The sequence below is a fragment of the Alkalihalophilus pseudofirmus genome (assembly GCF_029094545.1).
In the GTDB taxonomy this organism is placed as follows: Bacteria; Bacillota; Bacilli; order Bacillales; family Bacillaceae_D; genus Alkalihalophilus; species Alkalihalophilus pseudofirmus.
Window position 1 is genome coordinate 749728 of the sequence record NZ_CP117835.1, and the last position, 57058, is coordinate 806785.

Genomic DNA, 57058 nt, shown 5'->3' on the forward strand with positions numbered 1-57058 from the left:
TGGCCGTATCGTTCTTTCATCTTGTCATAAAATTCAGCTTCAGTTACTTCATTTCCATCCACAGTCACTACTACATTAGAATCAGTTGCAGTATCATCATTGCTGCAAGCTGCAAGAGCAGTCATACATGCAAGACCAACAGCTGCGATCATTCGTTTATTCATGAGTTCAACTCCTCAAAATTGTCGCTATTCATTGAATTTCTACGATTATGTTCCAACCATTTTGTTGAATCATCTTTAACTTCTATGTACCTTTTTAGCTGGCCCACATACTTTATACAATGAACAGTCGATCCTTCTTTCAGACATAACTATACCATAGATTACTCTGTTAGAGAATGATTTTCAGTACTGTTTAAAACGTAGTCTCAAAATTTTAGGGCAATCGCCTAGTACCTAATCAAGACATTTGCATAGTATATCCTAACAAAGCAAAGAGGAGGTGTTCTTATGTCTCAAGGATATCATGGTGGAGGTTTTGCGTTAATCGTGGTGTTGTTCATCTTATTAGTAATCGTCGGTGCAGCTTGGTGCTAGCATCTACACACCTCTTTACGGTTTAACACTTTACTAAGGGGAGGAGGATTAGACAATGGGTCACTCTTATGGATATAACGGATTCGCGTTGATCGTCGTGTTATTTATCTTATTAGTGATTATCGGTGCTTCTTGGTGCTGCTAATCACCCAAAAAAGAATGGAGCGCTATTGCGCCCCATTCTTTTTGTTTACATAGACCATACACTAACTTTAACGCTAGCCAGCCCAGTCGCCTTCGCTTTTCGTGTCTAGCTGCGGCTCCTTGTCTTGCAGGTAAAAACGGTGAATCGAACGAAGCAAAGGGCGCTTCTCATCGCTTCCTCTTATTTTACCGCATGCCAAAGCAGTCGCCTTCGCTTTTCTAGGTAAACATAAATTTTACGTATGTGGATGTTAGTAAAATTGTCATTAAGATATTAATTGTGCGAAAAACTTTTGGTTGTTTTTCAGACGGGATTTCTTTGCGTTCACATAAGGCATCCGTCATTGTATTGATCATATACAAAATAAATAGGGCAAAAAATACGAGAAATAAGACCATTCAATTGCCTCCAGTCTAGCTTTGTCTTATCTTAAACTTTATCAAAACTTTTTAAAAAAAGATAGAAGTATGCATGATTTAGTTTTAATGATAAGGGGAATGCAGGGGTTAGGTGGTTTGTAAAATAGAATAAGAGTACGTATGATCAAAGGGAGAGGTGATGTAGAGATGGAGAGAGCGAAAAATAAGTTTCCATTTAAGTTAGCGTTTTTAACGCTGCTCGCAATAAATATTATCGTGCTTATTATTGCTTTTGTTTTTGTCATGAGATTTACAGGTCCAATTGATGAAGATCATCTATCACAATCTGCTCCAGTGGATAGTGAAGCAGCATTTACAATTGAGACTTCTAAAAGTAAGTTAAATGGTTTAATCGCGAGGGAAATTGAAAAACAAGATGCTGGTGTTCCATATGTAGTAGAGCTTGGAGATGAATTGATTGAATTTAGGTCCGAGTTTAGTATTTTAGGTCAAAGAGTCCCTTTAGAAATGCATTTTGAACCGCAAGTGAGGGAGAATGGAGATGTTTTATTGCTAGCTGACCATATATCGGTCGGTATCCTGCAGCTTCCACAGGACCGGGCTATGCAGCTGATTAAAGAGTATGCTGACCTGCCTGAATGGGTAGATATCTATCCTGCAGATCGTTTAGCGCATATAAAAGTCACTGAAATTGATGTTGATCCGAAAATTGATTTTAGAGCAAAAGCCATCAATTTACCTGAAGATGAAATCACGTTTGAGATGATCGTAAATAATTAATTCAACATACAAAAAGCAGAATCCACACCACTGGGTTCTGCTTTTTGCTATACTGCTTGCTTTATTAGGATATGAAAGCCTTCATCATGATCCTCAATATAACACTGTTTAGGTGCTTTCATTAGGTGAGAAGCGTAAACCAAATCATAAAAAGCCAAGCCGAAATTGATCGATGTAAGGATCGAAAAATAAGGTAAAAATTGCGGCCACATAATGGATCCTACCCCACCTGCTGTTGTAATGAATACTAAAGGTGAAAATAGAGCCAATAAGTAAACATTTCGGGAAAGCGGCTCCCTTAATTTGATATCCATTAAAGGGAACAATAATTTCCTTGTACTGATTTTTATCTTTGCACGTCCGCCAAATAACCAAATGGGAAGGCAGTGAAGCAATTTATGTGTAAGGACTAAGCCAAATAAACTTAACACCACTGTAACAAAGCCAAATTGAGTAAATTCAGTTGTCTGCACAATCGTGCTCATGACTAAATAATAAAATAAAAATGATAGTAAAACAGTGCTTGATGAGAACATGATTAGGCGCAACGTTCCATAATCACGAGAAATATTAATGGTCTTCCAGCAGTTCATATCTAAGCTGCACCTCCAAAACAAGTTGAACCACAAGTTGGTTGAATATAAGGTCGAATCTAATAAAAGATAACTAGTAAATTTAATGCTCAACCTAATTGAATAATTTACGCCCTTTTTCTAGGAAATGCAATACCTCTGACAAAAATAAAAGGATTTCGACAATAATAAAAAAAGACAATAAAAAAACGGAGCGATTTTTAGAAATCGTTCCGCAATTTTTTTCGGTTAAGATGACTCTTTCGTAAGAGAGTGATCATCAAGCATTGGGCGTCTTGGAGACAAGCGGCCTTCTTCTTCAGTAAAGCCTTCTTCAAATTTTTGTAAGGTTTGTTCAAACATATCTACAAAATCAGGACCATAGATATGGCGAAGCATGCTCATGATTTCAGAGAATTCTGGGAATTTCCCGTATAATTCTTTGATTGGAAGGGCGCCCCCATACACTCCATATGTGCTAGGCTCATAGGTTTCTAATGTTTTTAAAAACATTTCCTTACCCTCTTCAGTTAGACAAACGTACGTATTTCGTTTATCATTCTCTTTTTTTGAAAACGTAAGAAATCCGCGTTCTTCAAGCTTCTTTGAAAAATTAAAAGCTGTTGATACATGCATCACTCCGAATTTGGCTATGTCTGAAATAGACGCACCGTCAAGATGATAAGCAATCCAGAGAATATGATGTTCATTAATATTTAAATCAAATGGTTTAATCCATGTCTGCCAATCTTTTTCTACCGACTTCCAAAGTGCTTTACTTAATTGCGCAACCTTATGATTGAAAATAACAGACTGTTTTAAAGAGTAAGGTTCGTTTGGCTCCATTTTTCTCCCCCTATCACGCTTCATATTTCTTTATCTTTTATAAAGCTATTTCTGAATACTTTTATTACTTATTATGACAAGGAATGTGTCAAAAAGAAAGAGGAATTCTCTTCTTTTTAGAAATTTTCTAAAAAATGTTTGTAAATCTATATTTATATAGTGATTATTTACTAAAGAGAAAGCAGCTTAATCTAGCTGCTTCATCTGAGATACTCGGCGTTGAAGTTCTTCTGTATCTTTTCTTAGCTGATCGATACTTGGCTGAACCTCTTTTTGCCAGTCAGAAATACTTTCTTTCACTTCTGAGCTAACTGCTTTAATTGATTGAATGCCTAGCTGGGTTGTTTCTGTTACTTTTTCTTTTAATACGATGGAATCATTAGAAAATTGCTTAACACCTTTACGTACTTTTTGAACTCGATCCTTACACGTTTCTTGAAGCTCACGACCCGATGCTGGGGTAGTGAATAGAGTAGCTGTACCTGCTACTACAACTCCAGCAACAATCCCAGAAAGTAAAGATTTAATATGCATATTTTTCTCACCTCATCCATAATTGATCGTCATGTGTGCCATCTGCCGCTCATACAATAAAAAAAGGAGGGAAGATGACTATGCAGCACGCACTCATTTTATTGGTACTATCTGTAAGTTTATTATTGATGTATAGTCTCATTTATTCAATTTCAAGGTTTGTGAAAACGAAAGATGCTTCAGAGAGAACCTATTGGAGAAAAACAATATTGATCATGTTTACATGTTTTATCATCAGTGGAGTCCTATCTGGATGGCTTTTAGTATATGTCTAGAAGAGAGCTGTTCATTTACAGCTCTCTTTCTAATTAAGCGTGTTTATTTTGGAATTCAACCATGAATGCTCTTAGTGCTTCACAAGCTTCTAATGGAACAGCATTATAAATTGATGCACGACATCCCCCAACAGAACGGTGTCCACCTAAACCGACAAAGCCTTTTTCAGCTGCTTCGCTCAAGAAAGATTTAGTCAGTTCTTCGCTCTGTAAAGTGAACGTTACATTCATATGAGATCGGCTTTCATTTGTCGCATGTCCTGTATAAAAGCCATTGCTTTCATCAATGGTAGCATAAAGGAGCTGTGCTTTTTTGGCGTTTGCTTGAGCAATACCGCTTGCACCGCCTTGATCCTTCACCCACTGTAAAACATTACGAAGCATGTAGATCGCAAATGTTGGTGGGGTATGGTATAGGGAATCGGCTTTAGCATGCGTTTGGTAACGAAGAATAGTTGGAATTTGGTCATTGGCGCTCTCTAGCAAATCTTTTCTGATAATAACAACTGTTACACCAGAAGGGCCAAGATTTTTTTGTGCTCCTGCGTAAATCATTCCAAATTTGCTGACGTCAATCGGTCGTGAGAGGATATCACTCGACATGTCTGCAATTAAAGGAATATCTTTTGTATCTGGATAGGTGGACCACTGTGTACCGAAGATGGTGTTATTTGATGTAATATGAATATATGCATCATTTGCATTAATTTCAGATGAGTTAACTTCAGGGATTGAACGGTAATTTTCATCTTTTGAAGAGGAAAGAATCTTCGCTTCGCCAACTAATTGAGCTTCTTTTAGAGCTTTTTCAGACCATGAACCACTCATAACAAAGCTTGCTGTTTTACCTTCTTTAAGCAAGTTCATCGGAATCATTGAAAATTGCAAGCTAGCGCCGCCTTGAAGAAAGAGAATCTCGTAGTTGTGAGGAATCTCTAAGAGTTCGGTTAGTAAACTTTTAGCTTCTTGATGGACTGCTTCGTATGTTTTGCTGCGGTGGCTAAGCTCCATAACTGACATGCCGCTGTCACCGAAATTAAGTAATTCTTCTTGTGCTTTTTCTAATACTGGCTTAGGCAGGGCTGAAGGGCCTGCATTAAAGTTAAAAACCTGTTTGCTCATTTCTCTTTCCACTCCTTTAATTCGGTACTACAGTAATGTTTTTTCTAATACGATTATCGTACCATAATTTATTTAAAAAAGGAGAGGAAAGGAGAGATATTTTCTGAATGTACAGAAAAAAAGAACTGACCATTTGGTCAGTTCGTAACATGTGCAGAAATAGCAGCTGCCATTTCTTGCAATTCTTCTGGCTTATAGTCTGAGCTGTGATCTTTCCATACTGCGCCAAATCCATCGCCCTTACCGTAGCGAGGAATTAAATGGACATGATAGTGAAAGACAGTTTGGCCAGCTGTTTCCCCGTTATTATTTACTATGTTTAATCCTTCAAGCTTGTATGTAGCTTTAAGGCCTTTTGCTAATTTCGGAACAACTGAGAAAAGGTGGCTGGCAAGTTCTGTATCAAGCTCAAACACATCTGCCTTGTGAGCTTTAGGTATTAATAATGTATGCCCTTTTGTCACTTGACTAATATCCATAAAAGCTAGAACCTTTTCATCTTCATAAACTTTTGCAGAAGGAATCTCTCCCTTAATGATCTTACAAAATATACAATTTACATCGTGAGACATCTTATCACCCTTTCGATTTGATTTGGATAAATATAGATTATATATGGAGTAATTTTCTTTTTTCTACTATATCTTAGTGAGTTATGGACATGCAAGTCGTTCGTCTGTTTTGTAACAGAAGATAAACATCAGTGTGTTATTGGCACAGAAAGGGCTATATGGTATGATATAGTTAGAAAATTTAAATAAATCAGAAGCGGGAGGAACGATTATGCATGTACCTTTAGTTTTGCTTGATTTTCTAGATCGTGCTGTTGAATTATATGGGGATAAGCCAGCTATTGTCGGAGAAGAGAGAACGCTTACATATCAGCAATTAAATGAACGAGTACAACAATTGTCTTATGGATTAACAAAACTAGGTATCCAAAAAGGAGACAAAGTTGCTTACCTTGCTCCCAATACAGAAGATATGCTTGAAGGCTTCTATGGCGTGTTTCAGGTAGGAGCAGTGATGACATCTTTAAATACACGATTAAAGCCCGAAGATTACTTGTTTATCTTAAATCATAGTGAATCTCAAGTGCTTTTTGTTGACCAAGAATTGTACCCTCTAGTGGAGCCTGTTATTGATAAGCTAGAAACAGTAAAACACATTATCATTCATGGAGCTAAAGAGAATCAACAGGCAGGGGTTTCATATGAGCGATGGCTCAGTCAGTTTCCAACAGACGAGTTTAAACGTGTTCCTTTAGAAGAAAATGATTTAGCAAATATTTTATATACTAGCGGTACAACTGGAAATCCCAAAGGTGTTATGTTAACGCACCGCAGCAACTACCTGCATGCTTTAAGCACTCAGCATCATTTGTGTGTGAGTGATCAAGATACGTTGCTGCATGTATTGCCGATGTTCCATGTGAATGGATGGGGTTCGCCGTTTTATTACACAGCGAACGGTGCAACGCAAGTAATGCTTAGAAAAATCGATCCGAAGACTATTTTTGAAAAAATAGAGAAAAATGGGGTAACCGTAGCTCATATGGCACCTACTGTTTTAAACATGCTGCTTGAATATGCGAAAACAGAAAATGTGCCGAAAAGGGATAATATGAGAGTCGTGATCGCTGGGTCTGCTCCGCCTCCTGCATTTGTAACACGTGTGGAGGAAGAATTGGGCTGGGAGTTTATTCAAGTGTATGGAATGACTGAATCAAGCCCGCTTGTAACAACTTCTCAAATCCGTTCAGAGCAGCTTTCTTTTGATGATGCAGCGAAAGCTCGTCTAAAAGCAAAAACAGGCTATCCGATGATTGGATCAAAGTTGAAGGTTGTGAATGAGTACGGTGAGAAAGTAGCTGCGGATGGAAAAAGCATCGGAGAGATTGTTGTCCGTTCAAATGGTGTGATGGAAGGCTACTGGAAAAACCCTGATGCGACGAGTGAGACAATTCGTGATGGCTGGCTGCATACGGGGGATATGGCCACTGTAGATGAACATGGTTATATGGAAATTGTCGATCGAAAAAAAGATGTGATCATAAGTGGCGGGGAAAATATTTCCTCTATTGAAGTAGAAGGCGTCTTGTACGAGCACCCTGCTGTTTTAGAAGCAGCGGTCATTGCCGTTCCTCACGAGAAGTGGGGAGAAGTTCCACATGCTGTCGTCGTATTGCGTGAGGGGCAACAGCTTTCTGAAGAAGAAGTGATCGAATTCGCTAGAAGTAAAATGGCTCATTTTAAAGCTCCTAAAAGTGTAGTATTTGCAGAAGCACTACCTAAAACGGCCTCAGGAAAAATCCAAAAGGTTCAAATCCGTAAAGAATATTGGGGCGAAGGAGCAAGAATGGTTAACTAACACAGGGTCTACAGCTCTCACTGAGGTGGGGGCTGGTTTTTTTATGCCATCTCAGTCGCCTTCTCTTTTCTTTGTCTAGCTGCGGGGCATTTTCCTGCGGGTAAAAACGGTGAATCGAACGAAGCAAAAAGCGCTTCTCATCGCTTCCCCTCATTTTACCGCATGCCAGCCCAGTCGCCTCCGCTTTTCTTTGTCTAGCTGCATGATTCAGGTACTCGGTGCCTTCACTTCGCCAAACGAAGCAAAAGGAGGCTTCTAATTGTCGAACCTCCAGCCTCCTCTTACCTAATCGAATCATTTCGCTTTTCTTTTTTTATTCACATTTTCTTTGGTTGGGGCGTGCTATAATACGGGTGGTTACCTTGTGAAAGGAGAATGGATATGAAGAAAATAGGTCTTTTCCTTGTAGTTATATTACTTGCTTTTCCAGCCGCTGGTTGTTCAAATGACAATGCGGTGGATGAGCATGCTGATCATTCGATGATGATGGGTGATATTCATGAAGAAACAGCATCGGCGAGTGTTTTGCCAACATTTTTAGAAAATCATCCAGATTCGATTGCACAGATTTACGAGCGTACGCCTCACTATCAAGAGCTGCTTGAACATATGCCTTGCTATTGTGGATGCGGGGAATCTGTAGGACATCGCAGCACGTTTGATTGCTTTATTAATGAGCGTGGTGAAGACGGCTCTATTGTCTGGGATGATCACGGGGCTAAATGTGGTGTTTGCCTTGAAATAGCACATGCTTCGATGGAATTGTACGATAATGGCATGCCTGTAAAAGACATTCGTGATCTTATTGATGAGCATTATAAAGAGGGGTATGCTGAACCTACGGATACTCCACAGCCAAATGCATAAGGTAGAATAAGAAGTAGCCGAAACCGGTTACTTCTTACTTGTTTTATAGAGGTTTTTAGGGTGCGAGTGGAGAAGGTAGTCATTCATTTGGTACAATCAAAAGGATATAAGCATCTAAGAATTTTATATAAATGAATAGAATAATCAGAATTAAACCAGGGAGGCGGCAAACAAACGATGAATCAACGTTTAAAAATAGAACATCTTACTGGGGGATATCACCCTAAAAAGCCAGTGCTGCATGATGTAAATTTCTCTGTTAATCAAGAAGAGATTGTTGGGTTAATCGGCTTAAATGGAGCAGGGAAAAGTACGACCATTAAACATATATTAGGACTGCTTGAGCCTCATGAAGGCCGTGTCACTATTGAAGGAAAGACATTTCACGAAGATGCCAATGAATACCGTCGTTCATATGCGTACATACCTGAAACTCCTATTCTATATGACGAATTAACATTGTGGGAGCATCTTGAATTAACGGCGCTTGCTTACAATCTTGATCAAGCAGTATTTGAAGAGCGTGCAGAAGCCTTGCTTAAAGAATTTAAAATGACAAAAATGAAAAAATGGTTTCCAAGTCATTTTTCTAAAGGGATGCGCCAAAAAGTCATGATTATGAGTGCATTTTTAGTGGAGCCGCCTGTGTATATCGTCGATGAACCGATTGTTGGTCTTGACCCGATTGGTATTCAGTCTTTTCTCAATTTCATTTCTGATATGCGAAAACGCGGTTCAGCTATCTTAATGTCTACCCATATTCTAGCGACGGCAGAACGTTACTGTGATCGCTTTGTCATTCTTCATCATGGAAAAGTGGTGCTAACTGGTACACTTGATGAAATGAGAAGTCAGCTAAAGATGCCTGAAGCCACATTAGATGATATTTATATTGAGATGACAAAGGACGCGGTCCTATGAGGGATGGGATGACTCTTTGGCGTGAGCGGATCAGCTCTTACTGGAATGAAGCGATACGTTATCTACGCTTAATTGGAAACAGCGGTTTTTTATTTACGGTTTACTTTCTCATCCTAATTGGAAGCTTCTATTATAGTCAGGCATTAGAAGAATTACCGGAAGCATTCCCTTCTTTATGGGTTTTTACAGTCATATTTGCGATTGTTTTAACCAGAGGCCGTATCAGGACATTTGTGAAGCAGGCAGATGTAGTGTTTTTACTGCCTTATGAGTCAAAACTCGATCGATATTTCAGAGCTTCTCAGATCTATTCATACATTCTGCAATCTTTTGTGATGCTCGTTATCTTTATTGTCTTGGCACCACTTTTTGCATTAAGAATTTCAAATGAATCAGGAAGCTTCTGGTTTGTACTACTAATGCTGCTTATCGCAAAAGGTTGGAATGTAGCGAGCACTTGGCAGGAGCAGCGTTTTGCTAGCGGTCAGGAGAGAGGATCACACTTCCTATTACGACTTATGGTGAATGGAGTATTTACTTACCTGTTATTTTCAGGTGCTGATTTTATCTATTTAATAGCTGTAGTTGGAATCATGGCACTGTTGTACGTGTTCTATTATCAAAAACTAGCTGTGAAGCTTTCAATTAAATGGGAACATTTAATTTCCGTAGAGCAGAAAATGCTGATGTTCTTCTATCGTATTGCTAATGCATTTACGGATGTGCCGCAATTAAAGGAACAAGTGAGAAGCCGCTCGTATTTAAACGGAATGCTCGGATTCTTATCGGCGAATAAAAAAAGCGTGTATCATTATTTATTTGCGCGAACATTTATCCGTGCAAATGACTACTTAGGAGTGTATGTAAGGCTTATCGTCGTTGCAAGCTTCTTATTAGCCATACTGCCAAACGGATGGATGGAGATTGCTGTTTTTCTTTTATTTATGCATATGGTAATGATGCAGCTGTCTACGTTATGGTTTCATTATGATACGAATATGTGGGTAGACCTATATCCGATTGAACAGGGAGACAGAAAAGAAGCACTTACGACGATCAGCTTCAGGCTGCTGCTCGTTATGACTGCTGTCTTAACAGGAGTTTTATTGGTCAGCTCTACTTATTTAATTACAGCAATTGGCCTTGCAATAGGAATATTGTTTAGCTATCTCGGAAGCACCACATGGATTCATAAGCGCAAAAAGCAGGCATGGTAAACTCATTTTTCTCATTTATTAGTAGAAATGACTGGATATAAAAGGAGTGTGCTAATGTATAAGGAAAATGCCAAAGAAGAAGTCACGCGCTGGAAAAGGAAGCTGTTAAAACGTCCTTCAATGGCAGGCCGTTACACAAAAAAGCTTCAAGTGAAAATGAATACAATGATACCTGAGAGGGTTCATACGGTGGTAACGACAGGTATTAGAAATATGGTTCAAGCTACGTTAACTGGAACAGAGCATACTGCCAATAAAGAACCCTTGTATGATTTAAGTCTAGAAGAACGTGAAGAAAAAGTAAGACAACTGATCAAATCATATAAACGAACAGCTGCTGCTGAGGGCGCAGGTACTGGTGCTGGTGGCATTCTGCTTGGTTTAGCTGACTTCCCTCTATTGCTCGGAATAAAAATGAAATTTCTCTTTGATGTAGCTCAGACATATGGCTATGATGTAAGAGATTACAGGGAGAGACTTTTTGTCTTGCGACTTTTCCAGCTTGCCTTCTCAAGCGGAGATAAGCGTATTGAAGCTCTGAAGCGGATTGAAGAGTGGGAAGAGGAGTACAATTATCTGCCTAGTAAAAGAGAGTATATGGAGCATGTTGATTGGAAAGAGTTTCAATTAAACTATCGTGACTTTATTGACTTACCGAAAATGCTGCAGATGATACCAGGATTTGGTGCTATCGTTGGGGCAGCAGCTAACTATCATTTTCTTGATCTGCTTGGTGAGACGGCAATGAATAGTTACAGAATTCGATTATTTGAACAAGAAAAAAACGGAGAGGATCTATAAATTGATCCCTCCGTTTTTTTGTGAAGAATTCTTTCATTACAAATTAAAAGGTAAGTTTGTAGCAATACGCTGCAGGTAAGCAGAAATAATACTGAACTGTCCTGTAAATAAAAGAATACCCAATGCTACCATAATTCCTCCGCTCACTTTTTGAATCGTAGGGAGCCACTTGTTCAGGCGGCGCATTTTATCAAGGGAGCGAGACCATAGAAGTGCTACTGCGACAAAAGGAATGCCTAAGCCAAATGAGTACATCAAGAGTAAGAACATCCCATTCCACATTGTATCTGCCTGACTTGCTAAAAATAAAATGGATGAAAGAACTAAACCGATACACGGCGACCATCCCGACCCAAATAGAAATCCAAGCAGTACAGATCCTGCAAAGCTGCTTGACTTACGTGGTTTTGCTTTTATTCGTTTATCAGATAACAGCATCCGTATAGAAATGACGCCCATCATTTGTAAACCGAAAATCGTAATAATGATTCCGCCAATCTGCTCTATAAGTGGTCTATAATCCCAGAAAGCCTGCCCGATGAGTGATGTGGAAAGCCCAAGTAAAAGAAAAATGCTTGTAAATCCCATTACAAAGCCCAGACTTCTCATTAAAATAATCTTTCTGTCAGCGGCCACTTCATTTCCTGTCACTTGTGTTCCAGTTAATTGTGCTAAATAAGCCGGCATTAGTGGAAATACACAAGGAGATAAAAAGGATACAATCCCCGCAAGAAACGCAAGCCATATCGTTACTTCACCCAATAACGTCACCTCCATCTACTACTAGTCCATGCAAAAGCAAGTAAAACTATTCTATCATTTCACTTATGAAAGAAAAAATCCTTAAGCTTGTTCGTACAAAGTATATACCATAACTCTAATTTATTTCATTTGAAAAACAATTTGTTCACTGAAGTGACAAAGAAGTGACAAAGGTCCGAGAGAAAGATCGGTCTAGAGGCGGAGAGAAAACCGTGCTCAGGCAAGGGGTCAATTTCGATGCTGTTTCCTACAATAGAAGTAACGAAAGGCAAGGAGGGGTGAAAATGAGAAGAGCAGCAAAAGCGTTAGGAGGAGCGATCCTATTATTCATTGGTGTAAGCATTCTCCTTAGTATGTTTGGGATTCATTTAGGAGGCTTAATCAGCTTAGTATTAGGAGTTTGGCTGATGTACCTTGGTTATACCAAATGGCAGGAAACAGGATGGTCTCCATCAAGTATTGTCTTACTAGCTCTAGGTGCCGTCATTTTATTTGGAGGAATGGGCGGTGTCGTCAGTTTAGCGATTGGCCTCTTGCTTGTTTACTTTGGCTATAAGTTAGTTGTCCAAAAAACAGAGCAGGAAGACGAAGAAGATGAAGATAACTATGGATCTGATTATGACACTTTAGATGCAGAGTTTAATCGATTAATAAAAAAATAATAAATCAAGTGTTAAATAGCAAGTGTTAAATACAAGGAGGAATTACGATGTCAGCATTGAAAAGAATTGAGCGATATATTAAAGCAACGATACATGATGGATTAGATCGTATTGAAGATCCAGAAATGATGGTGAAACAGCATATCAGAGATGTGAAAGAATCGATAAAAAAAGCTGAACGTACGATTCAAAAGCAAAGGCAGATTCAAGATATGCTTAAGCGTGATAAAGACATGACAGAAAGATTAATGCTGAAAAGGGAGGAACAAGCTGTAGATGCGTTAAAGTCTGGTGAGGATCAGCTTGCTAAAAAATTATTACTTGATAAAAAGCACCTAGCCAATCAGGTGGTTCGATATGGTGAACTGACTCATAAAAGCATGGAAGTGAAGCATTATTATGAAGTAGAAATTGAAAAGCTCCAAGATCAATATAAACAATTACGTGAAAAGAAAGTTGAACTAGCCTTAAGAATGCAGTCAGCAAAAACACATAAACATGTAAAACCAGCTCAAAAGCAATCGTTAATAGATCTTGATGACGAATTTGAGCGATTTGATGAGCAGCTGATGATAAGGGAAGATAGGGTGATATCATCATCTAGAAGTGATTTATTTGAGGCAAATAATGAAATGGAAGTAGAAGATGAAGTGCGTCGGTTAAAAGAAAAACTGAATGAACAAGCATCTCATTAAGCAAGGGATTCCCCTTGCTTTTTGTTAAACAAAATGTTCAATTTTAAAAGTGAATATTGGCTATAGGAAATATTTTCTATATACTTTGTAGGTGAGTTTATAAGTATCGAGTGTAAGTGTGATGAAAGCTGAGTGCAGGGGAGGATTATATGAAAAAAATTGCTGGGGTCGCCTTGATTATCATCGGAACTGTTCTCTTTTTATCAACTTTTGGTTCCTTATCGGTTTTTAATTTATCAGGTCTTAATAATGGAGGAGAAAAAGTGGAAAATGTCGATCAACCTTTAGAAGGAAACACGGAATTATTCATTGAAAGCACCTCTGTTGATATTAGAGTAGAACCGTCATCCAATGAAAATATGAGTGTTGATGTGATCGATAAAAGACGAAACCAAACATTACGTGTAGAAGAACGTGGAAATCGACTTACAATAAGAATGGAAGAAAGAAACAGCATCTCTATTCCGTTTTTATCCCCACGAAGAAGTACAGAAATGATTATATATATTCCTGAAGTCAATATTTCCTCATTTGAGGCGAAATCTGTATCAGGAGACATAACTATAAATACCCCGCTTGAAAGTGAAGAGGTATTTTTAAAAACCATTTCAGGGGATGTTCATTCTAGCCTCATAACCGCTGATGAGGTCTCAATCCATTCCACCTCAGGCGATCTCCAAGCAGATTCTATTGAAAGTGAGAAACTAGTCATAAAGAGTACGTCTGGAGATATTGAGGTAGAAAGTTTCAGTGGAGAACTAGATGCTAATACCGTTTCAGGAGATATTTTGGTAACATATACACACGATCATAAAGATGCTCATCTGAAAACGGTATCCGGTGATATTACGATGTGGGTAAGAAATTTAAATGCCCAGGTAGATTTAAAGACAACATCAGGTGGATTTACGATCGATGAGCAATTAACAGAGCAGCAATTTCAATCGAGAAGTTTAAAAGGAACAGCTGGAAGCGGAGAATATGTTGTTACGGCTGTCACTGTATCGGGTGATACCAAATTATTAAATAAATAGTGGTAGTGAACGTAGAGGAAAGGGGGAGTGTGGATGAGTAAGCATGGGTTAATTGGAGTTATTGTGGTGATCCTTGGAATTTGGTTTCTGATGGGTGTGCTTAGCTTTGCAACAGGCGGATTAATTGCCCCGCTCATCTTCTTCTTCCTTGGTTATTATTTTTATCAAAACAAACGCAAGCTGATTGCGGCTATTTTCTTTATCATCAGCGGCAGTATTCTTTTGGATCAATTATTTTCTATTAATTTTATTGGACTTATTTTAGCTGTTATTTGTTTTTATTACGGACTTAAATTAGTGAAAAGCCAGAAGAAGACAAAAAAATCTCATGCCGAACGCGAACGAAGGCTTAAGATGACACAAGAAGAGGCCCCTAAGCAAACACCTGTGAAGGAAAATACGTCTAAAAGTGAGCAAGAACCCTTCATTTCGGAGGGAGACCTAGATCAATCTGTTTCTCCTAGTGGTTCTACTTCAACTTCATCCAAAGCTCAACAGGCAGCCTATGAGCCGATTGTAAGAAAAAACTTTGTTGGAGATATCCATTACATGAACCAACAGTTTGAATTGCGAGATTTAACGATATGGTCTGCCCTTGGAAGCGTAAAAATAGATCTGTCAAAAGCAATGATTTCAGAAGGTGAGACCATTATTGTTATTCAAGCATTTATTGGAGAGGTCAATGTGTATGTCCCGGATGATTTAACAGTAGCCGTTCAAGCCTCTTCTCTTGCAGGAGAATTAACTGTTTTTCATGAGAAACATTCAGGTATTAATCAGCAAGTGAGTCTGGCACCTTCTCAATACAAGCAGTCAAAAAGAAGAGTGAAGCTGGTCATATCAATGGCACTTGGGGAAGTGACGGTGAGAAGGATATGAAAATGAGACTTGCCCGCCTTCTCTGGCAGTTTATCCGTCATAATGTGTTCTTAGCTCTTTTAATGACCATCTTTGCAGCTTTTTTGTTAACGTATCAAGAACCGAGAGGACTTCTTTTATTAATTGATCTCCGATTAATTGAAATTCCTCTTTTTGTCTGGCTGATAGCGACGTTTTTACTTGTTGGCATCATAGCAGGCGTCATTCAAGCTCTGCCTTTAAAAAGGAGAATTGATGAAGTCGTGCATGGAGCCATGCGTTATGAGAGAGGTACTTTTTCTCATCGACTCACAGAACAAGGAGCCGATGAGCTGACTGAGCTTGCAGTCCGGATGAACCGGATGGCTGCTCAAATTGAAGAGCAAATCGCTTCACTTCAAAGGCTTTCTACAGAAAGAGTTAAGATGCAGGATACCGTCAAGAAGGCTGCTGTCACAGAAGAGAGACAGCGTTTAGCAAGGGAGCTTCATGATGCTGTGAGCCAGCAGTTATTTGCGATCTCCATGATGACTGCTGCGTTAAGGTCGAGTGATGAAAAACAGGAAGAACAGTTAGAAATGGTAGAAAAGATGGCGAACACCGCTCAAGCTGAGATGCGTGCACTATTGCTCCATTTACGTCCTGCTCACCTAGAAGGGAAAAGCTTAGAAGAGGGAGCGGGGCAGCTGTTTTTAGAATTAGAAAAAAAGCATGATGTAGAAGTAAGTTTCCTCGTTGATATTGATTCAGACCTGCCACAAGGGATAGAGGATCAAATGTATCGTTTGATTCAAGAAGCGATCTCAAATATTTTAAGACATTCGGAAGCTAATGCAGTTGAGTTCTTGTTAAAAGAAATGCCTCAAGAGATTATCATGAAAATCATCGACAATGGAGTAGGATTTAAAGTAGATGATATTTCGCATGAATCATACGGACTTCAAACGATGAAAGAACGGATGAATGATATCGGAGGAGTATTGAATATTGTTTCCGTACCACTACAAGGAACACAGCTGGAAGTGAAAATTCCTATTGCATGGAAAGGTAAGGAGAAAGATGAACACAAGGGGGAGCGAAATGGGGAACAACCTGGTGAAAGTACTCTTAGTGGATGATCACGAAATGGTCCGTATGGGGATGTCTGCTTTTCTTCAAACACAGCCTGATATTGAAGTGATAGGTCAAGCTAGTAATGGACTAGAAGGAGTAGAGATGACCAAACGGCTCGAGCCAGATGTCATTGTGATGGATCTTGTGATGGAGAAAATGGATGGTATTGAAGCCACACGAACCATCATGAAGGATAGGCCGCTCTGTAAAGTGATTGTTTTAACAAGTTTTATTGATGATGAGAAAGTCTATCCAGTAATTGAAGCAGGTGCGTTTAGCTATTTACTCAAAACATCGTCGGCCAAAGAGATTGCTCAAGCGATCCGTCAAGCGGCGGATGGGGAACCTGTACTAGCAGCAAAAGTAACGAACAAGATGATGAACCATATGAGGTCGCAAAAAGAAAAAGCGTTGCATGAACAATTAACCCCTCGTGAATTAGAAGTGTTAAAGCTGATAGGTGTGGGGCAGTCAAATCAAGAAATAGCTGAGAGTTTATTTATAGGAATCAAGACGGTCAAAACACATGTCAGTAATATTCTTCATAAATTAGCTCTTGAAGACCGTACTCAGATTGCCATTTATGCTCATAGGCATGCCCTTGTAAAGTAAACAAAAACGACACGAGCGTGTACTCGAGTCGTTTTTGTTTAAATCGTATATTCTGTCACATATGAAGGCCGTGGGAAAATCGAGGAGCCAAGCCCTTCTTTTGTCCCGCGTTTTTTATGAGCGTGGTTATAGGCATTCGATTCCTGCCATTTCTTGAAGTAATCCTTACTTTCCCAAACCGTCATCACAATGTAGGTGTCAGATGTTTCTGGTCTCAAAATTCGTATCGCTTTAAAGCCAGGCTCTTTCTCGACTAAACCAGCACGATTTTGGAATCTTTCTTCAAACATTCCGCGCCCTTCTGCTGTAACAGGGATATTATTTAACACAACAAATCCCGCAGCAGGTATGCTTCCTGTTTCATTTAAAAGAGAATATACTTCACCAGATCCTGAATCCTCTCGTGTATCTTCAATGTAATATACGTTTTGTTGTGCGGATGTAAGTTGAATCGATGCAGCATCGTTGAATGGCACTTTTGATATAACCACTTTTCTCACACGCATTTCCCTCCTAAGAATCATATTTGACTTATTCATATAAAATAGGTTTTGAAACATTCAGCTAGGTTTCTGCGTAGAAAGTATATCGCATTCACTCGAATATTGGCAAAAGAGATGATTACGATTAAAATAAAGGCAATCTCAGTTATAATAGAAGACTTGGATTAGAGTGGCTGTTATAAATTGGGATATACTAGTAAAAAAGGAGGGATGGTATGCTGCTTAAACGAATATCATTTGCCATAATTGTTGTTCTCTCAACTGTATTGATAGGACTCGTAGGATATCTTGTTATTCTCTTAGCGGGTAACTTCGCTGTTGATAATGAGAAGCTGGTAATGAGTGCAACAACCTCTCTCGTCGATGAAGAAGGCGAACTCTTAACGAAATTATATATTGAAAATAGAGAAATTGTATCAATTGATGATATACCAGACCATGTTGAACAAGCTTTCGTAGCGATTGAGGATGCAAGATTTTATGAACATCAAGGAATTGATTTTCGCGCGATAGGAAGAGCAGTATATAGAGATATTTTAGCAGGTGCTAAAGTTGAAGGTGGAAGTACAATCACTCAGCAGCTTGCGAAAAATGTCTTTTTATCAAATGAAAAAACATGGCTGAGAAAAACAAAAGAAGTCATGATTGCCATGAACCTTGAGCGGAAATACAGCAAAGATGAAATTCTTGAGATGTATTTAAATCGTATCTACTTTGGACATGGTGCATATGGAGTCCAAGCGGCATCTAAATTGTATTTTAATAAGCCTGTTAGTGAATTGACGGTTGATGAAGGGGCTCTTTTAGCAGGGCTTCCAAAAGCACCGAACAGCTACTCACCGATCTCAAACCCAGAGCGCAGTAAACAACGACGTGATGTCGTGTTATCAGTCATGGAGCAAAGGGGCTATATCACAGCAGAGGAATCTGTTCGTTATAAAGGACGTACCATTGCAGTAGACCATAATAAGATTACAGAAAATGAGGCTTTTCTAACCTATATTGATATGGTGTTAGAGGAGGCTGAGCGTAAATATCAATTATCGAGCCAAGAGGTGTTATCTGGCGGCTACAAAATTGTTGTACCAATGAATCAGAAGCTGCAGCAATCTGCGTTTGAACGCCTGCAAAATGATGATTATTTTCCTGATGGAAATGAAGGAGCAGAAGCAGCAGCCGTATTTATGGATGTAGAGACAGGCGGTGTTCTTGCGGCACAGGGCGGCAGGGAATATGTACGCCGCGGATTAAACCGAGTAGAATCAAAGCGCCAGCCTGGATCAGCGTTTAAGCCACTAGCTGTATTTGCACCAGCACTTGAAGAGGGAGATTATGGACCATACTCAATGCTTCGTGATGAACCGCTCACATACGGTGATTATTCTCCGCGCAACCTAAATGGGGAATACAGCGGGCAAATAACAATGTATGATGCGATTACGAACTCTACGAATGCGCCAGCCGTTTGGTTATTAAATGAGCTTGGTGTTAAAGAGTCTACTCGTTTTCTAGAACATTTAGGGTTAGATATCCCTGATAAAGGCTTATCGATTGCACTTGGCGGCTTAGAAGAGGGGGTTACCCCGCTTGAGATGGCTAAAGCGTACCGAGTATTTGCAGGGAATGGAAAGGTAGTCGACCCTTATTTCATCTCGGAAATCTATGATCGTAATGGAGAACTTGTCGGGCGGGCAAATCAAACGGAAACGGAAGTCATCTCACCTCAAACTGCTTGGTACATGACGAGGATGCTGGAATCTGTCGTAAAAGAGGGTACAGCTAGAAGCGGGAATGTGGAAACACCTTTAGCAGGGAAAACAGGTACAACCACTTTCCCTGGGGTAGAAGGAGGAACGATGGATGCCTGGTTTGTCGGATACACTCCTACTGTAGTTGGCTCGGTGTGGATGGGATATGACACCACTACGACAGATCAATACTTACTAGGCGGCAGTTCCTATCCAACAGTTATGATGAAGGATATTATAAATGATTTGGACGATCCGTTGAAAAATGTTGCCTTTAAAAAGCCAGATCAAGCAGAAGAGCTTCTGCCGCCAGTAAGGTTAGCCCAAGTAGAGGATTTATCGGCTAAACTGCAAATGGGCGGCGGCGGTCTGATGAGTGTAGAACTTGATTGGACAGGCTCTGATGATGAACGCGTGTATTATCATGTCTATGAGATTTATAAAGGAGAGCGTGAGAGGCTTGCGACAGTGAGAGGAAACAGCGAATACATTGTCAGCCGCTTTAATCCTTTTTCAACTAAACAATATGAGGTCACTCCCGTAGATTCTGTGACGAATCAAGAAGGAGATCCATCGAACAGAGCGGAAGCTGAATTTAATTTTGGGTTTGGATTTTAATGTGAATTAGAACGCTAAAAAAGAATGGCTGATCTTTAGGCCATTCTTTTTTCATGAAAATGCTTGAAACAGGCAAGCAAATAGCATCATTTAGACAAAAACATTCATCAATTTTATGACAGTTTCAAAGGATGGCTATACACTGCGTTGTATGGTCATTATAGTAAAAGAGGTAGAAAACATGATTTTTTGTACGGATTCGATTAAACTAATACATAGTGAACTTTGAGAAAGGTGTGGCAAGATGACTCAACCAACATTTAACGATACGTTTTTAAAAGCCTGTAGAGGAGAGGCGCACGACCATGTACCTGTATGGTATATGAGACAAGCAGGGCGCTCGCAGCCAGAGTACCGTAAAATTAAAGAAAAATATTCTCTTTTTGAAATTACTCATCAGCCAGAGTTATGTGCTTATGTTACTAAACTCCCAGTTGATCAATATAACAACGATGCGGCGATTTTATATAAAGACATTATGACTCCGCTTCCTGCAATCGGAGTAGATGTGGAAATTAAATCTGGCATTGGTCCGGTTATTGATAATCCGATTCGCTCAAAAGGCGACGTTGAAAAGTTAGGCATGATTAATCCAGAAGAGGATGTACCTTATGTACTTGATACGATTAAGCTTCTTCGTGAGCAATTAACCGTGCCGTTAATCAGTTTTGGAGGGGCGCCGTTTACGCTTGCGAGCTATATGATCGAAGGCGGTCCATCAAAGAATTACAATAAGACAAAAGCATTTATGTATGCAGAGCCCGAGGCTTGGCATATGTTAATGGACAAGCTTGGTGATGTCACAATCACGTATGTGAAATCACAAATTGCAGCGGGTGCACAAGCAATCCAGATTTTCGATTCATGGGTGGGAGCTCTAAATGTTGCTGACTACCGTGCATTCGTCAAACCTGTGATGACCCGTATTTTCACAGAACTAAGAAAAGAAAATGTTCCTTTAATTATGTTCGGTGTAGGTGCAAGCCACTTAGCAAATGAATGGAATGACCTGCCGCTAGATGTTGTAGGACTTGATTGGCGCTTATCTGTTAATGAAGCTCGTGAGCGCGGCATCCAAAAAACGGTTCAAGGAAATTTAGATCCAGCGATTCTTCTTGCTCCTTGGAATGTAATTGAAGAGCGTGCGAAAGCGATTCTTGACCAAGGTATGCAGTCTGATAACTTTATCTTTAACCTAGGACACGGTGTATTTCCTGAGGTTAATCCTGATACATTAAGACGCTTAACAGCATTTGTTCATGAATATTCAGCAAAACATTCAAGATAACATTCATTTTAAGGAGTGAAAACGAGTGTCTAAAAAGAAATATGGATTACTTGTCATGGCATATGGAACACCAAGAAGCAAAGAGGAAATTGAACCTTATTATACACATATCCGCCGCGGCCGTAAGCCGTCTGAAGAGGCGTTAACTGATTTAACTGAGCGTTATGAGGCAATTGGCGGAATCAGTCCTCTGGCTAAAATTACTGAAGATCAAGCTTACGGTCTTGAACGTTATTTAAACGAGCAATATGAAGATTATGAATTTAAAGCTTATCTTGGCCTGAAGCATATTGATCCATTTGTAGAAGATGCTGTACAGCAAATGAAAGAGGATGGCATTGAGGAAGCAGTAAGCATCGTGCTTGCTCCTCACTTCTCAACCTTCAGCGTAAAATCCTATAACGGACGTGCGAAAGAAGAGGCAGAGAAAATCGGCGGTCCTGTGATTCACAGTATTGAAAGCTGGTATGACGAGCCGAAATTTATTCAATATTGGGCGGATCAAGTAAAGCAAACGATGGAGAAGATTGAGGATAAAGAAAAAGCCTGTGTGATCTTTTCTGCTCACAGCTTGCCTGAGCGGATCATTGCAATGGGAGATCCTTATCCAGAGCAATTACAAGAAACAGCTGATTTAATTGCTAAAGAAGCTGGAATTAAAAATTATACAATCGGCTGGCAAAGTGAAGGGAATACTCCTGATCCGTGGATTGGCCCTGATGTTCAAGATCTTACTCGTGACTTGTACAATGAACATGGATACACGTCAATGGTTTATTGCCCAGTAGGATTCGTTGCTGACCACCTTGAAGTTCTTTATGATAATGATGTCGAATGTAAGGTAGTTACCGATGAGCTTGGTATTGATTATTTCCGTCCGGAAATGCCTAATGCAAAAGACGAATTCCTTGATTGCCTAGCAACAGTGGTCTCTAATAAGCTTAAAGAGAAAGAGTGAGCGTCTTATGGAAAGTAAGAAGCGAGTAGCGATTATTGGCGGTGGAATGACAGGTCTTGCAGCCGCGTTTAAGTTAGAGCAAGCTAAGTCACATGAGGATATTCATTATGATCTATTTGAAAAAAACGATCGGTTAGGTGGAAAGATTCAAACGATTGTACGTGATGGATTTGTCATTGAGAGAGGACCCGATTCTTTTTTAGCAAGAAAGCAAAGCATGTCACGTCTTGCTAAAGAAGTGGGCCTAGAAGGAGAACTGCTATCTAATGATACGGGTCAAGCTTACATTTTAAAAGATGATACGCTTTATCCAATGCCAAGCGGTGCTGTGATGGGGATCCCGACAGAGCTTAAACCATTTGCGACGACGAAATTATTTTCGCCGTTAGGGAAACTGCGGGCACTCGGGGATTTCTTTATTCCGCCTGTAGTGGGTCGTGATGAAGACGTGTCTCTTGGTCACTTCTTTAGAGCGAGACTTGGAAACCAAGTGGTTGATGATTTGATCGAACCGCTCTTATCAGGCATTTATGCAGGAGATTTAGATAAACTCAGCTTAAAAGCAACGTTCCCTCATTTTCAACAGCTTGAATCAAAGCATGGCAGCCTGATCAAAGGCTTGCAAGCGACACGGGGCAAGCAGACTCAAGTGAAGGATTCAACAGGTAAGAAAAAAGGGATGTTCTTAACGTTCGAAAGAGGGCTTGAATCATTTGTTGAAGCCATTGCAGCAAGACTTGATCAAAACTCTGTTCATACCGGGGTTCAGATTGACAACATTCAAAAAGATGCAGATGTATTTAGGTTGTCTTTTGATGATGGCACCATAAAAGAGTATGATCAAGTGATTATTACTACGCCTCCTCATGTTACAGCTAAAATGCTTGGTGCTTATGATTATTTTAAGTATTTTAAAGAATTAGAGTCGAGCACTGTAGCAACGGTGGCATTAGGGTTTCATAAGTCTGCTGTCGATAATCCGTATGAAGGTACAGGATTTGTGGTATCTAAGAAGAGTTCTTTTGATATTACTGCTTGTACATGGACACACAAAAAGTGGCGTCATTCCACACCTAAAGGGCATGCATTACTCCGAAGCTATGTTGGGCGTGCCGGAGATTCAGACATTGTGTATAAAACGGATGAAGAAATTGTAGCGGCTGTCATGAAAGACTTAAAACAAATTATGGATATAACAGGTGAGCCGCTATTTTATGAAGTAACTCGCTGGAAGCAATCAATGCCGCAATATGCTGTCGGCCATACGTATAAGGTTGCTAAAATGAGAGAAGATATCGCGCGCCACCTCCCAGGGCTTCATATAGCCGGAGCAGGGTTAGATGGTGTTGGCTTGCCAGATTGTATTGATCAAGGAGAAAGAGCTGCAGAGCGCATTTTGCAATCGATATAAGTATTAAAACAGGAGGAGCCGCAGGGCTCCTCCTATTTATTACATCCAATGTTGAAAACGTGCTAGACGTTGTTGGATCTGATCTTCATATTTTTGCTGTTCCACTAAACGCTCAAGCTCTTTACCAGAATAATTGCGTTTTTTTATAGTGATTGTAAAAAAGATAAATGATAGTGTCATACTAAACCGCCTCCGAATATAGTTAAATTGTTATTCAGGTGAGGCCTTTCACCTGCTCATACCATGATAAAAACGTGCTGCCATTTCCTTCGTTTCTGCCTTCAATCATCATCTTCATAACCTCCTTTTATTTTGTGGTTTTTTACATATAAAGTTTGTTAATGAGCTGTTCATGCTTTTCTTCATGCTGCTGCTGCCGTACTACTTTTTCTAATTGCTTCCCGTCTAGTTTCTTGTTTTGAATGGTGACTGTTAAAAATAATATGGAAAATGTCATGACTATCCACCTCCTCTCTCAAAGGGTTATTATATGAGTACATAGCAAGCTATGGTGACCCCTGTGGTAAAAAATGGGTGTGAAAATGAGCGCAAAAAAGCCACAGGTAGTGAGTCCTGTGGCTGAATGAAGATAAAAAAGCCACAGGTCTATGACACCTGCAGCTTTTAGCTCAATATGTATAGAACGTAAATTAAAACGAACTAGCCATTTTGAGTGAGGCAGCAGGTTGTGAACATGATGTAGGTAAATCGCAGCGATCCGTTAAACTAACTGGTAATAAGTTCATCATTTTGTTCAGCCTCCTTTTCACTCAAATTTGTTTACATATGGAATTATATACAGGAAAGTGGAATTTGTAAACGGGAATTATGAAATTTGTTTGTCTTTTTGTAGTTGGGGGTTGACAAGTAGTGGCGTGAAATTATTCTTATAGATTAATAATCTAATACTTTAAGAAAGGTAAAGATAAGGTAAGGCTTAATAAGTAAGGGAGGGAGAGTAATAGCTAACATTCCTTTTAATACATCAACATAATAAAAAATACCTTCGCCCATTTCATTAAGGGGAAGGTATTTTTTGTTTATTCTGCTAAAATTGCATCAAGGCGGGAGGTGTCTACAAAACCATCAAGATCTGGTTCTTTATCCATGAATTTTAATTCATATGAAGCATCTGCCCAAGCTTGTAGTGCTTCTGGATGTGTTTCAGTTGTAACTACCATGCGCTCCCAAGCTTCAGATAATACCGTTTCAGGAAGACGCTGCTGGGTTAAATTAAAGAGTGAATCGTTAATTGTTTCTAATGTACCTTCTGTATTTTCTTGTGTATATTCAACAGCTGTTTTATGACCGCGTAAGAATGCATCCACAGTTTCAGGGTTCTGCTCTAAAAATTGTTTAGATGTAACGATGACAACACTAGGAAGCGTTTCGCCTAAGAAAACTTGATCCCATTCAGTAATAACGTTAGCTCCTAGCTCTTCCACTAAATACGTACCCCATGGCTCTGGAGCTGCTGCTGCATCAATTTGACCTTGTTCAAACATAGCAACCATATTTGCAGGAGCAATACGAGATTGATGCTCAACTGTTCCGCCTACGCGGTTCGATTCTAAACCGAGTTCTTTAAGCATCATTTCAAGTTGAACATTGTGTGTGCAGCCATTACCTGGTGTACAGAAAGACTTGCCGCCGAAATCTTCAAGTGTTTCGATACCTGAGCCGTCACGTGCAACAATCAGGGTTGCGCCATTTGCTGCAGCACCTAACACTACAATATCTCCGCCAGTCAGGAAGTAGTTAATCGCAGGGCCGGGTCCGACATACCCGATATCAAGATTTCCCGTTTCTAGTGCCTCAATAAAGTCATTTCCATTAGGATAATGCTGATAATCTGCAGTTACCTCTCCTAGCTCTTCGTCAAAAAAGCCTTTTTCCTTACCTACAATTGCAGCTGCGTGATCCAAGTTTGGAAAGTATCCTACGTTGATATTTTCTGCAGGGCCATCTCCAGTTGTAGAGCCCGCTCCACAAGCAGTCAGTGCAGCAATCGTTAAAGCAATTCCACTTGCTTTTAACCATTTCTTCATCATTTTCTCCCCCATATTCTTTTTTATTTTGAGTAACCCCATCTTTGCAATACTTTACGCTCGATCGGATTGAAAATTAGATATTCTACAATTAAGCCTATAACAGCGATAATAATCATAATAGCTATAACTAATTCCATATTGAAAAAGTCACGTGCATCTAGAAGTGTACGTCCAAGACCGCCTCTGCCAAGTAGTTCAGCTGCCATTAATGCCCGCCAGCCAAATGCCCAAGCAAGTCTGACACCAGTTAGAGCAGAAGGGATTGAAGCAGGGATAAGAACTTTCCAAACAAGTTCAAGACCCTTATATCCCATTGTTCGTGCAGCTCGAATGAGTAGTGGTTGAACATTTTTTATACCCATCCGCATGTTCATTGTCATCGGCCATGTGCCGCCTAAAATGATAACAAACAAAATTGCTAAGGAGCCGCCTTGAAACATGACAAGAGCTAATGGAAGCCAGACGATACTCGGAACGGATTGCAAAGCTACAACGAGAGATCCGAGGGTTTCGTCTGCTAGTTTTGAAGTAGCAAGAATGATACCGAGTATAGATCCGATAATGACGGCTAGTGCGAAGCCCAAACTAATCCGTCCCAAACTTGTAGTAAGTGCTGCTGTTAAAATCCCAGTCTCAAAAAATCCTCTGTACAACTCAACGAATGAGAGGAGGGGAGAAGGGAACATTCGTGTTTGAAAAAGGTCAATTCTATATATGATCTCCCATATCGCGATGAGAGCGATAAAGAAGAGTAGCCTTCTGACTATTGTAGTCATCTCCCATTTCCTCCTTCATAACTTTTTCGATTTCTCCAGCTAATTGATCGTTGATTTTCTCTTCAAGTTCTGCAAACTCTTTTGAAGACGGCTTTCTTGGACGTGGGAGATTCACATCAAAAACATTAATAATACCACCAGGGCGAGTGCCCATCAATACGATACGGTCAGATAATAAGATTGATTCACGGATATTATGAGTGACAAAAAGAATGGTTTTTCTTGTTTGTTCCCATATATATTGAACTTCTTTATGAAGCATTGATCGTGTTTGTTCATCTAATGCGCCGAATGGTTCATCCATTAAAAGAACATCTGGGTCCATAGCAAGAGCTCTGGCTATGGCTACACGCTGCTTCATTCCTCCTGATAGTTCATGTGGGTAGGAGTCGATAAATTTACTTAAATGAACCAGCTTTAAATATTGAATAGCGCGCTCTCTAGCTTCTTGTTTGCTGTATTGTTTTTTAAGGGCAAATGTGACATTCTCAATCACGCTTAGCCAAGGCATTAATGCAGCTTCTTGGAAGACGACCCCGCGGTCTGCTCCTGGTCCTGCTACAGGCTTATTTCCGACTGAAACAGTTCCTTTTGATGCTTGATCAAGACCAGCAACAATATTTAATAAGGTTGATTTTCCGCAGCCTGATGGCCCGAGCAATGAAACAAACTCACCTGATTTTACTTCTAAATCTATCTCTTCAAATACCGTGTAAGCGGTATTGTCTTGTTTGTTATCGAATGTTTTACCGACACTCTTAATTGATACACCAGCCATTGGTTGCTCCTTTCTAAAATGCTAATATTTTATAAATCATATCAACTTAGTAGGTTTTAGTTGTTCTTAGTATATGTAGAGTTTAGGGAAGTGTCAATCGTTTTTTGAAAACTAAATAAATCTAATGTGGTAAAAGAAATGTGTTGATTTTTAGTTCAATTTCCATCATTCTATAACTTTGTGGTAAACTAAGCGTTGTAATCTACTTGAAGTGATTAAGCAATTTGATACAAATTGATATATTTTACCGTTTTATCTTAATGGATAACGATAATTATAGAAGACGGGGAGAGCCAAGATGACTAAACAATGGGAATTAATAGATGCACTACGTCATACTCGTCATGATTGGCTGAATGTTATTCAACTAATAAAGGGGAATTTAGCTTTAAAGCGCTATGATCGAATTGAACAGATTATTGAGGAAGTAACTGCCCAATCTTTAAATGAAAGTAAATTATCGGTCATGGGTACACCGGATGTAGCGGCATTTTTGCTCACATACAACTGGGAGTGCACTAAAATGAAGATTGATGTTGATGTAATCGGTGAAATTCAATCCCTTAAAGCCAATGAAGACAAGCTGTACAGAACCTGTCAAACCATCATTAATCAAATGGCAGAATTAAGTTCTAGTAGTTCTGAAAACCACCTTCTTATAACATTTTTATTTACACATACTGAAGAAGAGTCGGGAAATCACAACAACTGTCAACTGACATTCGACTATCAAGGAATATTACAAATGAATAAAGAAGAATGGCACCAAATTTTAAAGAGTTTGGAGCTTGAAGTGGATGTTAAAGTCGATCTGATCGAATGGAATGAACATGAATGTGTTCTCCAAACAACGTTCACAATAAATTGAGGTGAAAATACATGTTTGTAGATAAGGTTAAGGTTTATGTAAAAGGCGGTGACGGTGGTAATGGAATGGTTGCTTACCGCCGAGAAAAGTATGTACCAGACGGAGGCCCTGCTGGTGGAGATGGGGGAAAAGGAGCAAGCGTTGTTTTTGAAGTAGAAGAAGGCTTGCGTACATTAATGGATTTCCGCTATCAAAGACATTTTAAGGCGCCGCGCGGGGAGCATGGACGCTCTAAAAGCCAGCACGGTAAAAATTCGCCAGATATGGTCGTTAAAGTTCCACCTGGTACAACGGTACTAGATGATCAGACAGGGCAGGTTATTGCGGACTTAACAGAGCACGGTCAACGCGCAGTTATTGCAAAAGGAGGCCGCGGGGGACGTGGGAATACTCGATTTGCAACACCTGTAAATCCAGCACCTGAAATTGCTGAAAATGGTGAACCAGGTCAAGAGCGTGATGTGGTGCTTGAGTTGAAAGTGTTAGCTGATGTTGGATTAGTTGGATTCCCAAGCGTTGGTAAATCAACATTATTATCCGTTGTTTCTGCAGCTAAACCTAAAATTGCTGATTATCACTTTACGACAATTACTCCTAACCTAGGAGTTGTAGAAACCGAAGATCACCGTAGTTTTGTTATGGCAGATCTGCCTGGATTGATTGAAGGAGCTCACCAAGGAGTTGGGTTAGGTCATCAATTCTTGCGTCATATTGAACGTACGAGAGTCATTGTTCATATGATTGATATGTCTGCTCTTGAAGGCAGAGATCCTTATGAAGATTATTTAAAGATTAACGAAGAACTAAAACAATACAACATGCGTCTTCTTGAACGTCCGCAGCTTATTGTGGCTAATAAAATGGACATGCCTGATTCAGAAGAAAATCTTAAGAACTTTAAAGAAAAAATGGAAGACGATGTAGAAATCTTCCCTATTTCAACGGTCACAAGACAAGGGCTTCGTGACTTACTTCTTACAATTGCTGACAAAATTGAAACGACTCCTGAGTTCCCTCTTTACGATGAAGAAGAGAAAGAGTCAACTCGTGTGGTTTATAAGCATGAGAAAAAAGAGCTGCCATTTGTTATCAGCCGTGATGATAGTGGAACGTTTGTTATCAGCGGAGCTGAAATTGAACGCTTAACGAAAATGACCGACTTCACTCATGATGAATCCATTCGCCGTTTCTCAAGAACTCTTCGTCATATGGGTGTTGATGATGCATTGCGCGAACGCGGAGCAAAAGATGGCGATCTTGTTCGTCTGCTCAAGTTTGAATTCGAATTTATTGAATAGAAACCATAAGATATTATGCATATAAAGGAAAAACTGTCTTGTCTAAAGAGACAGTTTTTCTTTATGTGTGGACAAAATGTCAGAAAACGGTTGTCAAATAAGGATAACCGTTATTATAATAGGGAGAAGATTTAGAAGACGGTGGTGAAGTGTATGTCGCGTAAACAATTTTATTTAGTCCGTGAGGATATGCTGACTGATGCAATGCAAAAAACGTTAAATGCTAAAGCGCTGCTTGACTCAGGGAAGATAAAAAAAATAAATGAAGCAGTCACGATTGCGGGACTGAGCCGTAGTGCATTTTATAAATATAAGGACGGAATTTTACCCTTTAATACAATGGTTAAAGAGAAAATCATTACATTATCAATCAACTTAGTAGATCGCTCAGGCACGTTGTCTCAACTGTTACAAAAAATTGCAGAAACCGGAGCGAATGTATTAACCATTAATCAAACAATTCCATTACAAGGCAGAGCTCATATTACCTTGTCAATTGATACATCCCCGATGAAGATCGACCTTGATGAATTAATGGAGCAAGTTGAAGTTGTTGATTCAGTTGAAAAGGTTGAACTTGTTGGATCAGGGTTTTAGGGAATCGATTGCTTAGACGAGTAGAGTTGAGGAGTGAATAAGATGAAAGTGAGTTATTTAGGACCTGTTGGAACATTTACAGAGATGGCTGCAAAAGCCTTTTTCCCATTAAGTGACCGGGTGCCATTTAAGACGATCCCTGCTTGTATAGAGGCAGTGGCCGAAGATGCATGTGATGCTTGTGTCGTTCCTATAGAAAATACAATTGAGGGTTCTGTAAACATGACCATTGATTATCTTGTACATAAGCAGCGATTGCCTATTATGGGAACCATTACGATCCCAATCGCTCAACATTTGCTTATGCACCCTAAACAGGCGGGGAAGACACCGGAGAAGATTATTTCTCATCCCCATGCTATTGCCCAATGTCATGATTACTTACAAAGTGAATACTCTCTTGTTGATACGGAATTTATGAATTCAACAGCGGAAGCTGCACAGATGGTAGCTAATCATCCTAATCGGCCGATTGCAGCCATTGCAAATGAATTAGCTGCATCTGAGTATGAGCTCGATTTTGTAGGGTATGACATCCATGATTACAATAACAATCACACACGCTTTATCGTTTTAGCAAAAGAAGAAACAAAACTTAAGCTTCCTGCTCTAAATAGCGGCTATAAGACAACGTTAATGGTCACGCTGCCTTCGGATTATTCAGGTGCACTTCATCAAGTTCTGTCTGCGTTTGCTTGGAGAAAAATGAACTTGTCGAAAATCGAATCTAGGCCAACTAAAACCGGCTTAGGCAATTACTTTTTTCTCATTGATGTCGACCAGCTACAAGACGATGTACTCATTCCGGGTGTAAAATCAGAACTTGAAGCTCTAGGCTGCGGAGTAGATATTTTAGGAAGTTATCCATGTGTTCATCATCAACATCAATCAAAGAAAACAAGCCCTACATCGTGCTAAGGGCTTGTTTTTTTATTTTTAGCTTATGTTTAATCCTCTAATAAATATCCTTTTTTACGAAGAGCCGAAATGGCATCCTCTAATTGTTTAGGTGTATCTGCTTCAATAGTGTGAAGATGTACGCCATTTGTCAGTTCTGAGAGGAGTGTGGCATTCGTTGCTTTCATTTCTTCATTAAATTGCTGAACTTGTTGTCTCGTATGGAAATGGAGAGAAGCTGTGAGTTCTCCGTACATCGGATGTTCTACAATCACGTTGATCACTTTCACACCATAGTCCACTAATGTATAAAGTTCATCCATTGCATCAGTTGGTTGATGCTGGCATGCAATCAGCCTTTGGTGCTTTTCCTTTGGATGAGTCTGCATATATAAATAGCCATTTGATGTCGCAATGATGGGGTGTCCCTTCGCTTTTAACAATGACATATCTTGTACGATCACTTGGCGGCTGACATTTGTACGAACAGATAATTCTTTACCAGTAAGTGCTTCCTTACTTTCTTTTAGCCAATCAAGTATTTGTTCACGACGTTCGTCTCCATATAATTTTTTATCGTTCATTATGTTCCATTCTCCTTTTCTGCCAACACCAATTTCTTATCCTTAGTATAACACGAATGAGTTGTATAGCCGTGTTGATCATAGCCCTTTGAATTTATTGAACGCTTAGGCATAAACCTATTTTTGTCATCATACATTGTGCTAGAAACGGTTTCTTCTCGGTAATTCTCTTGAAAGAATAGCTGACCAAAAAGCTATTGGACGAATAGAAGTGTCAATACGCCTATATCGGCATACGATGAAAAAGAATGGTTAGAGGAGGGAGTAAGAACGTGAAAATTCATATTGTACAAAAAGGGGATACACTTTGGAAGTTATCAAAAAAATATGGGGTTGATTTTGAACAATTAAAGGCAGCGAACACTCAGCTTTCCAATCCCGACATGATTATGCCAGGGATGAAAATTAAAATTCCGTCCAATAGTGTACCAGTAAAAAATGACACGATCGCACAAACTCAAGCGATTAAAGAGCAGCCTATGGTTCAGATGGCTCCAAAAGAAATGCCGAAAGAAATGCCAAAAGAAATGCCAAAGAAGGAAGCTCCTGTTACACCTGCGCCAGCGCCGCAAGTGCAAATGCAGATGCCAAAGATGGAAATGCCCAAAATGCCGCAGCCTACAATTCAGCAAAAGCCTACAACAAAAAATTATGAAACCAATATGAACGTATTCTTTTATAAACCAGAACCTAAAGCGAAAGCAATGCCGCAAGTAAAGCAGCCGCCAAAAGCGCCAAAACCAGCACCTAAGGCTCAAGCGCAAAAGCCGGCACCGAAACCAGCGCCAAAGGCTCAAGCACAAAAACCGGCACCAAAACCAGCGCCAAAAGCCCAAGCACAAAAGCCGGCACCAAAACCAGCGCCAAAAGCTCAAGCACAAAAGCCGGCACCAAAATCAATGCCGCAAGCGCAGCAAAAAACTCAGCCTAATACAAAACCAAACGTACAGGCAAATATCAAGCCGCAAATGAAACAGCCAAATGCTCAGCCGAACATCCAGCCGCAGATGAAACAGCCGAACGCTCAGCCGAATATTCAGCCACAAATGCAGCCATCGAATATGCAGCCGAACATCCAGCCACAAATGCATCCATCAAATGTACAGCCGAATATCCAGCCACAAATGCATCCATCAAATGTACAGCCAAATATCCAACCGCAAATGCAGCCTAATATGTACCCGCAAATGAGTCAGATGCAGCCTATGTACCAAATGCCCCAAATGCCCCAAATGATGCCTTACCAGCATCATGGATATCAAGATGGCTGCTGGCAGCCGATCAGCCCAATGATGCCTGGATGTGCTAATTGTGGAGCAGGCTTTGGCGGGCAGCCTTATTACGAAATGCCTGAATGGGATTATAGTGAGGATTCTGCCGAGATGATGGCTCAAGCAAATCAACCAATGATGCCGATGAATGTTGCACCGCAAGCAAATCAGTCCATGATGCCAATGAATGTAGGGCCTCAAGCAAATCAATCAATGATGCCAATGAATGTAGGGCCTCAAGCAAATCAATCAATGATGCCAATGAATGTAGGGCCTCAAGCAAATCAATCAATGATGCCAATGAATATAGGGCCGCAATCAAACCAACCAATGCAGCCAATGGCTCAATCTAACCAACAAATGCAAATGATGGGGCAGATGAACCAGCCGATGATGTATGGTACAAATGGTCAAATGATGTCTCAAAGTGATTATGAACAGCTCCAGCACTTAAATCAATACCGCGAAACGGATGACTACGAAGATTAATGAAATTAAAATACTAAGATATAGAGAGTAAAGATTAAATCTAAAAAGACGACTCACTCATTTTAAATGAGAAGTCGTCTTTTCTGTGTTTTGGGATCGCTTTCCGCGGTGAGCTGCTGAGCTTCCTCGGGCTTTATGCACTGGACCCATAAAGTTGGACACTTTTTTAAGCAGCTTTTTGGGTACTGAGTCGATAAGCTACTGGACTTTTCCGGTTCAATCTTGATTTAATTCTCACATGGTTGTAGTAATAGATGTATTGTTCTAACTCTTCTTTGAAGTGTTCAATACTATCAAATTCGTTTAAATAAAGGAACTCCGATTTCAGGATTCCAAAAAAGTTTTCCATGACAGAATTATCGTGACAGTTGCCTTTTCGAGACATACTTTGTGTGATGTTATGTTCTTTCAGTTTCCTTACGTAAGGGGCCATTCGATAGTGCCAACCTTGATCAGAATGAATCAAGAGATCATCGCCTTTATTTAGGTGCTTTAACCCTTGGTCCAACATCGTATCGACCAAATCATACGTTGGTCTTGATTGGAGCGTATAGGTTATCAGTTCGCCGTTAAACAGGTCAAATAGTGGAGACAGATAGAGCTTCTGTCCAAACAATTTAAATTCCGTAATGTCTGTCACCCACTTTTGATTAGGCTTCTCGGCTCTAAAGTTACGGTTTAGGATGTTTGGAGCTGCTTTTCCAACTTCTCCTTTATATGATTTGTATTTTTTCATTCGTACAAGGCATTTAAGCCCTAGGTCTCTCATCATTCGAAGCACTTTCTTTTTGTTAATCGCATATCCCTTTTCCTGAAGGAGGTCTGTAATACGACGATAGCCATATCGACCAAAGTGCTTATGGTAAATGAATGCAATTCTTCTTTTCCATTTTCGATCAGGATCTGGTTCGCTCCATTTTTTTACAAGGTTATAGTAAGTGCTTCTAGGCATCTTGGCTATCTTTAACATTCGAATCACCGGGAATTCGTTCCTTAGTTCATATACTACTTTCGCTTTGATTTTGTTGGTGATTGTTTTTCCTGAACTAAGGCTTTCAGCTTTTTTAAATACGCATTCTCCATACGCAGGTGTTCCAGTTCTCTTTTCATCTCTTCTATCGATTGGGTTGAAGAGTCGCTGTTGCCCTTGTTTTTATTCTGATTAGAAGTCATTGTAGAAAGCCCCTTTTCTCTTGGTTCAAGGGCATCTTCTCCAGCTGTTTCCCACTTTTTCTTCCATCTGCGAAGCATACATGGAACGGGAATATGAAAAATGGCTGATGCCTCTCGAATGGAGTAATTCTCTTCGGTCATAAATTGAATTACTTTCAGTTTAAAGGCAGCTGAATAGTTTGTATAGGGAAAGGTAAAAGCTTGATCCCCATGATAGCGAACTAACATCACCCAATATCGCAGCGTCGAATCATCTACGCCCACTTGATTTGCAAGTTCTCGATAACTGATGATTTCATTTAGATAACGTTTAGCCGCTTGAAGTTTATATTCCTTGGTGAACGTGGTCATTGATGAAGGCACCTCCTATTGTTGATTGAGGTGTCCAACAATAGGGGTGCAGTACATTTAGCCCTGCGGGATCTCAGCCCTGCTCAATGCACCGCAGGAGTACGCATATTTCCATCCGCTGAGATAGTGCTTTTCCAGAAATTTAGTGGAATGATGTAAAAAGTGAGCTCAGATCTAATTATTCAACTGCCGTACAGTCTTTTAGGTTTAGAAGCTTCTTATAATGAAGGAGCACTATACTACCTCTTCGCTCTGTTGATTGGAGCGGAAGGGACTCGACTCCAGCGGGATGTGCGTGGCCAGAGAAGACCCCACAGAAGCGAAGCGACGAGGAGGCTTCCGGACCGCCCGCGGAAAGCGAGTGCCTGCAGCGGAAATCAACAACTATTGCGGGGAGGACTCTTTGCAGTCTCATGTGTTTTGTCATGGTGGATTTATGAAAAAAGTATAATTCATCAAATACTTCAATTTTTATTATTACTTCAAATTTAATATGAAATTATCCGCATTAAAAACAAGAGTATGCCGTATGCTGCTAACATTTCATAAATGTCCAGTAACTAACAGATTAAAGTTCCCCTTTAAAAGCCACATTAATTGATGAAAGGGGGAATTAAAACATGAAAAAAATCGCGATGACGGTAGCCGCTGCAACTATGATTTTAGGCAGCATGACCGCTTGTGGTACAGATAATCAAGCAAGAACAATGAACAATAACTATCAACAAACAGGGTTTGCATCACAAGACATGAGTGGTGCATACACAAGTCAACGTTACGGTGGCCAAGGACCTGTCACTGATATGATGACACCTGATCACCGTGGTGGCACATATGGAAGACTTGATCAGCAAGCTGGTCAAAGAACGCGTACGCATTTAAATAATTACACAACACGCGGAGATAAAGGATTCCAGTCTGCAGGACGTGATGGTTATCGTGCAAATCAAACAAGACCAGGTATGGGACGAGCAGGTATAACTGGTAATGACCGTCCTGGAATGGTCGATGAAGATGGGCTTTTACGTGGCCATGCCAACACGCGCTATGGTACACACAATCGTCAAGGAGCAATGAACTTTGGTCAACGTGGTGCGATGACTGGTAAAGGTGTTCGTGATCACGGCATGGCTCGTCGGGGCGCAGGTACTATGGAGCATGGTGTACAACGTGGAACTAATGCTTTAGAGCGTGGAGCTGGGGCACTGGAACATGGTGCTGCTCGTGGTATGGGTGCAGTAAGACGTGGTGCGGAAAACTTAACAGGTCAACGTACCAATACAGTTAATTACCATAAAGACTATGATGGTAAAACAGCTCAGCAATTAGCTAACCGTGTGGATGATATTGAAGGCGTTGAAGATTGTCGTGTCATTGTACATGAAAACGACGTCGTTGTAGGTGTTCAAACGGATGCTGATAATGAAAAAATCAAAAAACGCGTCCAAAACGTTGTTGAGAAAAGTGTAGATGGAAAAGCTGTGCGTGTAGTAACAGATAAAAACACAGTTGGACGCATTCGTACAATGGATGACCAATTACGTACAGGTGCTGCTTTTGATGAAGTAGGAGCAACATTTAATAACATGCTTCAAGACCTTGGTCGAGCAGTGCAAAGACCTTTTGAACGCTCACGTTAATAAGAACCTAAAAGACAGAGGCTTATGCTTCTGTCTTTTTGCATGTCTTTTTTAGATAAAATGCTGTTAAGTGGAATGAAAAAGAATGATTTCGGACAAAATGTAGCTGTAATTAGAAGTAATTTGGAAAGAAAAATTAAAAACTCTAGATCAATTGAAAGTTGGTGAACTTGGTTGTGAAGGTATTCCAAGTTATAAAAAAACAAAAGGGCCATACGTTGCTAATTATATTTTTATTGCTGCTCGTTTCAGGAGTAAGTGTTCTATTTAACCAAGCATTTAGTTCCGCAGAGCGGGGACTGGCGGAAAGTGATCTAGGTGAAGCGTTTGAAGTTTCAGGTCCAGCTACTATGGATGTTACATTGCAATACATGTATTTAGACGGGGAAGTCATAGAGGAAAAGACGAAAGAAACGATTTGGTCGATGGAAGATTTTTGGGCACAGTATGAGGATTGGACCTTGCTTAGGCAGTCTGAAGACGGGATCGTGTTTCAAAAGGAAATTGACGATATCTCTCCTGCATTAAAAATGAATGGATATTTTGGAATTACTGAAGACGGGGTGCTCTCTATATTTGAAGGGGTTCCCCAAGATGAACAAGTCATTCAATCTTTTTTTCAAGTCGATACAAAAAAACTTAAAAGCAAGCAGCATTCTGAGCTGGTCAATGGAATTCCTATTGGGGATAAACACCATTATGAAGAAGTCTTAGAAGCATTTGCTGAATATAAGGAATCGGAGTTTTAAGCTGTCTTTTGTGAGGCAGCTTTTTTCACTTTGTGCTAAGGTGCCATTATACGAGGTCAGTGTAATATGCTAAAATAGAAATAAATGTTCGTATAATGGAGAGGAAGTTAATTGTGATTGATTACATAAATGGCGTATTAGTTGATATTGAAACTCAATATGTAGTGTTAGATCATCAAGGACTGGGGTATCAAATTTATTGTCCCAACCCTTATCGATTTTCTAAACAATTAGATGAAAAGGTAAAAATATATACATATCAGCATGTTCGCGAGGATCTTATTCGTTTATTTGGGTTTGAATCCAAATCTGAGCGTGCTCTGTTTGAAAAATTGTTGAACGTATCTGGAATTGGCCCAAAAGGTGCATTAGCAATCCTTGCATCAGGACAGCCAGAACATGTAGTAAGGGCTATTGAAGAGGAAGATGAAGCGTTTCTCGTTAAATTTCCTGGAGTGGGCAAAAAGACAGCAAGACAAATCATTCTTGATCTTAAAGGGAAGCTTGATGAATTTGCTCCTAATTTATTCAATGAATCAAACGGTCTTGTATCAGAGAAAATGACAAAGGTGAATCAAGAAAATGCTGAACTAGAAGAAGCGCTTGAAGCCTTGCGTGCACTTGGATATGTAGAAAAAGAACTTAAGAAAGTACGTCCTAAGCTTGAACAAGAGGATATGGCCACGGACGCTTATATTAAAAAAGCACTTCAGTTAATGTTGAAATTCTAATGCTGAAATTCTAGAGACATACACATTATGAAGGAGGTGGGGAAAAAATGGAAGAACGTATGATTTCTGGTGAAGCGCAAGGATTAGAAGACTCCATTGATCAATCGATCAGGCCAATGGATTTAAATCAATACATTGGCCAAGAAAAAGTAAAGCAGAACTTGAAAATCTTTATAGAAGCTGCCAAAATGCGTGAAGAATGTCTTGATCATGTTCTTTTATATGGCCCTCCTGGACTTGGAAAAACGACTCTATCTGGTATTATTGCTTCTGAAATGGGAGTTGAGATGCGAACAACGTCTGGTCCGGCTATTGAAAGGCCAGGAGACTTGGCCGCCATTTTAACAGCACTTGAACCGGGTGATGTCTTGTTTATTGATGAAATTCATCGGCTTAATCGAATGGTGGAGGAAGTTCTTTATCCTGCAATGGAAGATTTTTGTTTAGATATCGTAATTGGAAAGGGGCCGACAGCACGTTCTGTGAGGCTGGATCTGCCCCCTTTTACATTGGTGGGCGCAACGACTAGAGCAGGCATGCTCTCTGCTCCCCTAAGAGACCGGTTCGGGGTAATGGCGCGTCTGGAATATTACACGGAAACGGAATTAGCCTTTATCGTTAAACGAACGGCATCTATTTTTGAGACAGAGTTAGATGATGAAGCTGCTTTAGAAATCGCAAGACGATCACGCGGTACCCCACGTATTGCTAATAGGCTGCTAAGACGAGTCCGGGATTTTGCTCAAGTGAAAGGTGATGGGACTATTTCTGTAGATCTTGCAGAAGATGCTCTTGAGAAATTACAAGTTGACCGTCTAGGACTTGATCATATTGACCATAAATTATTAATAGGGATGATCGAAAAATTCCGGGGTGGTCCGGTTGGTCTTGAAACAATCTCTGCCACTATTGGAGAAGAATCAGAAACAATCGAGGATGTGTATGAACCGTATTTATTGCAAATTGGTTTCCTGCAAAGAACACCTCGTGGAAGAATGGTTACACCGCTATGTTATCAACATTTTAATCTGGAGGAGCCAAGTAGATGAGTACAGCGTCTAAAGTGTTAATTGCCATTGGAGTTCTCTGTATTATTATTGGTATTCTATGGCCGGTTATTTCAAAAACACCGATTGGCCGGCTGCCTGGAGATATTTTGATTAAACGGGAGAATTCAACGTTTTACTTTCCAATTATGACTTCCATTGTGATTAGCATTGTTCTGTCATTAATTCTATTTCTTTTTGGACGCTTTAGATAATTCTTGCTTAATAAATAAAGGTTCGGTATTCTAGAAAAGATGCTTTTTATTGCTGTTCTCTATTAATTAGTGAATTGTAGGATTAAAATACAATGTTCAAATACAAAGTTTATTCGTATGAAAAAGGTGAACCAACATGGATGTACGTGATTTTGATTTTTACTTACCTGATGAATTGATCGCACAGACGCCGCTCCTAGACCGAACGGCGTCTCGTTTGCTTGTTTTAGATAAAGAAAATGGGGCAATTAAAGACGATGTATTTTCTTCAATAACGGACTATTTAAAGCCTGGTGATTGCTTGGTTTTAAACGACACGAGGGTTCTTCCAGCTCGTTTATATGGTGTGAAGGAAGATACGGGTGCTAAAATTGAACTGCTTTTATTAAAACAATTAGAAGGCGATAAATGGGAGACGTTAGCTAAGCCTGCAAAACGTGTAAAAAAAGGAACAACCATCACGTTTGGTGATGGGCTGTTAACAGCTACTTGTATTGAAGAAACTGACCAGGGCGGCCGTGTAGTGGAGTTGGCATATGAAGGGATTCTTCATGAGGTGCTTGATCAATTAGGCGAAATGCCGCTGCCTCCATACATTAAAGAACAGCTTGATGACCAGGAGCGTTATCAAACGGTATTTGCGAAAAATCGCGGTTCAGCAGCAGCTCCTACAGCTGGTCTGCATTTTACAGAAGACCTTTTGCAAACTCTTCAAGATAAAGGAGTACACTTGGCATTCATTACACTGCACGTTGGACTTGGGACCTTTAGACCTGTAAGTGTAGAAGATGTGGAATCACATGAAATGCATGCTGAGTATTACCAGATGAGCGAAGGAACCGCACGGTTATTAAACGAAGTCAAAGAAAATGGCGGTAAGGTAGTAGCGGTCGGTACCACCTCTGCTAGAACGCTTGAAACCATCATGAATGAGAACGGCACATATTGCGAAGCATCTGGATGGACATCGATTTTTATTTATCCAGGTTATAAATTTAAAGGAATTGACGGATTACTGACGAATTTCCATTTACCAAAGTCTACACTTGTAATGCTTGTAAGTGCGCTTGCTGGTAGAGAACATATTCTACAGGCATATAACCATGCTGTTAAAGAGCGTTATCGTTTCTTCAGCTTTGGTGATGCTATGTTTATTCGTTAAGTTAAACCGATAAGGAGGATGGGACGCTATGGCAGCAGTCACTTATGAGTTAATTAAAACATGTAAACAATCAGGTGCAAGACTTGGGCGTGTGCATACACCACACGGTACATTTGAAACACCCATTTTTATGCCTGTAGGAACATTAGCTACAGTCAAAACGATGAGCCCTGAAGATTTGTATGATATGAATGCACAGATTATTTTAAGCAACACGTACCACCTTTGGCTGCGTCCGGGACATGATATTGTCAAAGAAGCAGGCGGTCTGCACAAGTTTATGAACTGGGATCGTCCGATTTTAACAGATTCTGGCGGATTTCAAGTATTTAGTTTAAGCGACTTGCGTAAGATTGAAGAAGAGGGTGTACACTTCCGCAACCACTTAAGCGGTGAAAAACTTTTCTTAAGCCCTGAAGGAGCAATGGACATTCAAAATGCACTTGGCTCTGACATTATGATGGCTTTTGATGAATGTCCGCCTTATCCTGCTGAATACAGTTACATGAAAGATTCAGTAGAACGTACGAGCCGCTGGGCAGAACGTTGTATTGAAGCGCATAAGCGTCCGGAAGATCAAGGGTTGTTTGGAATTGTCCAAGGCGGCGAGTATGAAGAGCTTAGAAAGCAAAGTGCAAAAGATCTAGTATCAATGGATTTCCCTGGTTATGCTGTTGGGGGGTTATCGGTAGGAGAACCAAAGGATGTCATGAATCGTGTCCTCGAGTTCACCACTCCTTGGCTTCCTGATAACAAACCGCGTTATTTAATGGGGGTCGGATCGCCAGACTCACTTATTGATGGGGCAATTCGTGGGATTGATATGTTTGACTGTGTGCTGCCTACTCGTATTGCACGAAATGGGACATGTATGACAAGCGAGGGACGTTTAGTGGTTCGTAATGCAAAGTTTGCACGCGACTTCCGCCCTCTCGATGAGAACTGTGATTGTCATGTGTGTCAAAATTATTCTAGAGCGTATATCAGACACCTTATTAAATGTGAAGAAACGTTCGGATTTAGGCTTACGACTTATCATAACCTTTATTTCCTGTTAAACTTAATGGAACAGGTAAGACAGGCAATTCGCGATGATCGTTTGCTTGACTTTAGAGAAGAGTTTTTTGAACAATACGGTTTCAATAAACCGAACGCAAAGAACTTCTAATCATAAGCTTGTACAGTAAAGTATGGAAAGGGGGGAATTTTGAATGGAAATTATCGGTACATTATTACCATTAATCCTTATGTTCGCGATTTTTTATTTCTTGCTTATCCGTCCGCAACAAAAGCGTCAGAAATCAATTCGTGACATGCATGCTAACCTTCAGCGTGGTGATAAAATCATCACAATTGGAGGGATGCACGGGGTAATCGATGCAATTGATGAGGATGTTATTATCATCCTTGTAAATGAGAACCGCAAGCTGACTTTTGACCGCGCAGCAGTCCGCGAAGTAGTCAACCCAGATTGATAAAAGAAAGGCGAAGGCGACTGTACTGTCATGCGGTAAAATAAGGAGGAGCAATTCGAAGCCGCTTTTTGGCTTCAATTGATACACCATTTTTACCCGCAGGACAAGGAGCCGCAGCTGGACAAAGAAAGGCGAAGGCGACTGTACTGGCATGCGGAAAAATAAAGGGGAGCGATTTGAAGCCGCTTTTTGGCTTCAACCGATGCACCGTTTTTACCCGCAGGACAAGGAGCTGCAGCTGGAGAAAGAATGGCGGAATGATTCGTTTAGATATGAGGGGCTGGAGGTTTGACAAAAAGAAGCGCTTTTTGCTTCGTTTGGCAAAGTGAAGGCACAGAATATTTGAATCATGAAGCTAGACAACTAAAGACTGCACATACATAAGAAGCACAGCCATTAGGCTGTGCTTCTTTCTTTAGTAGTTAGATGAAGAATTGCTTGTAAGATTTACTCCAATGATGCCTCCGAGTGCAGCTAGGAGCAGATATCCTCCGTGAAATGCATATTGACTGGTTGTAAACAATTCATTGTAGCCTAAAAATTGAACTAAAAATGTGAGCATTGAAAACAGGAGGGCGGTCAGCGCACCTGCCATTAACCCTTTTGCTTTCGCTTTGGCACCAGACATAAAACCCCCGATAAACATAGAAAGAAATGCAACCCCCATAATTAACCAGCGGATCGATTCCTCTGTATAGGAGGTAAAGGTCAAAAACAACGATGCGAGCAGGCTAAAGGATAAAGCAATGACTAATATTGCACATAATCCCCAAAGGACAGCTGGGAAGAAACTTCTAGAAGCCACTTTTTACACACTCCCCTTCATTAAAGTTTAATCTCTTTCTACAGCTTATTCGGGCTTGTATAAAATAGACATAAAACATTCAGTCAGAAGAATAAGGGACATGTTTAAATCAAGCTTGTCATAGGATGGTAGAAATGTGGACGAGAGGAGTACAAACATGGCGGTAACCTTTGCGTTAATCATTTTTATCATCAGCTATTTCTTTATTATGACTGAAAAACTAAACCGAGCAGTTATTGCCTGTCTTGGCGGCGTGTTAATGCTTGTGTTTGGTATTTATGAAATAGAAGCTGCTTTCTTGCAGCACATCGACTGGCACACAATCACGTTGTTACTCGCAATGATGATTTTAGTCTCCATCACAAGCCAAAGTGGTTTCTTTGAATATGTAGCCGTTTCAATGGCAAAGTGGGTAGAAGGGAGGCCAATCCCCCTATTAATTGTCATTTCCACACTGACGGCTTTTGGGTCAGCTTTTTTAAATAATGTCACGACGGTTCTTTTAATTGTCCCGATTATTTTTACTTTGACCTCGCTTCTTAAGTTAAATGCAGTGCCGTTCTTATTATCGATTGTTATGGCTTCAAATATAGGAGGGACAGCAACATTAATAGGTGACCCTCCTAACTTAATGATTGGGCAGGCGGTAGGTCATTTAAATTTCAATGATTTTCTGATTCATCTAAGTCCGGTAGTTATTGTTATTTTTATCATCGTTATGGCTGGACTTGTGTTTTATTATCGAAAGCAGCTCTCAGTAAGGACAGAACATCAGATGAAGCTCAAAATGCTTAATCCGAGAGATTTTATCAAAGATAAAATTCTTTTATTTAAATCAGTGACGGTTCTTTTTGCCACCACATTTGCATTTATTATTCAACCAATGCTTCATATTGAGCTGACAAGTATTGCTATGGTCGGAGCCTTATTATTAATGTTAATCACTCAGGAAGAACTGGATGTAGAAGAGGTGTTTAAATCTGTTGAGTGGGTAACGTTGTTCTTTTTTGTTGGTCTCTTTATGCTTGTTGGAGGATTAAAAGAAGTTGGATTAATTGATGAGTTTGCTAAAGCCATTATTTACTATACTGATGGTGATTTGCCTAAAACGGCTATGTTTATCTTATGGGGCTCAGGCATACTATCAGGGTTTGTGGATAATATTCCATTTGTAGCCGCTATGATCCCAGTTATTTTAGAGTTTCAAGAATATGGTATGGCGAATCTTGATCCACTGTGGTGGGCGCTTGCATTAGGAGCTTGTTTAGGAGGAAATGCCACTATTATCGGGGCCACGGCGAATGTGATTGTGGCAGGAATGGCTCTAAAAGCAAAACAGCCGTTCAGTTATTGGGAGTTTTTAAAAGTTGGAGCGCCTATTGCGATTCTTTCGTTTGTGATATCAAGTATCTATATTTACTTACGCTACCTTATTCATTTTCAATAAACGTATTCGATTAAATAAAGCTAAATCAGACTTACCAAAAGCTTCAATTCATCACCATTTAAAGTTTGCACATACTATTTGCAGAGACTTGTTTGGTGATGAAAGGAGCGTTGGCGATGGATTTTGTGACAATCATTCTGCGGACATTTTTGGTGTATGTCATTATTCTCCTCGTCTTACGCTTGATGGGTAAACGAGAGATCGGACAATTATCCGTACTTGATTTTGTTGTCTCTATCATGATTGCTGAATTAGCCGTTATTTCAATTGATAATTTTAGTTCACCAATGATTCATTCATTAATCCCTATCTTTGTCTTATCCATTATTCAAATCACCTTTGCAGTTATTTCTTTAAAAAGTGAGAAGCTGCGTGATTTCTTGGATGGAGAGCCTTCTGTTTTGATTAAAGAAGGAAAGATTGATGAACATGAAATGAGAAAACAGCGATATAACTTCGATGATTTACTTGTTCAGCTGAGGCAAAACAAAGTGGCAAAGCTTTCTGATGTGGAGTTTGCTATTCTAGAGCCATCCGGTAAGCTTTCTGTTATAGAAAAGTCAAAACAAAATGAGAATAGCGGTCCCAATATGCCATTACCCCTTATATTAGATGGGAAAGTACAAGAAGAACATTTAGATAAAATTAATAAAACACCTCTATGGTTGAGGCAGGAGATGCGAAAGATCGGTTATCGTGATATTAAGAAAATTTCTTATTGTGCATTGAGGGATGATCAATCTTTTTTTGTAGATGTGAAGGACGAACAATAATCGTTTATTGTATGTAGCAAATGTGCAGCAAAATGGTTAGAAGTGGAGACAGGCTTTTTTGTTTGTTCATATGATAGATATGAACGATAAAGGAGGTTTCTGTGTGTCTAATTACTATGAACTTGCCAAAGAACATCAAGGTCAAAGAGTAACGATTACAGATCGGTCTGGTGCCGTCTATACTGGCAGATTAATGAATGTCGATACCGAACATGTATACCTTGAGGTAGAGCAAGACACAAATGAAATGTATGAGCAGGAATCGTATGATCGGAGCGGAGGATATGGCTATTATCAGCCGCCATATCCAGCACCTTACCCGCCGCCATGTCCAAAAAACAATGTCATTCCAATTGCTCTTGCGGCTATAGGCGGTTTTGCTTTAGCTAGTGCGTTCTTCTGGTGGTAAGAACCTCAATTTAGTAAGCTAATTCATTAAGCTAATCTTTATAATGGGATTAGCTTTTTATTATGGGGTAATAACTTACTATTCTGAATATAACGTGAATGCTTGTTTTATTGAAATAGATATGTAAAATAGCATTATACATTTGTTCTTCTACAGGAGACAATCTTTAGGAGACATAACGGGGGTAGAGAAATGAAACTTTTAGGGAAACTGCTCATTGGTATTATTTTAGGTATCATTATCGGTTTGGCAGCACCAGAATGGGTCGTTAGAGTATTAGTCACTTTTAAAACTCTTTTCGGCAGCTTTATTACATTCATCGTCCCATTTATTATTTTATTCTTTATTGCAAGCGGCGTAGCAGGACTTGGAAAACGAAGCGGAAAGCTGGTTGGAAGTACAGTCGGTCTTGCGTATGTTTCAACTGTTCTTGCCGGCCTTTTAGCTTTCACAGTGGCCTCATTCATCATTCCAATGCTGACAACACCTAGTGAAGCGGTGGAGGAAGCAGGAGGACTTGAGCCGTTTTTAAGTTTTGAGATTGAACCATTAATGGGGATTGTAACAGCATTAGTCATGGCCTTTGTTTTTGGTATTGGGGTTTCTAAAACAGGAAGCGAAAAGATTAAAGCTTTCTTTGATGAAGGCCGTGATATTATTGAACTCGTTATTGCAGCAATCATTATTCCGTTATTACCATTCTATATCGCAGGGATCTTCTCAGAGCTTGCTTATGAAGGAACAGTTTTTGAAACATTGAGCTTATTTGCTGTTGTATTAATTTTAGCGATTTCTCTTCATTTAGTTTGGCTTGTTATCCAATATTCAACTGCAGGAGCTCTTCGTAAACAAAATCCATTTAAGCTTCTAGCAAATATGGCTCCGGCCTATGCAACGGCGATCGGAACAATGAGTAGTGCAGCAACGATTCCGGTAACATTACAATCAGTTAAAAAGAATAACGTAAAAGAAAATATTGCAAACTTCGGAGTGCCGCTCTGTGCGACGATTCATTTATCAGGTAGTGTCATCACCATTGTGACTTGTGCGATGGCCGTGATGATGATCACGCCAGAGTTAGCGGCACCGACTCTTGCAAATATGCTTCCGGTTATCTTTATGCTTGGGCTGATTATGGTTGCAGCCCCTGGGGTACCAGGAGGAGCAATTATGGCTGCGCTAGGAGTATTAACTTCTATGCTTGGATTCAGCGAAGCAGCAATCGGCTTAATGATTGCTCTTTACATGGCTCAAGACAGCTTTGGTACTGCTACAAACGTAACTGGAGACGGAGCGATTAATTTAATCATTGATAAGTTTTCTAAATCATAATTAGGAAGAGCTTCGGCATATATGCTGAAGCTCTTTTTATTATCCTTTTGGTACTAATTTTGCTGCATATCGGCCGACTACAGGTATGCGGTTAAGTTCCTCTCTTTTGATAAGCCCAAGGAAAATCATTAAGATGCTGTAGAAAAGAGTGGTTATAGAGATGCTGAGTAATGTTTTTGTGACTAGTGACTGGTCAAGGAATGCATGATTTAAGCAAAGGAAGCCAATCCAGGTAGATGAGCCGATCAGCAATATGACCTTAACGACTAGTTTGATATCGATAGTGAAGCTTACTGTTTTGACAACCGTTGCAAAATGGAGCAGAGTGACTAAAATGAACCCAATGACAATGGCAAGGGCTGCACCCATTATGCCGAGTTCTGGTCTTGTGGCTAATGCAAAGATCGCACCTATTTTAACAACGGCTCCAAATAAACTGTTCATCATCGCAGCTTTGGCTAAATCTAATGCCTGAAGTGTTGCTTGAAGCGGACCTTGAAAGTATAAGAATATACTGAACGGCGCCATTACTTTCACATATGTTGCAACGGACGGAGCATTATACATAAGCTCCATAATTGGTTCTGCGTAGACGTAAAGAACGACAACTGATACGCCGCCTGAGATTAGGGCGAGTCTAAGTGCCTGCCCTAAGCGGTGGTGGATCGTTTTGTATTGTTTTTTAGCGGCAGCTTCACTGATTGCCGGAACGAGTGATACAGATAAAGAGTACGTAATAAAAGTAGGAAGCAAGATAAGCGGAATAACAAAACCAGCTAACTCTCCATATTGCCTTGTCGCCATGACTGTCGCAACCCCTGCAAGCGCTAAACTTTGAGCGACAACGATCGGTTCAAAAAACAAGGATATGGAACCAATGAGACGGCTCCCAGTCGTAGGAAGCGCAATTCGCATGAGGTCATTGAATGTATGTTTTCCTTCTTTCACATAGCTAAAGAAGCCAGAGCGGATCTTAAATCGTTTGTTTGATTTGAACATATAGATCATGTATAGAAGGGATGCAAGCTCTCCGAATACAACTGAGATCATGGCTCCTGCTGCGGCATACTCTACACCCATTGGTAAAAAGGCACTTGTCATGACTGCAACTAATGTAATTCTTACGACCTGTTCAATAACTTGTGAGTAGGCAGTAGGCTTCATGTTTTGGCGCCCTTGGAAATATCCACGCATAACAGAAGAGAGAGCAACAATTGGGACAATTGGAGCAATTGCAATGAGTGGGTAATAAGCCCGTGCATCTGTAAGCATTGTCTTTGATATAATGGGTGCAAAGAGAATCATGGCTGCAGTGAAAATAATACTCAACGTACCTGTAATAGCTAACGATACGACTAAAATTTTCTTTATTCTGCTTCGGTCGCCTTTTGCTTCTGCTTCAGCAACAAGCTTTGAAATGGCGACAGGAAGGCCTAGCTGGGTGATGGTTATAACGAGAAGTAAGGTAGGAACAGCCATCATATAAAGTCCGACGCCTTCAGCTCCCATAATACGTGCAACAACGATTTTATTAACAAAGCCTAGAAAGCGCGTGATGAGTCCTGCTATGATGAGGATCAACGTCCCTTTTATAAAGGTCTGTTTTGACATGTGCAGCCCTACTTTCATAAAAAAATATGGATATTTTCCGCTATTATTTATATGCTTAGTAGTGGGGCAAGCATGACAAGTTGTTTAAAAGTCGTTGGTATGGGATTAGAGAATAGAGAGGAAGAGTACTGAGTGAAACACACGATTGAGGAATTTTTAATTAACACATTTGGTTTTCTGCCGCCGGAATTATTAGTTATTGTTATTTCAGCTATGCCGATCTTAGAGCTTAGGGGAGGCATTCCACTTGCGCATCAGCTTGGATTTTCATTTGGAGAAGCACTATTTTTTGGCATCTTAGGGAATTTGCTGCCGATTATTCCGATCTTATTATTATTTCGTCCGGTAAGTAAGTGGATGCTGAGATTCTCAATGTACAAACGATTTTATGATTGGTTATATAACCGCACAATGAAAAAAAGCAATAATGTTGAAAAGTTCGGTGCACTGGGATTAATTTTATTTACGGCCGTGCCGCTTCCGACCACAGGAGCCTATTCAGCAAGTCTTGCAGCCATTTTATTCTTCATTCCGCTAAAATCGGCTTTTCTAGCGATTGCAACTGGTGTTGTTATTGCAGGAGTAGGGGTTGCAGGCGTTATGTATATGGTTTTTTAAGGAAGCTTGCACAACACTTGAAGGGAGCATGATAGGATGGATAAACAACAGTTTGAGAGTTGGAGATATGACGTACAGCCTGCTTTATCTTCTAAAGTAGATGAGTTTCATTTTTTAGGGTATGAACGAGTAACAGAAGATCAAGTATGGGCTTGTTTAATGTATCGTCTGCGAAAACAAAAAGAGTTTATTCATCTTCATGCCTTTGTTCAGGCTATTTTATCGTTAAAGGTCCAAGATTACATGACTTGGGTTACAAAAGAAAGCTACCGTGAAAAGAACGATTGGTTTGCAAAAGAAACACTCGTATAGGTAGTTTTTACATAAACATGACTAAAGAATGAGAATATTCTAGATGAAATTGACAGGAATTTTCATTAAAAGCTATAATAAGACTATTGTGTAAATGCTTGTCTCCTAGTAGACAAGCATTAGTGCGTTAATAGGAGGAGGCATTAGAGCAACATGGTGAAAAAAGGCCGAATTATTGCTTTTTTTCTCATCGTACTCATCTTCGGGGGGCTGATCAGCCAGACGGTTATGGGAATTACGAAGGAAATCAAGCTTGGACTAGACCTTCAAGGCGGGTTTGAAATTTTATATCAAGTCAATCCTGCAAATGAAGGAGATGTGATTGATCAATCAGCACTTAGTGCAACGGTAGGTGCGTTGAACCAGCGTGTAAATGTACTCGGTGTATCAGAGCCGAACATTCAAATTGAAGGTGATGATCGTATTCGTGTTCAGTTAGCGGGTGTTGATGACCAGCAAACGGCACGTGATCTTTTATCTACAGAAGCAAATTTAACATTTCGTGATGTAAATGATGAAGTGCTTTTAGACGGAAGTGACTTGCAGCAAAACGGGGCAAGCTCTTCATTTAAAGACCAGACGAATGAGCCGATTGTCACGCTCACATTACGAGATGCACGGTTATTTGAAGACATAACAAGGGAGATATCAAGCAGGCTTCCTGGTGAAAATTTATTAGTGATCTGGCTTGATTTTGAAGAAGGGGTGGACTCTTACGAAGCAGAGATGATGAGTGAGGATCCGAAATTCTTATCCGCTGCCTCTGTCAGACAAGTCATCCCATCAAGAGATGTTATGATCGAAGGGAATTTTACAGTTGAGGAAACTCGCTTTATTGCTGAAGTATTAAATGCAGGGTCTTTGCCTGTTCAGCTAGAAGAAATGTATTCGAATTCAGTAGGGGCTTCTCTTGGGGAACAGGCAATGGAGAAGACGATCTATGCCGGATTTATTGGGATTGCGTTAATCTTTTTATACATGCTTTTCTATTATCGTTTTATGGGTGTGATCGCTGTGATTACCCTAAGCATGTACATTTATCTAGTACTTCTTGTGTTTAACTGGATGAATGCGATTTTAACACTCCCTGGGATTGCTGCGTTAATTTTAGGTGTTGGTATGGCTGTTGATGCAAATATCATCACGTACGAGCGAATTAAAGAAGAAATTCGCTCAGGTAAATCGATGATGTCGGCATTCAAAGCAGGCAGCCGTCGTTCGTTATCAACAATTCTCGATGCCAATATTACAACGATTCTTGCAGCAGGTGTTCTATTTGCATATGGGACAAGCTCGGTTCAAGGGTTCGCAGTAATGTTAATTGTAAGTATTTTAACAAGCTTTGTTACAGCTGTGTATGGTTCGCGTCTATTGCTCGGATTATGGGTGAACAGTCGTGCACTGAATAAGAAGCCGCGCATGTTTGGTGTGAAAGAAGGTGAAATCGATGAGCTTTAATTTTCAAAACCGCGAGATTGATTTTGTTCAGCATCGTAAAAAATTCTTTACGTTCTCGCTTGCTGCTATGCTCATTGGTGTCATCCTTTTGCTGACGATGGGGTTGAATTTAGGAATTGACTTTGAAAGTGGATCTCAAGTGGAGATTCTTGCTGAAGAGCCGCTTACAGCAGAGCAAGTGGAAGCAGAATTTGCTCAAATTGGTTCAGGATATACGCCTGATGACATTACATTAGGCGGAGATCGTAATGAAATGGCTACAGCACGCTTTATCGGTGTGCTTGATGCAGGTGAGATTGCAGAAATTCAATCGTATTTTTCCGAGAATTTCGGGGCTGAGCCAAATATTGGCACAGTATCTCCTACAGTAGGGCAAGAGCTTGCTCGTAATGCGTTAATTTCTGTATTAATTGCTTCTGTCGGGATTATCATCTACGTAACGATTCGATTTGAATTTTTATATGGGGTTGCTGCGATTGTGGCACTCTTGCATGATGCATTCTTTATTATTGCGGTATTCAGTTTACTGCAGATTCAAGTGAATGTTCCTTTTATAGCAGCCGTATTAACGATTGTCGGTTATTCCATTAATGATACAATTGTTACCTTTGACCGAATTCGTGAGAACATGAAGCTAACAAAACGAGTGAAGGATTTTAATGATCTTGCAGCTGTTGTAAACAAAAGCCTCGTGCAGACGCTTGCTCGTTCAATTAACACCGTATTAACAGTCGTATTTGCAGCTGCTGCCTTATTTATATTTGGCGGGGAAGCGATTCGATCATTTGCGCTTGCTTTATTAATCGGGCTTGTAGCTGGGACCTACTCATCTATGTTCCTCGCTTCACAGTTATGGTTGATCTGGAAGTCAAAACAACTAAAAAAACAAAAGTTTAAGAGTAAACCTCAGCCAGAAGAAGAGCCGACTGTTTAGTAAATGAACAGGTGCAAAGCAAGAGACATAATATGAGATCATGGTGCATACCATGATCTTTTTTTTGGTACAATAACGTGGAGTGGTGGCAGGTTTTGGTATACTATCTATGTGAGGTGAGCATATGGAAGAAGCAGATATTCGGTACCGTAAAGTACGCTTTGCTGCTTGGGTAGGGATTATAGGAAATATCATACTTGCGATTATTAAAGCGGTTATTGGATTTATGGCTAACAGCCGAGCGCTCATTGCTGATGCTGCACATTCTGCATCCGATGTTGTGGGATCTGTGGTCGTTTTAATTGGCGTCCGCGCAGCAAAACTACCGCCGGATGAAGATCATCCATATGGTCATGGGAAAGCGGAATCTGTAGCAGCCATTATAGTGGCGGTTCTTTTATTTATCGTGAGTTTTGAAATTGCGCTTAGTGCAATAAAGTCCTTCTTTGAGCCCGTTGTGGTACCGAAGATGATTGCGATCTATGCGGTGCTGTTTTCGATCGTTACAAAAGAAATTATGTTTCGATATAAGTATCAGCTGGGTAAAAAGTATAAGAGTGAAGCTTTAATGACAGATGCCTGGCATCACCGTTCAGATGTATTCTCATCGCTGGCTGCTCTTATCGGTATTGGTGCTGCTATTTTAGGTGGTATGCTCAATATTTCTTGGCTTGTATACGGGGATGCGATAGCGAGTGCGTTTGTGGCCATCTTAATTGGGAAAATGGCTTACAGCTTAGGGAAACAATCGATTCATAATGCATTAGACCATGTTCTTCACGAAGAAGATACGATCGAAATGAAAAAAGCAGCAGCTGAAGTTCCGGGTGTATTAAATATTGATGAGTTTTATGCTCGTGAACACGGTCATTATGTCATTATCGATATAAAAATTGGTGTTAACCCGAACATAACTGTTGAAGAAGGCCATACGATAGGGAAAAATGTAAAGTTAAGGTTATTAGAAGAAAAGCATGTGCAAGATGTTCTCGTTCATATTAATCCATATAGAGAAAAAGAATAAGTAGAAAAATACCATGAGGAGGGTTATGGGATGAGGGGACAATGGAATATTATCTTAGGTTTGTTAGTTGCTATTATTATTGCAATCTTTGCAGTCATTAATGTAGAAGGCGTCCGGGTGAATTATCTATTTGGTACAGCAGAATGGCCGTTAATTCTCGTTATTTTAGGTTCTGTATTTATGGGGGCCATTGTAGCAGGTGCACTTGGAATGGTTAAAATCTACCGTCTTCAAGCCGAGCTTAAAAAACTGAAGACGTTAAAGGGCCATCAAGAGTCAGCCGTTAAAACGGAATCTTCTATTGACAAAGTGGAAGAAGACGAGAATACCGTCATTAAAGACACAACCTTAGATCAAGATCCCAAATAAAGTAAACAATATAGACGCATTCAATCATTGTCACCCCTTGGCACCTCCTGTATAATAGGATGGTCAAGGGGTGAACTTATGTTAAGACCTAAGGCAAGATGGAAAATCCAAGAACAAGATGAACATAAAGCAGGTAGGCTTGTAAGCGAGCTGGGCGTTGATGAACTTGTTGCCCAATTATTAGTTAATCGAGGCATAGAGACACCAGAAGCTGCGAGAACTTTTTTATATACAAAGGAAATGACGTACCATGATCCCTATTTGTTAAAGGGTATGGACAAGGCTGTGGCACGAATTAAAGAAGCCATTGCAAACCAAGAGAAGATCTTAATATTTGGTGACTATGATGCGGACGGTGTAAGCAGCACCTCTGTTATGATTTACACGTTAAATGAACTTGGTGCTGTGTTTGATTATTATATTCCTAATCGGTTCACAGAAGGCTACGGGCCTAATGAGCCGGCTTTGAGGCGTGCGAAAGAAGAGGGGTATTCCTTAGTCGTAACAGTAGATACAGGGATTTCTGCTGTTCACGAGGCGAATGTCGCAAAAGAGATTGATCTTGATTTTATTGTGACCGACCATCATGAGGCCCCTCCAGTTTTGCCAGAGGCATATGCTATCGTAAACCCGAAGCAGCCAGATTGTACGTATCCTTTTAAAGGATTAGCTGGTGTAGGGGTTGCGTTCAAAGTGTCACAAGCACTCCTCGGCAGAATTCCTAAAGAGCTGCTTGATATTGTTGTTATCGGAACGATTGCTGATCTAGTACCGCTGATTGATGAGAATCGTTTAATGGCTAAAGAAGGACTGAAGGCCCTAGAATCAACATCGAAGCCAGGGTTGCGTGCTTTGATGAAAGTGTGTGGAATTGGTCAGGATGCCTTAACGGGCGATCATGTCGGCTTTGGAATTGGACCGCGGATCAATGCTGCAGGAAGACTTGATTCAGCTGATCCGGCAGTAGAGTTGATGATTACGAATGATTCAAATGAAGCGGAACACCTAGCTGCTGAAATTGATTCTTTTAATAAACAACGTCAATCGATTGTTAATACGATTACTGAAGAAGCAGTCGAGGTCGTAGAATCTAAGTATCCTCCAGATGAGAATGATGTGTTGATCATTGCAGGAGCCGGCTGGAATGCAGGTGTTATTGGGATTGTTGCCTCACGCCTTGTTGAGCGTTTCTATCGTCCGACAATCGTATTAAGTATTGACGAAGAAAAAGGGTTAGCCAAAGGTTCAGCGAGGAGTATTGAAGGCTTTGATATGTTTAAAGAATTATCGAAAAGCCGAGATATCCTGCCTCATTTTGGAGGACATCCAATGGCGGCTGGATTGACAATGAAAGAATCTGATCTTAATTTACTGCGTGAACGTTTAAATAATCAGGCGAAGGAAGTTCTAACTGAGGAAGACTTTAAGCCGCTTACGAAGATCGATTTATCCACAACGGTAGACCGCATCTCCTTAACGGTGATTAAGCAGTTAGAAGCTCTAGCTCCTTTTGGAGTGAATAATCCAACACCAAAAGTGATGCTTGAAGGAGTTCATATCGATCAGATGCGCCGTATTGGCAGTGAGTCTAATCATCTAAAAATGTCTTTTGTTCAAAACGGAGCGAGTCTTGATGGGATTGGCTTTCATTTAGGGCATTTACATGATGAAATCAGTCAGACGGCAAAGCTCTCTGCGATTGGAACTCTTTCCATCAATGAATGGAATGGACATGTAAAACCGCAGATGATGCTTGAAGATCTTGCAGTTAAGGAATGGCAGCTTTTTGACTGGCGCAGTATTAAACAAAAGAGGTTAGAAGATCGATTGATGGAAATTCCGATTGATGACCGTGTACTTATTTTCTTCAAAGAATCCACGAAAGAAGAGCTCGGACTCCAGCTGGATGACTTGAGAAAAGCGAGTGATCTGACGGAGATGAGCGGAGGCTTTGAAGGGAAGTATGTGGTATTATTAGATGTGCCTAATACTCGAGAAGAGCTTTCTCTTTTATTTAAAGAACAAGGAACACCTAGCAGGATTTATACTATTTTTCATCAACAGGACGATTCGTTTTTTACGACAAATCCAAATCGTGATCAATTTAAATGGTTCTATGCTTTTTTATTAAAGCGTAAAACATTCGATGTGAAAAAACATGGAACAGACCTTGCTAAGCATAAAGGCTGGTCTAGACATACGATCGATTTTATGTCCCAGGTGTTTTTAGAGCTCGGTTTTGTTACAATAGACAATGGCGTTCTATCTCTAAGTGATGCACCAGAGAAAAAAGCGCTCGATGCGTCAATTACGTATCAACGAAAACAAGAGCAAGCACAAATAGAAAATCAATTCGTTTATTCTTCTTATGAGGAATTAAAGCAATGGTTCAATCGCGTGATTCCCCGAAATGAAATAGATGAACGACAAATCAAGGAGACGGTGTAAAAATGGATTTTAAACAGTATATTACAATTGTAGAAAACTACCCTAAAGAAGGTATTCGCTTTAAAGATATTACGACCTTGATGCAAGATGGTGCAGCATACAAAGCGGCTATTGATGAAATGGCAGAATTTGCAAAAGATAAAGAAGTCGATCTTGTTGTTGGGCCTGAAGCTCGTGGCTTTGTTGTTGGTTGTCCAATTGCCTACTCTCTAGGAACTGGATTTGTTCCTGTACGTAAAGCAGGAAAGCTTCCGCGTGAAGTGATCTCAGTTGATTATGGTTTAGAGTATGGTAAAGACAGCTTGACGATCCACCGTGATTCTATTAAAAAAGGGCAGCGCGTACTGATTGCTGATGACTTGCTTGCTACAGGTGGTACCATTGAAGCAACAATTAAAATGGTTGAAGAACTAGGCGGGATTGTTGTTGGAATCGCGTTCATGATTGAACTTGATTACCTAGATGGCCGTGAGAAACTTAAAGGCCATGACATTTTCTCATTAATGACGTATAAATAAACAACTAGAAGATCAGAGTGCTCATAAGTGATGAGTGCTCTTTTCTGTTATCTAAATACAGAAAAGGGCATAGTAGTAGTGATTACATACAAGCGGGCACAGGGGTGGAAATATTTTTCTATACTACCTCGACATTTTTCGCCTTTATCCCTTTACATCCATTGAAAACTTAACGATAATAAGAAGAAATCGAATCGTGAATAGGTGATTCCATGACCATAGATCAAGTGTTAGAAAAAGCAAGTCAATATCTTAGTGAAGATGACATTGCTTTTTTACGTAAAGCATACGAGTATGCTGAGAAATCTCATAGCGGGCAGTACCGGAAATCTGGCGAGCCCTACATTTTACACCCAATTCAAGTTGCAGGAATTATAGTGGAACTTGAATTAGACCCTAATACAGTAGCTGCTGCTTTTTTACATGATGTGGTAGAAGATACTGAGGTAACTGTAGAAGAAATTTCCGCAGAATTTAACGAGCAAGTTGCTATGCTTGTTGATGGGGTAACCAAACTTAAAAAATTTAAGTATAAATCAAAAGAAGAACAGCAGGCGGAAAATCACCGTAAAATGCTTGTCGCTATGGCAAAAGACATTAGAGTGATTTTGATTAAACTTGCTGATCGTCTTCATAATATGCGAACTCTAAAATACATGCCGCCTGAAAAGCAGCGAGTCACGTCAAATGAAACACTCGAAATCTTTGCGCCGCTGGCTCATAGACTAGGTATCTCGACAATTAAGTGGGAGCTTGAGGATACGGCCTTGCGTTACTTAGATCCGCAGCAGTATTACCGCATCGTTAACTTGATGAAGCGCAAGCGAGCGGAGCGTGAACAGTATTTATCACAAGTAATGGACACAATCAATGAACACTTAACTGATGTCAAAGTGAATGCGGAGTTATCCGGCCGACCGAAGCATATTTACAGCATTTATCGTAAAATGGTGCTTCAAAACAAGCAGTTTAATGAAATTTATGATCTCTTAGCTGTTCGCATCATCGTAAAGAATATTAAAGATTGCTATGCTGTACTCGGGGTCATTCATACGTGCTGGAAACCGATGCCTGGAAGATTTAAAGATTATATCGCGATGCCTAAAGCCAATATGTATCAATCTCTGCATACAACCGTTGTTGGACCATTCGGTGATCCTCTCGAGGTTCAAATACGTACAGAAGAAATGCACCGCGTTGCTGAATTCGGGGTAGCGG

General features: G+C 40.1%; 63 protein-coding genes (2 of these 63 running past the window's edge). 45 read left to right on the plus strand and 18 right to left on the minus strand.

What is annotated here, in order from left to right; translation table 11 throughout:
• Window positions 1–164, minus strand: the start of a protein-coding gene (locus tag PQ478_RS03830) for a peptidylprolyl isomerase (RefSeq protein ID WP_075683147.1). It extends 751 nt beyond the left edge of the window; only the first 164 of its 915 coding nucleotides appear in the window; the start codon lies at window positions 162–164; its stop codon lies off the left edge, out of view.
• Between the two features lie 288 nt (window positions 165–452).
• Here PQ478_RS03830 and PQ478_RS03835 point away from each other — a divergent pair, with 288 nt between their 5' ends.
• Both PQ478_RS03835 and PQ478_RS03840 read left to right on the plus strand, forming a co-directional pair.
• Window positions 453–539, plus strand: a complete 87-nt coding sequence (locus PQ478_RS03835; protein WP_075683146.1) for a YjcZ family sporulation protein — start codon at window positions 453–455, stop codon at window positions 537–539.
• A 55-nt stretch (window positions 540–594) separates the two neighbouring features.
• Complete coding sequence (locus PQ478_RS03840; protein ID WP_022626469.1) at window positions 595–684, plus strand: YjcZ family sporulation protein; 90 nt, start codon at window positions 595–597, stop codon at window positions 682–684.
• 218 nt (window positions 685–902) lie between these two features.
• On the opposite strand, the gene PQ478_RS03845 is transcribed toward PQ478_RS03840, so the two are convergent.
• Window positions 903–1082, minus strand: coding sequence for a hypothetical protein (locus PQ478_RS03845; RefSeq protein ID WP_012957711.1), 180 nt, complete (start codon window positions 1080–1082; stop codon window positions 903–905).
• 168 nt (window positions 1083–1250) lie between these two features.
• On the opposite strand from PQ478_RS03845, the gene PQ478_RS03850 reads away from it, so the two are divergent.
• Window positions 1251–1844 carry a YpmS family protein gene (locus PQ478_RS03850; protein ID WP_289235878.1) on the plus strand — a complete coding sequence of 198 codons (594 nt, stop codon included), beginning with the start codon at window positions 1251–1253 and terminating at the stop codon, window positions 1842–1844.
• Between the two features lie 47 nt (window positions 1845–1891).
• Here the strand turns inward: PQ478_RS03850 and PQ478_RS03855 are convergent, their stop codons facing one another.
• The 5 genes from PQ478_RS03855 to PQ478_RS03875 form a co-directional block, all read right to left on the minus strand.
• A complete protein-coding gene (locus PQ478_RS03855; RefSeq protein ID WP_289235879.1) occupies window positions 1892–2437 on the minus strand; it encodes a DUF3267 domain-containing protein in 546 nt (181 codons plus the stop codon).
• A 228-nt stretch (window positions 2438–2665) separates the two neighbouring features.
• The gene (locus PQ478_RS03860) at window positions 2666–3262 is read right to left on the minus strand and encodes an HTH-type transcriptional regulator Hpr (protein WP_012957714.1); all 597 of its coding nucleotides are present in this window, start codon (window positions 3260–3262) and stop codon (window positions 2666–2668) included.
• A gap of 186 nt (window positions 3263–3448) precedes the next feature.
• The gene (locus tag PQ478_RS03865; RefSeq protein ID WP_289235880.1) at window positions 3449–3796 is read right to left on the minus strand and encodes a YtxH domain-containing protein; all 348 of its coding nucleotides are present in this window, start codon (window positions 3794–3796) and stop codon (window positions 3449–3451) included.
• A 308-nt stretch (window positions 3797–4104) separates the two neighbouring features.
• Window positions 4105–5193, minus strand: coding sequence for a 3-phosphoserine/phosphohydroxythreonine transaminase (serC, locus tag PQ478_RS03870; RefSeq protein WP_289235881.1), 1089 nt, complete (start codon window positions 5191–5193; stop codon window positions 4105–4107).
• A 137-nt stretch (window positions 5194–5330) separates the two neighbouring features.
• Window positions 5331–5765: an HIT family protein gene (locus PQ478_RS03875; protein ID WP_289235882.1), complete on the minus strand. Its 435-nt coding sequence runs from the start codon at window positions 5763–5765 to the stop codon at window positions 5331–5333.
• 211 nt (window positions 5766–5976) lie between these two features.
• Between PQ478_RS03875 and PQ478_RS03880 the strand changes: the two genes are divergently transcribed.
• The 5 genes from PQ478_RS03880 to PQ478_RS03900 all read left to right on the plus strand — a co-directional run bounded on the left by PQ478_RS03880 (window position 5977) and on the right by PQ478_RS03900 (window position 11369).
• The gene (locus PQ478_RS03880) at window positions 5977–7563 is read left to right on the plus strand and encodes a long-chain-fatty-acid--CoA ligase (protein WP_289235883.1); all 1587 of its coding nucleotides are present in this window, start codon (window positions 5977–5979) and stop codon (window positions 7561–7563) included.
• Between the two features lie 381 nt (window positions 7564–7944).
• Window positions 7945–8430, plus strand: coding sequence for a PCYCGC domain-containing protein (locus tag PQ478_RS03885; RefSeq protein ID WP_289235884.1), 486 nt, complete (start codon window positions 7945–7947; stop codon window positions 8428–8430).
• A 177-nt stretch (window positions 8431–8607) separates the two neighbouring features.
• On the plus strand, window positions 8608–9351 hold the full coding sequence (locus PQ478_RS03890; protein ID WP_012957723.1) for an ABC transporter ATP-binding protein: 744 nt from the start codon (window positions 8608–8610) through the stop codon (window positions 9349–9351).
• 8 nt (window positions 9352–9359) lie between these two features.
• Window positions 9360–10568: an ABC transporter permease gene (locus tag PQ478_RS03895; protein ID WP_289235885.1), complete on the plus strand. Its 1209-nt coding sequence runs from the start codon at window positions 9360–9362 to the stop codon at window positions 10566–10568.
• Window positions 10569–10622: 54 nt separating this feature from the next.
• Entirely contained in the window at window positions 10623–11369 is a 747-nt protein-coding gene (locus PQ478_RS03900) for an EcsC family protein (protein ID WP_075683138.1), read from the plus strand.
• A 36-nt stretch (window positions 11370–11405) separates the two neighbouring features.
• On the opposite strand, the gene PQ478_RS03905 is transcribed toward PQ478_RS03900, so the two are convergent.
• Complete coding sequence (locus PQ478_RS03905) at window positions 11406–12131, minus strand: cytochrome c biogenesis CcdA family protein (protein WP_022626481.1); 726 nt, start codon at window positions 12129–12131, stop codon at window positions 11406–11408.
• A 284-nt stretch (window positions 12132–12415) separates the two neighbouring features.
• Between PQ478_RS03905 and PQ478_RS03910 the strand changes: the two genes are divergently transcribed.
• The 6 genes from PQ478_RS03910 to PQ478_RS03935 all read left to right on the plus strand — a co-directional run bounded on the left by PQ478_RS03910 (window position 12416) and on the right by PQ478_RS03935 (window position 17105).
• On the plus strand, window positions 12416–12793 hold the full coding sequence (locus tag PQ478_RS03910) for a LiaF transmembrane domain-containing protein (protein WP_289235886.1): 378 nt from the start codon (window positions 12416–12418) through the stop codon (window positions 12791–12793).
• 47 nt (window positions 12794–12840) lie between these two features.
• Window positions 12841–13488, plus strand: a complete 648-nt coding sequence (locus PQ478_RS03915) for a PspA/IM30 family protein (RefSeq protein ID WP_289235887.1) — start codon at window positions 12841–12843, stop codon at window positions 13486–13488.
• A 149-nt stretch (window positions 13489–13637) separates the two neighbouring features.
• Window positions 13638–14522, plus strand: coding sequence for a DUF4097 domain-containing protein (locus tag PQ478_RS03920; RefSeq protein ID WP_289235888.1), 885 nt, complete (start codon window positions 13638–13640; stop codon window positions 14520–14522).
• A gap of 33 nt (window positions 14523–14555) precedes the next feature.
• Window positions 14556–15401: a cell wall-active antibiotics response protein LiaF gene (liaF, locus tag PQ478_RS03925; RefSeq protein ID WP_289235889.1), complete on the plus strand. Its 846-nt coding sequence runs from the start codon at window positions 14556–14558 to the stop codon at window positions 15399–15401.
• Window positions 15398–16498 carry a HAMP domain-containing sensor histidine kinase gene (locus PQ478_RS03930; RefSeq protein ID WP_289235890.1) on the plus strand — a complete coding sequence of 367 codons (1101 nt, stop codon included), beginning with the start codon at window positions 15398–15400 and terminating at the stop codon, window positions 16496–16498. Before liaF ends, PQ478_RS03930 begins: the two co-directional genes overlap by 4 nt.
• Window positions 16473–17105: a response regulator transcription factor gene (locus tag PQ478_RS03935; RefSeq protein ID WP_075683221.1), complete on the plus strand. Its 633-nt coding sequence runs from the start codon at window positions 16473–16475 to the stop codon at window positions 17103–17105. The genes PQ478_RS03930 and PQ478_RS03935 overlap by 26 nt, the downstream gene beginning before the upstream one ends.
• A gap of 38 nt (window positions 17106–17143) precedes the next feature.
• On the opposite strand, the gene PQ478_RS03940 is transcribed toward PQ478_RS03935, so the two are convergent.
• Window positions 17144–17605, minus strand: a complete 462-nt coding sequence (locus PQ478_RS03940; protein ID WP_289235891.1) for an antibiotic biosynthesis monooxygenase family protein — start codon at window positions 17603–17605, stop codon at window positions 17144–17146.
• Window positions 17606–17823: 218 nt separating this feature from the next.
• Here PQ478_RS03940 and PQ478_RS03945 point away from each other — a divergent pair, with 218 nt between their 5' ends.
• The 4 genes from PQ478_RS03945 (at window position 17824) to hemY (ending at window position 23631) form a co-directional block, all read left to right on the plus strand.
• Entirely contained in the window at window positions 17824–19974 is a 2151-nt protein-coding gene (locus PQ478_RS03945; protein WP_289235892.1) for a transglycosylase domain-containing protein, read from the plus strand.
• Window positions 19975–20218: 244 nt separating this feature from the next.
• Window positions 20219–21262, plus strand: a complete 1044-nt coding sequence (hemE, locus tag PQ478_RS03950) for a uroporphyrinogen decarboxylase (protein ID WP_289235893.1) — start codon at window positions 20219–20221, stop codon at window positions 21260–21262.
• A 25-nt stretch (window positions 21263–21287) separates the two neighbouring features.
• Window positions 21288–22220 carry a ferrochelatase gene (gene hemH, locus PQ478_RS03955; protein WP_289235894.1) on the plus strand — a complete coding sequence of 311 codons (933 nt, stop codon included), beginning with the start codon at window positions 21288–21290 and terminating at the stop codon, window positions 22218–22220.
• 7 nt (window positions 22221–22227) lie between these two features.
• Entirely contained in the window at window positions 22228–23631 is a 1404-nt protein-coding gene (hemY, locus tag PQ478_RS03960) for a protoporphyrinogen oxidase (protein ID WP_289235895.1), read from the plus strand.
• Between the two features lie 39 nt (window positions 23632–23670).
• Here the strand turns inward: hemY and PQ478_RS03965 are convergent, their stop codons facing one another.
• The 5 genes from PQ478_RS03965 to PQ478_RS03985 form a co-directional block, all read right to left on the minus strand.
• Window positions 23671–23811 carry a YrzI family small protein gene (locus tag PQ478_RS03965; protein ID WP_012957738.1) on the minus strand — a complete coding sequence of 47 codons (141 nt, stop codon included), beginning with the start codon at window positions 23809–23811 and terminating at the stop codon, window positions 23671–23673.
• A 142-nt stretch (window positions 23812–23953) separates the two neighbouring features.
• On the minus strand, window positions 23954–24088 hold the full coding sequence (locus PQ478_RS03970; protein WP_289235896.1) for a YrzI family small protein: 135 nt from the start codon (window positions 24086–24088) through the stop codon (window positions 23954–23956).
• Window positions 24089–24671: 583 nt separating this feature from the next.
• On the minus strand, window positions 24672–25682 hold the full coding sequence (locus PQ478_RS03975) for an aliphatic sulfonate ABC transporter substrate-binding protein (RefSeq protein ID WP_235806151.1): 1011 nt from the start codon (window positions 25680–25682) through the stop codon (window positions 24672–24674).
• Window positions 25683–25702: 20 nt separating this feature from the next.
• Window positions 25703–26458: an ABC transporter permease gene (locus PQ478_RS03980; protein WP_012957741.1), complete on the minus strand. Its 756-nt coding sequence runs from the start codon at window positions 26456–26458 to the stop codon at window positions 25703–25705.
• On the minus strand, window positions 26391–27236 hold the full coding sequence (locus tag PQ478_RS03985; protein ID WP_075683128.1) for an ABC transporter ATP-binding protein: 846 nt from the start codon (window positions 27234–27236) through the stop codon (window positions 26391–26393). Before PQ478_RS03985 ends, PQ478_RS03980 begins: the two co-directional genes overlap by 68 nt.
• A 298-nt stretch (window positions 27237–27534) precedes the next feature.
• Here PQ478_RS03985 and PQ478_RS03990 point away from each other — a divergent pair, with 298 nt between their 5' ends.
• From PQ478_RS03990 to pheA, 4 genes are all read left to right on the plus strand, one after another.
• Window positions 27535–28104, plus strand: coding sequence for a sporulation initiation phosphotransferase B (locus PQ478_RS03990; RefSeq protein ID WP_289235897.1), 570 nt, complete (start codon window positions 27535–27537; stop codon window positions 28102–28104).
• 11 nt (window positions 28105–28115) lie between these two features.
• The gene (gene obgE, locus PQ478_RS03995) at window positions 28116–29402 is read left to right on the plus strand and encodes a GTPase ObgE (RefSeq protein ID WP_012957744.1); all 1287 of its coding nucleotides are present in this window, start codon (window positions 28116–28118) and stop codon (window positions 29400–29402) included.
• Window positions 29403–29555: 153 nt separating this feature from the next.
• The gene (locus PQ478_RS04000; protein WP_289235898.1) at window positions 29556–29999 is read left to right on the plus strand and encodes an ACT domain-containing protein; all 444 of its coding nucleotides are present in this window, start codon (window positions 29556–29558) and stop codon (window positions 29997–29999) included.
• Between the two features lie 42 nt (window positions 30000–30041).
• A complete protein-coding gene (pheA, locus tag PQ478_RS04005; protein WP_289235899.1) occupies window positions 30042–30917 on the plus strand; it encodes a prephenate dehydratase in 876 nt (291 codons plus the stop codon).
• 29 nt (window positions 30918–30946) lie between these two features.
• Here pheA and PQ478_RS04010 read toward each other — a convergent pair whose 3' ends face one another.
• Complete coding sequence (locus tag PQ478_RS04010) at window positions 30947–31480, minus strand: transcription repressor NadR (protein ID WP_075683125.1); 534 nt, start codon at window positions 31478–31480, stop codon at window positions 30947–30949.
• Window positions 31481–31752: 272 nt separating this feature from the next.
• Here PQ478_RS04010 and safA point away from each other — a divergent pair, with 272 nt between their 5' ends.
• On the plus strand, window positions 31753–33240 hold the full coding sequence (gene safA, locus PQ478_RS04015; protein WP_289235900.1) for a SafA/ExsA family spore coat assembly protein: 1488 nt from the start codon (window positions 31753–31755) through the stop codon (window positions 33238–33240).
• A 166-nt stretch (window positions 33241–33406) separates the two neighbouring features.
• Here the strand turns inward: safA and PQ478_RS04020 are convergent.
• Window positions 33407–34764 (minus strand): IS3 family transposase gene (locus PQ478_RS04020; protein ID WP_435521046.1). Its coding sequence is split into 2 segments (ribosomal slippage): window positions 33407–34293 and window positions 34293–34764, totalling 1359 coding nucleotides; the frame shifts between segments, so codons are not numbered across the junction.
• 620 nt (window positions 34765–35384) lie between these two features.
• Here PQ478_RS04020 and PQ478_RS04025 point away from each other — a divergent pair.
• From PQ478_RS04025 to PQ478_RS04065, 9 genes are all read left to right on the plus strand, one after another.
• Window positions 35385–36404, plus strand: coding sequence for a YhcN/YlaJ family sporulation lipoprotein (locus PQ478_RS04025; RefSeq protein WP_289235901.1), 1020 nt, complete (start codon window positions 35385–35387; stop codon window positions 36402–36404).
• A 176-nt stretch (window positions 36405–36580) separates the two neighbouring features.
• Window positions 36581–37153 (plus strand): intercompartmental signaling factor BofC, encoded by a 573-nt coding sequence (locus tag PQ478_RS04030; protein WP_289235902.1) that lies wholly within the window; start codon window positions 36581–36583, stop codon window positions 37151–37153.
• 113 nt (window positions 37154–37266) lie between these two features.
• Window positions 37267–37884 carry a Holliday junction branch migration protein RuvA gene (gene ruvA, locus PQ478_RS04035; protein ID WP_289235903.1) on the plus strand — a complete coding sequence of 206 codons (618 nt, stop codon included), beginning with the start codon at window positions 37267–37269 and terminating at the stop codon, window positions 37882–37884.
• A gap of 47 nt (window positions 37885–37931) precedes the next feature.
• Window positions 37932–38933 carry a Holliday junction branch migration DNA helicase RuvB gene (gene ruvB / locus PQ478_RS04040; RefSeq protein WP_289235904.1) on the plus strand — a complete coding sequence of 334 codons (1002 nt, stop codon included), beginning with the start codon at window positions 37932–37934 and terminating at the stop codon, window positions 38931–38933.
• A complete protein-coding gene (locus tag PQ478_RS04045) occupies window positions 38930–39145 on the plus strand; it encodes a DUF2905 domain-containing protein (RefSeq protein WP_289235905.1) in 216 nt (71 codons plus the stop codon). Before ruvB ends, PQ478_RS04045 begins: the two co-directional genes overlap by 4 nt.
• Window positions 39146–39281: 136 nt before the next feature.
• The gene (queA, locus tag PQ478_RS04050) at window positions 39282–40307 is read left to right on the plus strand and encodes a tRNA preQ1(34) S-adenosylmethionine ribosyltransferase-isomerase QueA (RefSeq protein ID WP_289235906.1); all 1026 of its coding nucleotides are present in this window, start codon (window positions 39282–39284) and stop codon (window positions 40305–40307) included.
• A gap of 28 nt (window positions 40308–40335) precedes the next feature.
• Window positions 40336–41475 (plus strand): tRNA guanosine(34) transglycosylase Tgt, encoded by a 1140-nt coding sequence (tgt, locus tag PQ478_RS04055; RefSeq protein WP_075683117.1) that lies wholly within the window; start codon window positions 40336–40338, stop codon window positions 41473–41475.
• Window positions 41476–41518: 43 nt separating this feature from the next.
• Window positions 41519–41782, plus strand: coding sequence for a preprotein translocase subunit YajC (gene yajC, locus PQ478_RS04060; RefSeq protein ID WP_012957756.1), 264 nt, complete (start codon window positions 41519–41521; stop codon window positions 41780–41782).
• Between the two features lie 151 nt (window positions 41783–41933).
• Window positions 41934–42074, plus strand: a complete 141-nt coding sequence (locus PQ478_RS04065; protein WP_289235907.1) for a hypothetical protein — start codon at window positions 41934–41936, stop codon at window positions 42072–42074.
• Between the two features lie 123 nt (window positions 42075–42197).
• Here PQ478_RS04065 and PQ478_RS04070 read toward each other — a convergent pair whose 3' ends face one another.
• The gene (locus PQ478_RS04070) at window positions 42198–42587 is read right to left on the minus strand and encodes a TIGR04086 family membrane protein (protein ID WP_012957757.1); all 390 of its coding nucleotides are present in this window, start codon (window positions 42585–42587) and stop codon (window positions 42198–42200) included.
• 157 nt (window positions 42588–42744) lie between these two features.
• Here PQ478_RS04070 and PQ478_RS04075 point away from each other — a divergent pair, with 157 nt between their 5' ends.
• The 4 genes from PQ478_RS04075 to PQ478_RS04090 all read left to right on the plus strand — a co-directional run bounded on the left by PQ478_RS04075 (window position 42745) and on the right by PQ478_RS04090 (window position 46548).
• Entirely contained in the window at window positions 42745–44034 is a 1290-nt protein-coding gene (locus PQ478_RS04075) for an ArsB/NhaD family transporter (RefSeq protein WP_012957758.1), read from the plus strand.
• A 116-nt stretch (window positions 44035–44150) separates the two neighbouring features.
• Entirely contained in the window at window positions 44151–44807 is a 657-nt protein-coding gene (locus tag PQ478_RS04080; protein ID WP_012957759.1) for a DUF421 domain-containing protein, read from the plus strand.
• A 103-nt stretch (window positions 44808–44910) separates the two neighbouring features.
• On the plus strand, window positions 44911–45216 hold the full coding sequence (locus PQ478_RS04085; RefSeq protein ID WP_289235908.1) for a hypothetical protein: 306 nt from the start codon (window positions 44911–44913) through the stop codon (window positions 45214–45216).
• A gap of 192 nt (window positions 45217–45408) precedes the next feature.
• Entirely contained in the window at window positions 45409–46548 is a 1140-nt protein-coding gene (locus PQ478_RS04090) for a dicarboxylate/amino acid:cation symporter (protein WP_022626509.1), read from the plus strand.
• 39 nt (window positions 46549–46587) lie between these two features.
• On the opposite strand, the gene spoVB is transcribed toward PQ478_RS04090, so the two are convergent.
• Window positions 46588–48159, minus strand: coding sequence for a stage V sporulation protein B (gene spoVB, locus PQ478_RS04095; protein ID WP_289235909.1), 1572 nt, complete (start codon window positions 48157–48159; stop codon window positions 46588–46590).
• 132 nt (window positions 48160–48291) lie between these two features.
• On the opposite strand from spoVB, the gene PQ478_RS04100 reads away from it, so the two are divergent.
• The 9 genes from PQ478_RS04100 to PQ478_RS04140 form a co-directional block, all read left to right on the plus strand.
• The gene (locus tag PQ478_RS04100; protein WP_289235910.1) at window positions 48292–48777 is read left to right on the plus strand and encodes a COG2426 family protein; all 486 of its coding nucleotides are present in this window, start codon (window positions 48292–48294) and stop codon (window positions 48775–48777) included.
• Between the two features lie 36 nt (window positions 48778–48813).
• Window positions 48814–49089, plus strand: a complete 276-nt coding sequence (locus PQ478_RS04105) for a post-transcriptional regulator (protein ID WP_022626512.1) — start codon at window positions 48814–48816, stop codon at window positions 49087–49089.
• A gap of 153 nt (window positions 49090–49242) precedes the next feature.
• Complete coding sequence (gene secD, locus PQ478_RS04110) at window positions 49243–50547, plus strand: protein translocase subunit SecD (RefSeq protein WP_289235911.1); 1305 nt, start codon at window positions 49243–49245, stop codon at window positions 50545–50547.
• Window positions 50537–51481 carry a protein translocase subunit SecF gene (gene secF / locus PQ478_RS04115; RefSeq protein WP_022626514.1) on the plus strand — a complete coding sequence of 315 codons (945 nt, stop codon included), beginning with the start codon at window positions 50537–50539 and terminating at the stop codon, window positions 51479–51481. The genes secD and secF overlap by 11 nt, the downstream gene beginning before the upstream one ends.
• A 124-nt stretch (window positions 51482–51605) precedes the next feature.
• Window positions 51606–52505 (plus strand): cation diffusion facilitator family transporter, encoded by a 900-nt coding sequence (locus tag PQ478_RS04120; protein WP_012957767.1) that lies wholly within the window; start codon window positions 51606–51608, stop codon window positions 52503–52505.
• 30 nt (window positions 52506–52535) lie between these two features.
• Complete coding sequence (locus tag PQ478_RS04125; RefSeq protein WP_012957768.1) at window positions 52536–52874, plus strand: LapA family protein; 339 nt, start codon at window positions 52536–52538, stop codon at window positions 52872–52874.
• A gap of 78 nt (window positions 52875–52952) precedes the next feature.
• Window positions 52953–55322, plus strand: a complete 2370-nt coding sequence (recJ, locus tag PQ478_RS04130) for a single-stranded-DNA-specific exonuclease RecJ (RefSeq protein ID WP_289235912.1) — start codon at window positions 52953–52955, stop codon at window positions 55320–55322.
• A gap of 2 nt (window positions 55323–55324) precedes the next feature.
• Window positions 55325–55840 carry an adenine phosphoribosyltransferase gene (locus tag PQ478_RS04135; RefSeq protein WP_012957770.1) on the plus strand — a complete coding sequence of 172 codons (516 nt, stop codon included), beginning with the start codon at window positions 55325–55327 and terminating at the stop codon, window positions 55838–55840.
• Between the two features lie 212 nt (window positions 55841–56052).
• On the plus strand, window positions 56053–57058 hold the 5' end (the start) of the coding sequence (locus PQ478_RS04140; RefSeq protein ID WP_075683110.1) for a RelA/SpoT family protein. The gene runs 1181 nt beyond the window's last position; 1006 of the gene's 2187 nt are visible here — the first part of the coding sequence; it begins with the start codon at window positions 56053–56055; its stop codon lies off the right edge, out of view.

Bases quoted from the DNA above. Each gene is read 5' to 3' on its own strand.
- PQ478_RS03845 (WP_012957711.1), bottom strand. From the start codon at position 1,082: ATGGTCTTATTTCTCGTATTTTTTGCCCTATTTATTTTGTATATGATC.
- spoVB (WP_289235909.1), bottom strand. From the start codon at position 48,159: ATGTCAAAACAGACCTTTATAAAAGGGACGTTGATCCTCATCATAGCA.
- PQ478_RS03895 (WP_289235885.1), top strand. From the start codon at position 9,360: ATGACTCTTTGGCGTGAGCGGATCAGCTCTTACTGGAATGAAGCGATA.
- PQ478_RS04025 (WP_289235901.1), top strand. From the start codon at position 35,385: ATGAAAAAAATCGCGATGACGGTAGCCGCTGCAACTATGATTTTAGGC.
- recJ (WP_289235912.1), top strand. From the start codon at position 52,953: ATGTTAAGACCTAAGGCAAGATGGAAAATCCAAGAACAAGATGAACAT.
- tgt (WP_075683117.1), top strand. From the start codon at position 40,336: ATGGCAGCAGTCACTTATGAGTTAATTAAAACATGTAAACAATCAGGT.
- hemY (WP_289235895.1), top strand. From the start codon at position 22,228: ATGGAAAGTAAGAAGCGAGTAGCGATTATTGGCGGTGGAATGACAGGT.
- PQ478_RS03975 (WP_235806151.1), bottom strand. From the start codon at position 25,682: ATGATGAAGAAATGGTTAAAAGCAAGTGGAATTGCTTTAACGATTGCT.
- PQ478_RS04105 (WP_022626512.1), top strand. From the start codon at position 48,814: ATGGATAAACAACAGTTTGAGAGTTGGAGATATGACGTACAGCCTGCT.
- PQ478_RS03865 (WP_289235880.1), bottom strand. From the start codon at position 3,796: ATGCATATTAAATCTTTACTTTCTGGGATTGTTGCTGGAGTTGTAGTA.
- PQ478_RS04010 (WP_075683125.1), bottom strand. From the start codon at position 31,480: ATGAACGATAAAAAATTATATGGAGACGAACGTCGTGAACAAATACTT.
- PQ478_RS03855 (WP_289235879.1), bottom strand. From the start codon at position 2,437: ATGAACTGCTGGAAGACCATTAATATTTCTCGTGATTATGGAACGTTG.
- PQ478_RS03930 (WP_289235890.1), top strand. From the start codon at position 15,398: ATGAAAATGAGACTTGCCCGCCTTCTCTGGCAGTTTATCCGTCATAAT.
- PQ478_RS03915 (WP_289235887.1), top strand. From the start codon at position 12,841: ATGTCAGCATTGAAAAGAATTGAGCGATATATTAAAGCAACGATACAT.
- PQ478_RS03875 (WP_289235882.1), bottom strand. From the start codon at position 5,765: ATGTCTCACGATGTAAATTGTATATTTTGTAAGATCATTAAGGGAGAG.
- PQ478_RS03860 (WP_012957714.1), bottom strand. From the start codon at position 3,262: ATGGAGCCAAACGAACCTTACTCTTTAAAACAGTCTGTTATTTTCAAT.
- secF (WP_022626514.1), top strand. From the start codon at position 50,537: ATGAGCTTTAATTTTCAAAACCGCGAGATTGATTTTGTTCAGCATCGT.
- PQ478_RS03840 (WP_022626469.1), top strand. From the start codon at position 595: ATGGGTCACTCTTATGGATATAACGGATTCGCGTTGATCGTCGTGTTA.
- PQ478_RS03970 (WP_289235896.1), bottom strand. From the start codon at position 24,088: ATGACATTTTCCATATTATTTTTAACAGTCACCATTCAAAACAAGAAA.
- PQ478_RS04075 (WP_012957758.1), top strand. From the start codon at position 42,745: ATGGCGGTAACCTTTGCGTTAATCATTTTTATCATCAGCTATTTCTTT.
- PQ478_RS03885 (WP_289235884.1), top strand. From the start codon at position 7,945: ATGAAGAAAATAGGTCTTTTCCTTGTAGTTATATTACTTGCTTTTCCA.
- secD (WP_289235911.1), top strand. From the start codon at position 49,243: ATGGTGAAAAAAGGCCGAATTATTGCTTTTTTTCTCATCGTACTCATC.
- serC (WP_289235881.1), bottom strand. From the start codon at position 5,193: ATGAGCAAACAGGTTTTTAACTTTAATGCAGGCCCTTCAGCCCTGCCT.
- PQ478_RS04125 (WP_012957768.1), top strand. From the start codon at position 52,536: ATGAGGGGACAATGGAATATTATCTTAGGTTTGTTAGTTGCTATTATT.
- PQ478_RS03920 (WP_289235888.1), top strand. From the start codon at position 13,638: ATGAAAAAAATTGCTGGGGTCGCCTTGATTATCATCGGAACTGTTCTC.
- PQ478_RS04120 (WP_012957767.1), top strand. From the start codon at position 51,606: ATGGAAGAAGCAGATATTCGGTACCGTAAAGTACGCTTTGCTGCTTGG.
- PQ478_RS03945 (WP_289235892.1), top strand. From the start codon at position 17,824: ATGCTGCTTAAACGAATATCATTTGCCATAATTGTTGTTCTCTCAACT.
- PQ478_RS04000 (WP_289235898.1), top strand. From the start codon at position 29,556: ATGTCGCGTAAACAATTTTATTTAGTCCGTGAGGATATGCTGACTGAT.
- PQ478_RS04135 (WP_012957770.1), top strand. From the start codon at position 55,325: ATGGATTTTAAACAGTATATTACAATTGTAGAAAACTACCCTAAAGAA.
- PQ478_RS04065 (WP_289235907.1), top strand. From the start codon at position 41,934: ATGCGGAAAAATAAAGGGGAGCGATTTGAAGCCGCTTTTTGGCTTCAA.
- PQ478_RS04045 (WP_289235905.1), top strand. From the start codon at position 38,930: ATGAGTACAGCGTCTAAAGTGTTAATTGCCATTGGAGTTCTCTGTATT.
- yajC (WP_012957756.1), top strand. From the start codon at position 41,519: ATGGAAATTATCGGTACATTATTACCATTAATCCTTATGTTCGCGATT.
- PQ478_RS03835 (WP_075683146.1), top strand. From the start codon at position 453: ATGTCTCAAGGATATCATGGTGGAGGTTTTGCGTTAATCGTGGTGTTG.
- PQ478_RS03900 (WP_075683138.1), top strand. From the start codon at position 10,623: ATGTATAAGGAAAATGCCAAAGAAGAAGTCACGCGCTGGAAAAGGAAG.
- PQ478_RS03850 (WP_289235878.1), top strand. From the start codon at position 1,251: ATGGAGAGAGCGAAAAATAAGTTTCCATTTAAGTTAGCGTTTTTAACG.
- PQ478_RS03990 (WP_289235897.1), top strand. From the start codon at position 27,535: ATGACTAAACAATGGGAATTAATAGATGCACTACGTCATACTCGTCAT.
- obgE (WP_012957744.1), top strand. From the start codon at position 28,116: ATGTTTGTAGATAAGGTTAAGGTTTATGTAAAAGGCGGTGACGGTGGT.
- PQ478_RS04090 (WP_022626509.1), top strand. From the start codon at position 45,409: ATGAAACTTTTAGGGAAACTGCTCATTGGTATTATTTTAGGTATCATT.
- PQ478_RS03890 (WP_012957723.1), top strand. From the start codon at position 8,608: ATGAATCAACGTTTAAAAATAGAACATCTTACTGGGGGATATCACCCT.
- PQ478_RS03910 (WP_289235886.1), top strand. From the start codon at position 12,416: ATGAGAAGAGCAGCAAAAGCGTTAGGAGGAGCGATCCTATTATTCATT.
- liaF (WP_289235889.1), top strand. From the start codon at position 14,556: ATGAGTAAGCATGGGTTAATTGGAGTTATTGTGGTGATCCTTGGAATT.
- PQ478_RS03965 (WP_012957738.1), bottom strand. From the start codon at position 23,811: ATGACACTATCATTTATCTTTTTTACAATCACTATAAAAAAACGCAAT.
- queA (WP_289235906.1), top strand. From the start codon at position 39,282: ATGGATGTACGTGATTTTGATTTTTACTTACCTGATGAATTGATCGCA.
- ruvB (WP_289235904.1), top strand. From the start codon at position 37,932: ATGGAAGAACGTATGATTTCTGGTGAAGCGCAAGGATTAGAAGACTCC.
- hemE (WP_289235893.1), top strand. From the start codon at position 20,219: ATGACTCAACCAACATTTAACGATACGTTTTTAAAAGCCTGTAGAGGA.
- PQ478_RS03985 (WP_075683128.1), bottom strand. From the start codon at position 27,236: ATGGCTGGTGTATCAATTAAGAGTGTCGGTAAAACATTCGATAACAAA.
- PQ478_RS03980 (WP_012957741.1), bottom strand. From the start codon at position 26,458: ATGACTACAATAGTCAGAAGGCTACTCTTCTTTATCGCTCTCATCGCG.
- PQ478_RS03880 (WP_289235883.1), top strand. From the start codon at position 5,977: ATGCATGTACCTTTAGTTTTGCTTGATTTTCTAGATCGTGCTGTTGAA.
- PQ478_RS04080 (WP_012957759.1), top strand. From the start codon at position 44,151: ATGGATTTTGTGACAATCATTCTGCGGACATTTTTGGTGTATGTCATT.
- pheA (WP_289235899.1), top strand. From the start codon at position 30,042: ATGAAAGTGAGTTATTTAGGACCTGTTGGAACATTTACAGAGATGGCT.